This window comes from Hyphomonas oceanitis SCH89 (assembly GCF_000685295.1).
In the GTDB taxonomy this organism is placed as follows: domain Bacteria; phylum Pseudomonadota; class Alphaproteobacteria; order Caulobacterales; family Hyphomonadaceae; genus Hyphomonas; species Hyphomonas oceanitis.
Genome location: NZ_ARYL01000010.1, coordinates 56,468 through 111,345, shown reverse-complemented (window position 1 = coordinate 111,345; position 54,878 = coordinate 56,468). Strand labels below are relative to the sequence as shown.

General features: G+C 62.2%; 62 protein-coding genes and 1 tRNA gene (2 of these 63 running past the window's edge). 29 read left to right on the top strand and 34 right to left on the bottom strand.

From position 1 onward, the window contains the following. On the bottom strand, positions 1-50 hold the start of the coding sequence (locus HOC_RS08415) for a choline dehydrogenase (RefSeq protein ID WP_035537475.1). It extends 1,585 nt beyond the left edge of the window; only the first 50 of its 1,635 coding nucleotides appear in the window; its start codon is at positions 48-50; its stop codon lies beyond the left edge, outside the window. A gap of 151 nt (positions 51-201) precedes the next feature. Here HOC_RS08415 and HOC_RS08410 point away from each other — a divergent pair, with 151 nt between their 5' ends. Further along, complete coding sequence (locus HOC_RS08410; protein WP_051624660.1) at positions 202-801, top strand: PilZ domain-containing protein; 600 nt, start codon at positions 202-204, stop codon at positions 799-801. Here HOC_RS08410 and HOC_RS08405 read toward each other — a convergent pair. Then, positions 798-1,328 (bottom strand): gamma carbonic anhydrase family protein, encoded by a 531-nt coding sequence (locus tag HOC_RS08405; protein ID WP_035537464.1) that lies wholly within the window; start codon positions 1,326-1,328, stop codon positions 798-800. The genes HOC_RS08410 and HOC_RS08405 overlap by 4 nt on opposite strands. A gap of 257 nt (positions 1,329-1,585) precedes the next feature. Between HOC_RS08405 and HOC_RS08400 the strand changes: the two genes are divergently transcribed. The 8 genes from HOC_RS08400 to HOC_RS08365 all read left to right on the top strand — a co-directional run bounded on the left by HOC_RS08400 (position 1,586) and on the right by HOC_RS08365 (position 8,817). Further along, on the top strand, positions 1,586-2,398 hold the full coding sequence (locus tag HOC_RS08400; RefSeq protein WP_035537461.1) for a PhoH family protein: 813 nt from the start codon (positions 1,586-1,588) through the stop codon (positions 2,396-2,398). Positions 2,399-2,528: 130 nt separating this feature from the next. After that, positions 2,529-3,365 (top strand): alpha/beta fold hydrolase, encoded by an 837-nt coding sequence (locus tag HOC_RS08395; protein ID WP_084146218.1) that lies wholly within the window; start codon positions 2,529-2,531, stop codon positions 3,363-3,365. Between the two features lie 85 nt (positions 3,366-3,450). After that, positions 3,451-4,323 carry a glutathione-dependent disulfide-bond oxidoreductase gene (yghU, locus tag HOC_RS08390; protein ID WP_035537459.1) on the top strand — a complete coding sequence of 291 codons (873 nt, stop codon included), beginning with the start codon at positions 3,451-3,453 and terminating at the stop codon, positions 4,321-4,323. Positions 4,324-4,462: 139 nt separating this feature from the next. Beyond that, positions 4,463-5,071 carry a trimeric intracellular cation channel family protein gene (locus HOC_RS08385; RefSeq protein ID WP_035537456.1) on the top strand — a complete coding sequence of 203 codons (609 nt, stop codon included), beginning with the start codon at positions 4,463-4,465 and terminating at the stop codon, positions 5,069-5,071. 88 nt (positions 5,072-5,159) lie between these two features. Continuing rightward, positions 5,160-5,504 (top strand): endonuclease domain-containing protein, encoded by a 345-nt coding sequence (locus HOC_RS08380; RefSeq protein ID WP_051624659.1) that lies wholly within the window; start codon positions 5,160-5,162, stop codon positions 5,502-5,504. Positions 5,505-5,702: 198 nt separating this feature from the next. Further along, positions 5,703-6,446 carry a hypothetical protein gene (locus HOC_RS08375; RefSeq protein ID WP_035537454.1) on the top strand — a complete coding sequence of 248 codons (744 nt, stop codon included), beginning with the start codon at positions 5,703-5,705 and terminating at the stop codon, positions 6,444-6,446. Between the two features lie 98 nt (positions 6,447-6,544). Next, entirely contained in the window at positions 6,545-7,174 is a 630-nt protein-coding gene (locus HOC_RS08370; protein ID WP_035537448.1) for a fasciclin domain-containing protein, read from the top strand. Between the two features lie 128 nt (positions 7,175-7,302). Continuing rightward, the gene (locus HOC_RS08365) at positions 7,303-8,817 is read left to right on the top strand and encodes a S10 family peptidase (RefSeq protein ID WP_035537444.1); all 1,515 of its coding nucleotides are present in this window, start codon (positions 7,303-7,305) and stop codon (positions 8,815-8,817) included. Between the two features lie 3 nt (positions 8,818-8,820). On the opposite strand, the gene HOC_RS08360 is transcribed toward HOC_RS08365, so the two are convergent. From HOC_RS08360 to HOC_RS08350, 3 genes are all read right to left on the bottom strand, one after another. Continuing rightward, positions 8,821-9,288, bottom strand: a complete 468-nt coding sequence (locus HOC_RS08360) for an NfeD family protein (RefSeq protein WP_035537442.1) — start codon at positions 9,286-9,288, stop codon at positions 8,821-8,823. A 32-nt stretch (positions 9,289-9,320) separates the two neighbouring features. Beyond that, positions 9,321-10,289, bottom strand: coding sequence for an SPFH domain-containing protein (locus HOC_RS08355; RefSeq protein WP_035537440.1), 969 nt, complete (start codon positions 10,287-10,289; stop codon positions 9,321-9,323). A 142-nt stretch (positions 10,290-10,431) separates the two neighbouring features. After that, entirely contained in the window at positions 10,432-10,914 is a 483-nt protein-coding gene (locus tag HOC_RS08350) for a peroxiredoxin (protein ID WP_035537436.1), read from the bottom strand. A 123-nt stretch (positions 10,915-11,037) separates the two neighbouring features. On the opposite strand from HOC_RS08350, the gene HOC_RS08345 reads away from it, so the two are divergent. Next, positions 11,038-11,598, top strand: a complete 561-nt coding sequence (locus HOC_RS08345; RefSeq protein ID WP_035537435.1) for a YqgE/AlgH family protein — start codon at positions 11,038-11,040, stop codon at positions 11,596-11,598. Here the strand turns inward: HOC_RS08345 and HOC_RS08340 are convergent, their stop codons facing one another. The 10 genes from HOC_RS08340 to coxB all read right to left on the bottom strand — a co-directional run bounded on the left by HOC_RS08340 (position 11,599) and on the right by coxB (position 21,006). Then, complete coding sequence (locus HOC_RS08340; protein WP_051624657.1) at positions 11,599-12,627, bottom strand: EAL domain-containing protein; 1,029 nt, start codon at positions 12,625-12,627, stop codon at positions 11,599-11,601. It abuts the gene before it with no gap. A gap of 10 nt (positions 12,628-12,637) precedes the next feature. Beyond that, entirely contained in the window at positions 12,638-13,207 is a 570-nt protein-coding gene (locus HOC_RS08335) for a GNAT family N-acetyltransferase (protein WP_035537433.1), read from the bottom strand. Continuing rightward, positions 13,207-14,592 carry a threonine synthase gene (thrC, locus tag HOC_RS08330; protein ID WP_035537432.1) on the bottom strand — a complete coding sequence of 462 codons (1,386 nt, stop codon included), beginning with the start codon at positions 14,590-14,592 and terminating at the stop codon, positions 13,207-13,209. Before thrC ends, HOC_RS08335 begins: the two co-directional genes overlap by 1 nt. Continuing rightward, a complete protein-coding gene (locus tag HOC_RS08325) occupies positions 14,589-15,281 on the bottom strand; it encodes an SURF1 family cytochrome oxidase biogenesis protein (protein ID WP_035537430.1) in 693 nt (230 codons plus the stop codon). The genes thrC and HOC_RS08325 overlap by 4 nt, the downstream gene beginning before the upstream one ends. A gap of 88 nt (positions 15,282-15,369) precedes the next feature. Beyond that, positions 15,370-16,248: a cytochrome c oxidase subunit 3 gene (locus HOC_RS08320; RefSeq protein WP_035537429.1), complete on the bottom strand. Its 879-nt coding sequence runs from the start codon at positions 16,246-16,248 to the stop codon at positions 15,370-15,372. 77 nt (positions 16,249-16,325) lie between these two features. Continuing rightward, positions 16,326-16,904, bottom strand: coding sequence for a cytochrome c oxidase assembly protein (locus HOC_RS08315; RefSeq protein WP_051624656.1), 579 nt, complete (start codon positions 16,902-16,904; stop codon positions 16,326-16,328). Next, a complete protein-coding gene (locus HOC_RS08310; protein ID WP_035537427.1) occupies positions 16,901-17,227 on the bottom strand; it encodes a hypothetical protein in 327 nt (108 codons plus the stop codon). The genes HOC_RS08315 and HOC_RS08310 overlap by 4 nt, the downstream gene beginning before the upstream one ends. Before the next feature lies 1 nt (position 17,228). After that, on the bottom strand, positions 17,229-18,182 hold the full coding sequence (cyoE, locus tag HOC_RS08305) for a heme o synthase (RefSeq protein WP_035537527.1): 954 nt from the start codon (positions 18,180-18,182) through the stop codon (positions 17,229-17,231). A 114-nt stretch (positions 18,183-18,296) separates the two neighbouring features. Next, positions 18,297-19,979 (bottom strand): cytochrome c oxidase subunit I, encoded by a 1,683-nt coding sequence (ctaD, locus tag HOC_RS08300; RefSeq protein ID WP_156950422.1) that lies wholly within the window; start codon positions 19,977-19,979, stop codon positions 18,297-18,299. A 25-nt stretch (positions 19,980-20,004) separates the two neighbouring features. Beyond that, entirely contained in the window at positions 20,005-21,006 is a 1,002-nt protein-coding gene (gene coxB / locus HOC_RS08295) for a cytochrome c oxidase subunit II (RefSeq protein WP_035537422.1), read from the bottom strand. Between the two features lie 153 nt (positions 21,007-21,159). Here coxB and HOC_RS08290 point away from each other — a divergent pair, with 153 nt between their 5' ends. The 5 genes from HOC_RS08290 (at position 21,160) to HOC_RS08270 (ending at position 25,227) form a co-directional block, all read left to right on the top strand. Beyond that, positions 21,160-21,714 (top strand): tetratricopeptide repeat protein, encoded by a 555-nt coding sequence (locus tag HOC_RS08290; RefSeq protein ID WP_035537420.1) that lies wholly within the window; start codon positions 21,160-21,162, stop codon positions 21,712-21,714. Positions 21,715-21,825: 111 nt separating this feature from the next. Beyond that, entirely contained in the window at positions 21,826-21,990 is a 165-nt protein-coding gene (locus tag HOC_RS21740; protein WP_034744699.1) for a DUF1328 domain-containing protein, read from the top strand. Further along, entirely contained in the window at positions 21,987-23,222 is a 1,236-nt protein-coding gene (locus HOC_RS08280; RefSeq protein WP_051624655.1) for an AI-2E family transporter, read from the top strand. Before HOC_RS21740 ends, HOC_RS08280 begins: the two co-directional genes overlap by 4 nt. Positions 23,223-23,270: 48 nt before the next feature. Beyond that, a complete protein-coding gene (gene tldD / locus HOC_RS08275; protein ID WP_035537418.1) occupies positions 23,271-24,674 on the top strand; it encodes a metalloprotease TldD in 1,404 nt (467 codons plus the stop codon). 121 nt (positions 24,675-24,795) lie between these two features. Continuing rightward, entirely contained in the window at positions 24,796-25,227 is a 432-nt protein-coding gene (locus HOC_RS08270; protein WP_084146215.1) for a rhodanese-like domain-containing protein, read from the top strand. Between the two features lie 59 nt (positions 25,228-25,286). Here HOC_RS08270 and HOC_RS08265 read toward each other — a convergent pair whose 3' ends face one another. Together HOC_RS08265 and HOC_RS08260 are read right to left on the bottom strand one after the other, a co-directional pair. Then, the gene (locus HOC_RS08265) at positions 25,287-26,885 is read right to left on the bottom strand and encodes a peptide MFS transporter (RefSeq protein ID WP_206741551.1); all 1,599 of its coding nucleotides are present in this window, start codon (positions 26,883-26,885) and stop codon (positions 25,287-25,289) included. Positions 26,886-26,994: 109 nt separating this feature from the next. Continuing rightward, on the bottom strand, positions 26,995-28,374 hold the full coding sequence (locus tag HOC_RS08260) for a glutamate--cysteine ligase (protein WP_035537514.1): 1,380 nt from the start codon (positions 28,372-28,374) through the stop codon (positions 26,995-26,997). 103 nt (positions 28,375-28,477) lie between these two features. Between HOC_RS08260 and HOC_RS21140 the strand changes: the two genes are divergently transcribed. After that, positions 28,478-29,110 carry a DUF6891 domain-containing protein gene (locus HOC_RS21140; protein WP_051624653.1) on the top strand — a complete coding sequence of 211 codons (633 nt, stop codon included), beginning with the start codon at positions 28,478-28,480 and terminating at the stop codon, positions 29,108-29,110. A 6-nt stretch (positions 29,111-29,116) separates the two neighbouring features. On the opposite strand, the gene HOC_RS08250 is transcribed toward HOC_RS21140, so the two are convergent. Continuing rightward, positions 29,117-29,878: a 16S rRNA (uracil(1498)-N(3))-methyltransferase gene (locus tag HOC_RS08250; protein ID WP_241766948.1), complete on the bottom strand. Its 762-nt coding sequence runs from the start codon at positions 29,876-29,878 to the stop codon at positions 29,117-29,119. A gap of 60 nt (positions 29,879-29,938) precedes the next feature. Between HOC_RS08250 and HOC_RS08245 the strand changes: the two genes are divergently transcribed. Then, complete coding sequence (locus tag HOC_RS08245) at positions 29,939-31,312, top strand: NAD-dependent succinate-semialdehyde dehydrogenase (protein ID WP_035537414.1); 1,374 nt, start codon at positions 29,939-29,941, stop codon at positions 31,310-31,312. A 316-nt stretch (positions 31,313-31,628) separates the two neighbouring features. Here the strand turns inward: HOC_RS08245 and HOC_RS08240 are convergent, their stop codons facing one another. Together HOC_RS08240 and HOC_RS08235 are read right to left on the bottom strand one after the other, a co-directional pair. After that, a complete protein-coding gene (locus tag HOC_RS08240; protein WP_035537412.1) occupies positions 31,629-32,225 on the bottom strand; it encodes a hypothetical protein in 597 nt (198 codons plus the stop codon). A gap of 131 nt (positions 32,226-32,356) precedes the next feature. Next, positions 32,357-33,106, bottom strand: a complete 750-nt coding sequence (locus HOC_RS08235) for a hypothetical protein (protein WP_035537410.1) — start codon at positions 33,104-33,106, stop codon at positions 32,357-32,359. A 428-nt stretch (positions 33,107-33,534) separates the two neighbouring features. Here HOC_RS08235 and HOC_RS08230 point away from each other — a divergent pair, with 428 nt between their 5' ends. The 7 genes from HOC_RS08230 to HOC_RS08205 all read left to right on the top strand — a co-directional run bounded on the left by HOC_RS08230 (position 33,535) and on the right by HOC_RS08205 (position 40,562). Then, positions 33,535-34,545 carry an aldo/keto reductase gene (locus tag HOC_RS08230; protein ID WP_035537407.1) on the top strand — a complete coding sequence of 337 codons (1,011 nt, stop codon included), beginning with the start codon at positions 33,535-33,537 and terminating at the stop codon, positions 34,543-34,545. A gap of 64 nt (positions 34,546-34,609) precedes the next feature. Beyond that, on the top strand, positions 34,610-35,773 hold the full coding sequence (gene ubiA / locus HOC_RS08225; protein WP_051624652.1) for a 4-hydroxybenzoate octaprenyltransferase: 1,164 nt from the start codon (positions 34,610-34,612) through the stop codon (positions 35,771-35,773). Between the two features lie 192 nt (positions 35,774-35,965). After that, positions 35,966-37,057 carry a sensor histidine kinase gene (locus HOC_RS08220; RefSeq protein WP_035537405.1) on the top strand — a complete coding sequence of 364 codons (1,092 nt, stop codon included), beginning with the start codon at positions 35,966-35,968 and terminating at the stop codon, positions 37,055-37,057. A 70-nt stretch (positions 37,058-37,127) separates the two neighbouring features. After that, a complete protein-coding gene (locus tag HOC_RS08215; protein WP_035537403.1) occupies positions 37,128-39,389 on the top strand; it encodes a copper-transporting P-type ATPase in 2,262 nt (753 codons plus the stop codon). Then, on the top strand, positions 39,389-39,556 hold the full coding sequence (locus HOC_RS22120; RefSeq protein WP_156950421.1) for a hypothetical protein: 168 nt from the start codon (positions 39,389-39,391) through the stop codon (positions 39,554-39,556). Before HOC_RS08215 ends, HOC_RS22120 begins: the two co-directional genes overlap by 1 nt. After that, positions 39,553-39,828 (top strand): metal-sensitive transcriptional regulator, encoded by a 276-nt coding sequence (locus HOC_RS08210; protein WP_035537401.1) that lies wholly within the window; start codon positions 39,553-39,555, stop codon positions 39,826-39,828. The genes HOC_RS22120 and HOC_RS08210 overlap by 4 nt, the downstream gene beginning before the upstream one ends. Positions 39,829-39,893: 65 nt before the next feature. After that, positions 39,894-40,562, top strand: coding sequence for a DsbA family oxidoreductase (locus tag HOC_RS08205; RefSeq protein ID WP_035537399.1), 669 nt, complete (start codon positions 39,894-39,896; stop codon positions 40,560-40,562). Here the strand turns inward: HOC_RS08205 and HOC_RS08200 are convergent, their stop codons facing one another. The 7 genes from HOC_RS08200 to HOC_RS08170 form a co-directional block, all read right to left on the bottom strand. Further along, entirely contained in the window at positions 40,563-42,290 is a 1,728-nt protein-coding gene (locus HOC_RS08200; RefSeq protein ID WP_035537396.1) for an ABC transporter ATP-binding protein, read from the bottom strand. 34 nt (positions 42,291-42,324) lie between these two features. Beyond that, complete coding sequence (locus HOC_RS08195) at positions 42,325-43,449, bottom strand: inositol monophosphatase family protein (RefSeq protein ID WP_084146213.1); 1,125 nt, start codon at positions 43,447-43,449, stop codon at positions 42,325-42,327. Further along, entirely contained in the window at positions 43,436-44,782 is a 1,347-nt protein-coding gene (locus tag HOC_RS08190; RefSeq protein WP_035537394.1) for a TldD/PmbA family protein, read from the bottom strand. Before HOC_RS08190 ends, HOC_RS08195 begins: the two co-directional genes overlap by 14 nt. A gap of 44 nt (positions 44,783-44,826) precedes the next feature. Continuing rightward, positions 44,827-45,213: an MAPEG family protein gene (locus HOC_RS08185; RefSeq protein WP_035537391.1), complete on the bottom strand. Its 387-nt coding sequence runs from the start codon at positions 45,211-45,213 to the stop codon at positions 44,827-44,829. 76 nt (positions 45,214-45,289) lie between these two features. Further along, positions 45,290-45,565 carry a hypothetical protein gene (locus HOC_RS08180; protein ID WP_035537507.1) on the bottom strand — a complete coding sequence of 92 codons (276 nt, stop codon included), beginning with the start codon at positions 45,563-45,565 and terminating at the stop codon, positions 45,290-45,292. 125 nt (positions 45,566-45,690) lie between these two features. Continuing rightward, on the bottom strand, positions 45,691-45,996 hold the full coding sequence (locus HOC_RS08175; protein ID WP_051624651.1) for a hypothetical protein: 306 nt from the start codon (positions 45,994-45,996) through the stop codon (positions 45,691-45,693). A gap of 64 nt (positions 45,997-46,060) precedes the next feature. Beyond that, positions 46,061-46,774 (bottom strand): protein tyrosine phosphatase family protein, encoded by a 714-nt coding sequence (locus HOC_RS08170; RefSeq protein ID WP_035537389.1) that lies wholly within the window; start codon positions 46,772-46,774, stop codon positions 46,061-46,063. 153 nt (positions 46,775-46,927) lie between these two features. Here HOC_RS08170 and HOC_RS08165 point away from each other — a divergent pair, with 153 nt between their 5' ends. The 3 genes from HOC_RS08165 to HOC_RS08155 are packed head-to-tail and all read left to right on the top strand — an operon-like array spanning position 46,928 to position 48,219. After that, positions 46,928-47,299: a DUF6249 domain-containing protein gene (locus HOC_RS08165; RefSeq protein WP_051624650.1), complete on the top strand. Its 372-nt coding sequence runs from the start codon at positions 46,928-46,930 to the stop codon at positions 47,297-47,299. Next, on the top strand, positions 47,280-47,858 hold the full coding sequence (locus tag HOC_RS08160; protein ID WP_051624649.1) for an RNA polymerase sigma factor: 579 nt from the start codon (positions 47,280-47,282) through the stop codon (positions 47,856-47,858). Before HOC_RS08165 ends, HOC_RS08160 begins: the two co-directional genes overlap by 20 nt. 13 nt (positions 47,859-47,871) lie before the next feature. Continuing rightward, positions 47,872-48,219 carry a hypothetical protein gene (locus HOC_RS08155; protein ID WP_035537386.1) on the top strand — a complete coding sequence of 116 codons (348 nt, stop codon included), beginning with the start codon at positions 47,872-47,874 and terminating at the stop codon, positions 48,217-48,219. On the opposite strand, the gene HOC_RS08150 is transcribed toward HOC_RS08155, so the two are convergent. Beyond that, positions 48,216-48,800, bottom strand: coding sequence for a Maf family protein (locus HOC_RS08150; protein WP_035537384.1), 585 nt, complete (start codon positions 48,798-48,800; stop codon positions 48,216-48,218). The two genes, HOC_RS08155 and HOC_RS08150, sit on opposite strands and share 4 nt — an antisense overlap. Before the next feature lie 4 nt (positions 48,801-48,804). Continuing rightward, complete coding sequence (gene infA / locus HOC_RS08145) at positions 48,805-49,023, bottom strand: translation initiation factor IF-1 (protein WP_034739045.1); 219 nt, start codon at positions 49,021-49,023, stop codon at positions 48,805-48,807. A gap of 159 nt (positions 49,024-49,182) precedes the next feature. On the opposite strand from infA, the gene HOC_RS08140 reads away from it, so the two are divergent. Beyond that, positions 49,183-49,716, top strand: a complete 534-nt coding sequence (locus tag HOC_RS08140; RefSeq protein ID WP_035537382.1) for a cysteine dioxygenase family protein — start codon at positions 49,183-49,185, stop codon at positions 49,714-49,716. An 11-nt stretch (positions 49,717-49,727) separates the two neighbouring features. Here the strand turns inward: HOC_RS08140 and HOC_RS08135 are convergent, their stop codons facing one another. The 4 genes from HOC_RS08135 to murA all read right to left on the bottom strand — a co-directional run bounded on the left by HOC_RS08135 (position 49,728) and on the right by murA (position 53,346). Then, a complete protein-coding gene (locus HOC_RS08135) occupies positions 49,728-50,204 on the bottom strand; it encodes a UPF0262 family protein (RefSeq protein ID WP_035537379.1) in 477 nt (158 codons plus the stop codon). Next, positions 50,197-51,504, bottom strand: coding sequence for a histidinol dehydrogenase (gene hisD, locus HOC_RS08130; RefSeq protein ID WP_035537377.1), 1,308 nt, complete (start codon positions 51,502-51,504; stop codon positions 50,197-50,199). The genes HOC_RS08135 and hisD overlap by 8 nt, the downstream gene beginning before the upstream one ends. A 99-nt stretch (positions 51,505-51,603) precedes the next feature. After that, positions 51,604-52,056, bottom strand: coding sequence for a DUF2948 family protein (locus HOC_RS08125; RefSeq protein WP_035537375.1), 453 nt, complete (start codon positions 52,054-52,056; stop codon positions 51,604-51,606). Positions 52,057-52,065: 9 nt separating this feature from the next. Then, positions 52,066-53,346, bottom strand: coding sequence for a UDP-N-acetylglucosamine 1-carboxyvinyltransferase (gene murA / locus HOC_RS08120; RefSeq protein WP_035537373.1), 1,281 nt, complete (start codon positions 53,344-53,346; stop codon positions 52,066-52,068). Between the two features lie 300 nt (positions 53,347-53,646). Between murA and HOC_RS08115 the strand changes: the two genes are divergently transcribed. Continuing rightward, positions 53,647-53,721, top strand: a tRNA-Thr gene (locus tag HOC_RS08115). Between the two features lie 64 nt (positions 53,722-53,785). Here the strand turns inward: HOC_RS08115 and HOC_RS08110 are convergent. Further along, positions 53,786-54,878 carry the 3' portion of an alpha/beta hydrolase family protein gene (locus HOC_RS08110; RefSeq protein ID WP_035537370.1) on the bottom strand. 932 nt of this gene lie beyond the right edge of the window, so the window shows 1,093 of its 2,025 coding nt (coding positions 933-2,025); its start codon lies off the right edge, out of view — the gene reads right to left on this strand; it ends in the stop codon at positions 53,786-53,788.

The following is a 54,878-nucleotide window of genomic DNA, read 5'->3' as shown; positions in this document are numbered from 1 at the left end:
GCGCAGCCACCGCTACCGGCGCCGACGATAATGTAATCATAAGTTTCCATGGCTGTCTGGCTCCGCCCTGTATGGGAAATGTAATGTCGCCGGGAACGCGAGTTCCGACCTGTTTCGGCAACACTTTGTGAACGAAAACCACCTAAGTAAAGTGCTCACCGTGGGACATGCTTGGAGAGACACGGCTTTCAGGAGCACGAAATGACCGTTCCCAATGCTAGAATGGTCAGCACAAGCACGCTGATCAATCCCAACAAGGACAGGCGACTCCACAAGCGTATCGCGCTCAGCCTCGTCGGACGACTGCTCGATGAGACCAGCGCCGATCATGATATGCGGACCGTCGACATATCCTGCTCCGGCGCAATGATCCGGTCCGCCCACAAGCCTCAGCCCGGCGCACAAATTGTCTGTTACTTCAATGATCTCGGGCGCGTCGCCGCCACGGTGATCCGCCCAGTGCCTCAGGGCTTTGCGGTGCATTTCAATGCCGCACAGCACAAACGCGACAAGCTCGCGGACCGGCTGACATGGCTGTTCAACAAGGACAGACTCAGCCTGGTCGAAGATCGTGCCGCCGTGCGGGTCGCCACATCCGGTCCAGCCGTGCTCACACTGAGCGACGGCAGCGAAATCCGATGCCGCGTGCTCGACATCTCGCTGACAGGCGCCAGTTTCGAGGCCGAAGACGAGACGCCGCTGGTCGGCGACATTGTTATCGCGGGCAATGTGCGCGGCGAAGTGGTGCGCGTGGAGCAGAAGCGTTTCGCCATCCGCTACAAGCGCACCGACGAAATCTAGTCGATCCGCGTCATTTGATCCCGGTGCTTCTTCCAGTTCTCGACATAATGCATGGCCGAGATCTTCAGCATCTGCACCTGAGGGCCTGACAGCTCTTTCACCACTTTGCCGGGTGATCCCATTACCAGTGAATTGTCCGGGATTTCCTTGCCTTCGGGGATCAGCGTGTGCGCCCCGATGATGCAATTCTTGCCGATCTTCGCACGGTTGAGAATGGTCGAGCCAATGCCGATCAGCGTTTCGTCGCCAATCGTGCAGCCATGCAGCATCACCATATGACCCACGGTGACATCCCGCCCGATGGTCAGCGGCGCGCCAATATCGGTATGCAGCACGCTACCGTCCTGGATGTTCGTATTCTCGCCAATCGTGATCGGGTCATTGTCGCCGCGCACAGTGGCGCCATACCAGACAGAGGCATTCTCCTTCAGGATCACGTTGCCCATAACTTGGGCATTCTCGGCGACCCAATAGTTTCCGCTTGCCGGCAGCGTGGGGCGCACCTCTCCTATCTGGTAGATTGCCATGATGATTCGTCCTCTCGTTTCGCTTGCGGAATATCGCTTAAAGGATTTGATAACCCTGTTAGTGTTTAGTCATCAACAGATTCGGACGTGGAGACGGTCATCCAGAGACCTGGTCACACCTCGCCGCCGGGAGCGCATGTTCCCGGACTGGCCACACCGCCCTCAGGGCGGCCCGGCCTTTCTTCCCTCGTTTTTCGCCAAGCCGTCCGCAATTCTGCTGACGGCTTTTTTTCTGCCTGGAACCAAGGAGTCCTCCCATGGGTAAACGCAACCCCGCCAAGCGAATGAAAACAGCATCAGAGGTGAAAGCCACTGCCTGGATTCAGGATGCCGGTCGTGGCCAGCCGCCCCTTCTCCACGCTATCGAGGGAGGCCGCAGCTGGCATCCCGACGATGCAGATACCCGCAACCGCCCCGTCAATAATGGTGAGGCCGACCGGACCCAGCGCTACCAGAAAACCGTCAAACCCCGGTCTGAAAACCAGGCCCAGCTGATGAACGCCATGGACACCCATGCCCTCGTCGCGGCCCTCGGCCCGGCCGGCACCGGCAAGACCTACCTCGCCGTCTGCAAGGCGGTCGAAGCCCTGCAAAAGGGCAAGGTCGCCCGCATCATCCTCTCCCGTCCCGCTGTCGAGGCTGGCGAGCAGATCGGCTTCCTGCCCGGCGCCATGGAAGACAAGCTCGCGCCTTACCTGCGCCCCCTCTACGATGCCCTGTCCGACCGCCTCTCGCCCGGCCAGCTCAAGCATATGCTGTCCGAAGGCGTCATCGAGATCGCGCCCATCGGCTTCATGCGCGGACGCACACTGAACAATGCCTTCATCGTCGTCGATGAGGCGCAGAACTGCACCTATACGCAGATCAAGATGCTGCTCACCCGCCTCGGCTGGCACTCCACAATGGTCATCACCGGCGACCCGGCCCAGACCGACCTGCTGCCGGAATTCTCCGGCCTCGCCAACGCTGCCGAACGGCTTGAAAAACTGGCCGGCGCTGCCGTCATCCGCCTCCAGGGGCAGGACGTCGTCCGCCACCCACTGGTCCAGGAAATGCTCGAAGTCCTGTAATCACGCTTTTACCCCCGCCTCAGCCCGTCCGGGAAACCGGACGGGTTTTTTCATGGCCTTGCGTCAGGCTTGACCCGCGCGCGCTCCCCGCGTCAGGTGCAGCAAAAGAAACGACAAAAGGGAGAGACACATGATCCGCTTCGCCGCGCTGGCCTTCGCTTTGGCCCTCCTCCCCTTCGCCACTGCCCGCGCCGAGGAGGCCCCGACAATGCACACTTACGAATCCTTCGATGGCACACAGATCAGCTATCAGGCACTCGGCACGGGGCCCCTTGTCATCCTCCTCCACGGCTTCACCGCCAATGCGGACCTCAACTATTTCCAGCCCGGCATCGCCCGGAAGATCGCCGACGCCGGTTATCACGTCGTCGCGCCAGACCTGCGCGGTCACGGCGCCTCGCCCTACACTGCCGCGCCCGAAGACTGGCCCGGCGATGCCGTCGCCCGCGACCAGATCGCCCTCGTCGCCCACCTTGGCGAAGACCCCTACGCCACGGTCGGCTATTCCATGGGCGCCATCAGCGCCCTGCGCTGGCATCTCCTCTCCCGCAATACCGGCCGCATGGCCCTTGGCGGCATAGGCGACTCCGCCGCTGACGAGTTCAACACGGATCGCATCACCGGCTTTCGCGCCGCCATACTCGAAGCCCTCGCCGGCGAAGACACGCCCGGCGCGAAAGGCATGCTGGCCCGCGCCAAGGCCACCGGCGGCACACTCGAAGGTTATCTGGGCGCCCTCTCGGCCCGCACCTATACGCCCGCAGACCTGCTCGCCACGTTCGACGTGCCAACCCTCATCCTCACCGGCGACGAGGATCTCGACAATGGCTCCGGCCCCGGCCTCGCCGCCCTCATCCCCGGCGCCACCTATCACGGCCTCACCGGCACCCATGTCGGCGCCGTGGTCGACCCCGAACTCCCCCGCGCTGTGATCGCCTTCCTCGATGAAGGCCGCCCCGCCGAATAGGCCCTCACCGGATTGTCATTCACAAATGCCCGCGCCTTCCTACATGTAAGCCCAACGCCACACCAAAAACCACGGAGCAAGCGACATGAGCGACCCGACCTATACCCCGCCGAAAGTCTGGACCTGGGACAAGGAAAGCGGGGGCCGCTTTGCCGCCATCAACCGCCCCATCGCCGGCCCGACCCACGAGAAAGAGCTGCCTGTCGGCAAGCATCCCTTCCAGCTCTACTCGCTCGGCACGCCAAACGGCGTCAAAGTCACGATCATGTTCGAGGAACTCTTGGCCGCCGGGCACAAGGACGCGGAATATGACGCCTGGCTGATCAATATCGGCGAGGGCCAGCAATTCGGCTCCGGCTTTGTCGACATCAACCCGAACTCCAAGATCCCGGCTTTGATGGACCATTCCACCAATCCGCCGACCCGCCTTTTCGAGTCCGGCTCCATGCTGCTCTATCTCGCGGAAAAGTTCGGCGCCTTCCTGCCGACCGACCATCACAAGCGCACCGAGGCCATCTCCTGGCTGATGTGGCAGATGGGCGCAACGCCCTTCCTCGGCGGCGGCTTCGGCCACTTCTACGCCTATGCCCCGGAGAAGTACGAATACCCGATCAATCGCTACGCCATGGAAGTGAAACGCCAGCTCGACGTGCTGGACCGCCGCCTCAAGGACAATGACTACCTTGCCGGCGACGAATACTCGATTGCCGACATGGCCGTCTGGCCCTGGTATGGCGCCCTCGTCACGGGCGCGGTCTACGAGGCTGGCGAATTCCTTCAGGTACACGAATACACCAATGTCATCCGCTGGATGAAACAGGTCGGCGCCCGCCCTGCCGTCAAGCGCGGCCAGATGGTCAACCGCACCTTCGGCAAGCCGGAATCGCAACTGCGCGAACGCCACGACGCCAGCGACTTCGACACAAAGACGCAAGACAAGCTCGAAGCCCAGAGCTAGCTCAGTCTCCCCCCTCTCCCTCGGGAGAGGGGCCGGGGGTGAGGGGCAACTCCACTCGCGACACGCCCCGCTCTCTGCCATGATACCGCGAAGACCCGCTCACAGGCGCGTCGTCCAACCGCATCACAGGAGCGGGCCCATGTCCCCCGAACTCATCCTTACCCTGTTTGACCGCGTCGGCGTGTTCGTCTTCGCCATTTCCGGCGGCATCGTCGCCGTGCGCAAGGACATGGACCTGTTCGGCGTCATCGTGCTCGCCTTCCTGCCCGCCATTGGCGGCGGCACGCTGCGCGACCTCATCCTCGACCAGCCCGTCTTCTGGCTGTCGGATACGCCGACCCTTCTCCTCGCCATCGCGGGCGGCCTGACGGCCTTCGTCTGCCATCGCTGGCTGGAAAACTTCCGTCCCCTGCGCTGGGCCGATGCCTTCGGCCTGTCACTGTTCGCCGTCACGGGCGCAGCCAAGGCCATGAGCCTCGATCACGGCCTCGCCGTAGTGCTGATCATGGGCGCCCTGACCGCCAGCGCTGGCGGCCTGATGCGCGATGTCGTCGCCAATGAGGAACCGCTGCTCCTGAAGAAAGACATCTACGCCACCGCCGCCCTCCTCGGCGCAGGCATCTATTTCGCCCTCGCCACCTGTGGCCTCCCCGAAACCACCGCCTTCACCGGCGGCCTCGCAGCGGCCTTCACCCTCCGTGCACTGGCCATCATCTTCAAGCTGTCGCTGCCGAAGTCACCATTTTAGGGCCCTTCTCCCCTCTCCCGCGGGAGAGGGGTCGGGGGTGAGGGGTCACAGACTCCCCACACGCATCATTCCCTGCCATGATGTCCCCATGCCCCGCTCCCCGGATATCAGCCGCGCCCGTCGCTTGAGGCAAACGGCCAACGCGCCCGAGGCCGCCGCATGGCAGGCCCTGCGCACATTGCGCGCTGACGGCTTCCCCGTCCGGCGCCAACACCCTATCGCAGGCTATGTCGTCGACTTCGCCATCCCGAAAGCCTGGCTCGTTATCGAAATCGACGGCAGCATCCATGATAGCCCCGAAGGCCGATCCGCAGACGCTCGGCGCCAATCGCACATCGAGCAACGCGGCTGGCACTTCCTTCGCGTCGATACACAAACAGCACTAAGCGCGGATCACCTGCTCGCCATCGTCACTGAACGTCTGGGTCTGTAGGAAATTCCGCCACCCCTCATCCCCGACCCTTCTCCCAAGGGAGAAGGGAGCGCGCGTCTTAAAAGCCCCCTCTCCCTCGGGAGAGGGGGTTGGGGGTGAGGGGTCACCGAACCTTCACCCCATCCGGAAGCCCGCAGCGATGACCAAGCAAAACAAAAGCTTATCCCACCCCTCCGCGCGTCCCGTATCATACGGCGCATGCAATTCACGCCCGCCCTCCTGCTCGACCTGCTCGCCTGGAACTGGCCGCGTGCGAAGAAGCTTGCCTGGTGGGCGCGGCAGCTGGTTAAGGATCCGGCTGCGGAGACCGTCGCGCGGCATGTGCATAACGAGGTTCTCCGCATCCTGCGCCCCGCCGAGTCCATGGTGCGCCGCATGCTGCTCATCCTCGCGCTGAAAGAGCCGCTTTCCCCCATTTTTCCCGCATCCCCGGCGAAAGCCGGGGTCTCAGGCGATTCAACCCCTTCCCCCACACACAAAAGCCCCGTTCTCCCTGCGAAGGCAGGGACGAAGGCAGGGGCGGCTTCCCAAGCCCAATTCACCCTCACCGAACCCCTCACAATCCGCCTGCCCTCAGACGCCATGCCAGTCGTCAAATTCGGCCCGCGCATCTTCGTCTTCGGCTCCGGCATGGACTGGCGCCCGCTGCCCAGCGAAGCGCCCCTGCCCCCGCTACCTGCCGCGCCGCTGCTCGCACGCCTCTCACGCCTCGACGCCGTGCTGGCCGACCCGGATGCCCACGCCGCCCGGCTTGCCCGCCTTATCGCGCGCCTGCGCGGCGCCCGCGAGGCAGGCCGCCTTACCCGCCTTTCCCCCATCCGACCGCGCAGCCTGATGCCCGGCCGCGCCAGCCGCCCGCTGGGCGAGCTGACCCGGTCCGCGATCACCTATGTCTGCTGGGGCGCCGATGCAGCCCTCGATGGCGCGTGGGATTCCGGCTAGCGGGCGCCAGAATTTATTTTAACAAAAAGTAAACCGTCTCCGCTCGCCTGCGTACACAGGGGTATGCGCACACACGCGCATCGCCAGGAGAGACACTTATGCCCCTCAAAACACACCTTTTTATCGCCACTGCCATTGCCGCTTCGCTGACGCTCGCCGCCTGCGAAGACGCATCCGACAAGGCCGACTATGATGCCGCGCCGGCCGCTGCCGAAACAGAAATGGCCGTCGAGGCTGAAATGCCCGCCGCCGAGCCAATGATGGAAGACACCGCCCCTGAAGCCGGCACCATTGTTGAAGTCGCCGCCGGAACGGACGATCTGTCCACACTCGTCGCCGCTGTAGCAGCCGCCAGTCTTGTCGACACGCTGAACAGCGACGGACCGTTCACAGTGTTTGCGCCGCCGAACAGCGCCTTCGCCAAACTGCCGGACGGCACGGTCGAAACGCTGCTCATGCCGGAAAACAAGGAAACGCTCAGCGCCGTGCTGACCTATCACGTTGTAGCCGGTGAAGTGATGGCCGCTGATCTGGTCCAGGCGATCACCGACAATGGCGGCACCTACACGATCACCACCGTGAACGGCGCCCCCCTGACGGCCTCCATCGTCGACGGCAATGTCGTCCTCACGGATGCCACCGGCGCAACCGCCACGGTCACTGCAACCGACATTGATGCTTCAAATGGGGTTGTTCACCTCATCGACTCCGTCGTCATGCCTGGCTAGCCCCCCTCAAACGGCATGACGATCGGCCCCGCATCCCACCAGGTGCGGGGCCACCTTCCTTCTGGCCTTGCCCTCAGACAACTGGCTGGTACTGTCCCGGCCAAATGGAAATACTGAGGAATTACAAGATGCGCGCACTCTTTCTGGCCCTGTGCCTGGCCCTCGTGGCCGCACCCGGATTTGCTGACGAAAAAGCCGACAAGCCTGAAGCAGCCAAGGAAAAGGCCGACATCCCCAATCCCGAGCGCTTCGCCTCCGACCACACGCTGAAGCTGAACGGCACCGCGATCAAGTACAAGACCGTCGCCAGCGAGACCTATCTGCGCGACGACAAGGGCGAGCCGACAGCCTCGATCTTCTCCGTCTCCTATGTCCGCGATGGCGGCGACCGCGCGCGCCCCGTCACTTTCATCTTCAATGGCGGCCCCGGCTCGGCTTCGCTCTGGCTCCACATGGGCGCCTTCGGGCCCAAGCAGGTCGTCACGCCCTCTGATGCCTCCGGCGTCGGCGCGCCGCCCTACAATATCCGCGACAACCAGAACTCCCTGCTCGACGTGACCGACATGGTCTTCATCGATCCCGTCGGCACCGGCTATTCCCGCCCCCTCGGCGACAATGACGGCAAGGAATTCTACGGCGTCAACGAGGACGCTGAGAGCATCGCCGAATTCATCCGCATCTGGATTACCGAGAATGGCCGCTGGAACAGCCCGAAATTCCTCGCTGGCGAAAGCTATGGCACCACCCGCGCTGCAGCCCTCACCGAAAAGCTCCAAGGCGGCTGGAACGGCATCGGCCTCAACGGTGTGATCCTCATCTCCGCGATCCTCGATTTCCAGACCGGCGAATTCGCCCCCGGCAACGACACCGCCCACCTGGCCTATTTCCCATCCGAGGCCGCCATCGCCTGGTATCATGGCAAGGCCGACAAGGCGAAATGGAACGGCAATTTCGACGCGTTCCTGCGCGACGCCCGCACCTATGCCACAGACACGCTGGCCCCGGCCCTGATCCGCGGCAACACGCTCAGCCCTGCTCAGGAGGCAGCCATCGCCGAGGACATGAGCGCCTATCTCGGTGTCTCGGCCGAGTGGATCCAGCAAGCCAAGCTACGGGTTGACCCGACCCGTTTCCGCAAGGAACTCCTGCGCCGCGAAGGCTACACCGTCGGCCGCTTTGACGGGCGCTACAAAGGGGTAGACCCGGAAGGCACAAGCGACTCGCCAGAGAACGATCCGTCCGGATACGGCATGGATGTCGCCTATGTCGCCGCCCTCAACGACTATCTCACCCGCGAACTGAAAGTAGACTTCAATCGCCCTTATAAAGTGCTGACAGGCGAGCCCGGCTCCAAGTGGAACTGGAGCACGAATGATTCAGGCTGGCCGGAATATGTCAACGTCACGCCCTGGCTCGGCAAGGGCATGCGGGAGAACCCGGAGCTGAAAGTACTGCTGGCCAGCGGCTGGTACGATCTCGCCACGCCCTTCTTCGGCGCCGAGATGGCCCTCCAGAAAAACGGCATCGTGCCAGAGCGCGTCCAGTACGATTATTATGATGCCGGCCACATGATGTATCTCGCCGAACAGGACGGCAAGAAACTGTCAGACGACGTACGCGCCTTCATCAAGGCCGGCCAGTAAGCCTTACACCTTGCGCACAATGGCCGTGGTCATCTGCGCGCCTTCAACGACCACCGAGTCGCCGGCATGGATGGGTACCATCCGGTCGGCGGCTTCGGCCCGCCAAACGGAATCGCCGATCCGGATCTGGCCTGTGCCACCGGAAAAGTCGCCCGTCGCCTGCCCGCGCTGACCGACAAGGCTCACCATGCGCTTGTTCAGCGTCGGGTGTTCCTCGCCGCGATTGCGCACGCCGGACAGCAGCGTCCGCCCAAGGACGATAAGCACAAGTGCCGCAATGCCGAAGAAGACCAGCTGCCCCTGCCAGACGGCATAGGCCTCCGGCGCAATCCAGGCAAAGCCCCCGGTTAGCCACGCCGCTATGGACACCATCAGCAGGTCGAATGTGCCGGTCATCATCTCGATACCAAAGAGGACAAGGCCCAGTGCCAGCCAGTGCCAGACAGTCAGTTCGCCTAGAATTTGTTCCATGACCTGGGGTCTCCTCGCTTGTGTTTAGGGGCCTAGTCCTGTCGCCGCGTCGGCGGCACCGCGCCGCCCTGCGGCCGCGGACGGTCCTGCGCGTCTTTCGCGGCGCTTGTCAGGCCCCGAATGCCCTCGATCGTTCCGAGGATGCTGGAGAACTCAGCCGGGATGATCACCGTGCGCTGTTGTGGGCTGGTCGCCAGTTTCTCGAAGGCGGCAACATAGGCCTGTCCGAGGAAGTAGTTAATTGCGTTGACGTCGCCCTTGGCAATCGCCTCGCTCACCATGGCCGTCGCCTTGGCTTCGGCCTCGGCTTCGCGCTCACGCGCCTCGGCATCGCGGAAGGCGGCTTCACGCCGACCCTCGGCTTCCAGGATTTTCGCCTGCTTCTGGCCCTCGGCCTTGAGGATGGCCGACTGCTTGTCGCCCTCGGCCGTCAGGATTTCCGCTCGCTTCAGGCGCTCGGCCTTCATCTGGCGGTTCATCGCTTCTGTAATGTCGGCTGGTGGGCTGAGATCGGCGATCTCGATCCGCGTAACTTTCACGCCCCAGGGGTTCGTCGCCGCATCAATCACGTGCAGCAGCCGCGCATTGATATCGTCCCGGTTGGAGAGAACCTCGTCGAGATCCATCGAGCCTACCACGGTACGGATATTGGTCAGTGACAGGTTCTGGATTGCGTTGTGAAGATTGTTGACCTCATAGGCCGCATTAACGGCATCGATCACCTGAATGAAAACGATGGCATCACACGACACCATGGCATTGTCCTTGGTGATGACTTCCTGCTGGGGCACGTCCAGCACGGTCTCCATCATGTTCATTTTGCGACCGACGCGATCGACGAACGGCATGATGACCGACATGCCGGGCGACAGCGTCCGCGTGTAGCGACCAAAGCGCTCCACGGTCCAGTTATAGCCTTGCGGCACGAACTTGAACGCAGACGTCAGCCCGATGAAACCAACAACCGCGATCAGCGCGACAACCAAATAAACCGGATCCATGTGTCCCTCTCCATTATCTCTTGTATTTATGTGGGGGGCAGTTTGCCGATAATCAATAAAAAAACAACGAAATCGGCGCGCCCAGTCCCCCTGAACGCGCCGACAATATGTTGATTTGTTTAATAGATGTTACGCAACGAGCCTAAAGCTGGCCGAGCAGGTAATCCGCGCTGGAAACCTTGAATTCCGGTCCCTGCTCGACATTCAGCTCCGCCACGACGCCGTCTTTCACAAGCATGGAATAGCGCTGCGAACGCTGGCCCATGCCAAAGCCCGAACCGTCCAGCTCAAGGCCAACCGCCGAAGCGAAGGCGCCATTCCCGTCGGCCAGCATGCGTACGGTCTCGCCAGCTTCAGCCGACTTGCCCCATGCGCCCATGACGAACACATCATTTACCGAAGTGCAGACAATCTCGTCGACGCCCTTGGCCTTCATGTCATCAGCCTTGTCGATGAAGCCCGGCAGGTGGCGGGCTGAGCATGTCGGCGTGAAGGCGCCCGGCACGGCGAAGAGGGCAATTGTCTTGCCGCCAAAAACATCTGCCGTCGTGCGCGGCTGAGGGCCGTCACTGGTCATTTCCATGAAAGTTGCTTCTGGAAGCTTGTCGCCAACCTTGATGCTCATCTGTGTATCTCCTTGCTGATATGGCCTTGGACATAGGGCCGACGCGCTGCTGCGACAAGGCGCAACGCCCTTGCCAAAATGCCAGCCTTGCCCCAGCCTCGGGAAAAAGGAGCCTCATCGCCCATGGACACAGACCTGACCGGCAAGCTTCTGATCGCCCTGCCGAGCATCGGCGACCCGCGCTTTTCGCGGTCGGTCATCCTCGTCTGCGCGCACTCGCCGGACTTTGCGATGGGCATCGTGCTGAACAAGCCGATGGAAGGCATCCGCCTACCGGAACTGTTCGAGCAGCTCGACGTCTCCACGGAACTCGGCGTACCGGATGCCCCCGTGCTGGATGGCGGACCGGTCAATACCGATCGCGGCTTCGTTATCCACACCGATGATGTCATCAGCGAAGGCGCCACGCTGGAGATTGATGGCGCCTTCTGCATGACGGCCACGCGCGACATGCTGCAGCTGATCGGCTCAAGCGCCGCGCCCCGCAAATCCGTGCTGGCGCTTGGCTATTCTGGCTGGGGCGCCGGACAGCTGGAAATCGAACTTGCGGCCAATGCCTGGATTGTTGGTGAACCGGATGACGATCTCGTCTTCGGTGAAGGCCACGACCTCAAATGGCGTCACGCGCTAGGCCGGATGGGAATTGATTCGGGCCGCCTCCATGTCGAGGGCGGTAGCGCCTGATCAGCCGACCAGAAAAGCCGCCGCCGCCTCGGCGCTCATCGGCCGGGCAAAGGCGAAGCCCTGCACATGATCAAAGCCAAGGCCACGCAGCTTCACCGCGTCATCCTTGTTTTCGATGCCTTCAGCCGTGCTCGTCATGCCAAGCCGGCTCGCCAGCAGCGTGATCGTCGTCAGGATTGTATCGATGCGCAGCTGACCCAGGCGGCAGGTCAGGCCATGGTCGATCTTCAAACTGTCGGCGGGCAGGTCCGCCAGCCAGGCGAACGAGGAATGCCCCGTCCCGAAATCATCAAGCACCAGCCCGGCGCCCACAGCCTTCAGCGCCATCGCCGCTGACAGCGCATGCCCTGCATCGCGCAGCGCGGCCTGTTCCGTCAGTTCGATACGCAGCGCGCGCGGTGGCAAGTTGTAGCCATTCATCAGCGCCTCGACGAGCGCAGGAAAGGTTCCGCGCGCCAGGTCTCGTGCCGTCAGGTTCACATGCATGAACACATCATCGCGCCCCGATGTCTCGCGCAGCATGGCCAATGTTTCCGCCGACCGGATCAGCATGTTGGAGGCCAGCGCCTCGTCCTCATAGCGGCTGGGAGGCGACGTGCCTTCTGTACCGTCCCAGCGGGCGAGCGCTTCGAAACCGGCGATGCGTCCGTCACGCAATGAAATGATTGGCTGGAAGACGGGCGCAAGATCCGGTCCCGGCTGCAGGTCGGACGGGTCTATCTCCGGGAAATCATCACCGACCAACAACAGGCCCCGCGCTTCGGATCGCCTGACGAAGGCGCCGACAAGGTGCACGTCACGTCCGCTCGACAGGCGCAGGGCGCAGCGCACCGGCCCGTCTACGGTACCAAAGGCCTTGGCCAGTCTCCCGCGGCTAAGGCCTTCCAACATCTGCTCGAAGGCATCAATCGACCATTCTCCCGTCAGTTCAGACAGCACAGTCGCCTTTGGCGCATCGATAACGAGGCGCTGCGTCGGCGCATGCCAATGCCAGTTGCCATGAGGCTGCGTGCTAGGGGGTGTGGCCATTGAATTGAATCTAGCTTTGATTTTGCGGCCTGACGAGCCCGAAAAGGACGTGGTCGCGGCGTTCACCTGCGATCTCGAGATAGGCGCGAGCATACCCCTCTTCCTCAAACCCGGCCGCCTCGAGGACATTACGTGACCGATTGTTCTCGGCCAGCGTGCCCGCTTCGATGCGCCAGAGGGCGAGACGCGCAAAGGCCCAATCGCAGATCAGGCTGACCGTATCGCGCATATAGCCATGGCCTTCGAACTCCTGCCCCAGCCAGTAACCGAGGCTGGCGCTCGACGCAGGCCACGGTCGCACATGGGTCAGGGAGATCCCGCCGATCAGCGCATTGTCCGACATCCGCCGGATCAGGAACACATAGGCGCGCCCCTCTTTCCAGGCCGCCGTCCAGACTTTCAGGCGCCGCGCCCAATCGGCTTTCGAGTGCGCATCGCCCGGCCAGAGCGGTTCCCAGCGTTCGAGATAGGCTCGGCTGGCCGTGCGCAGGGATGCCCATTCGTCATAATCAGACCTGCGCGGCGGAACGAGTACGACACGGTCACCCGTGATCAACGTATCGCGCAGCGGAAGAGCCATCAGACGCTCGCGCGGGCCTTGGCTTCAATCGCCTTTCGCACGGCCGTGACATCCGCCGGCAGCCGGTCAAACACTTCGCCGCGCGTCAGCAGCGGGCCGCACTTGTGCGGCAGCGGCGCCTCAAGGCCCGTCGCCTCCAGAACCGTTTCAGGAAATTTCGCGGCGGCGGCGGTGGCCAGCACAACAGTCGAAACGTCGCTGCGCGGGGTCTGGCGGGCCTGGTAGGTGCCGACCGCCGTATGCGGGCAAATCAGCCAGCCGGTCTCGCCCTCGAAACGCTTCATCTCCGCCATCGTGTCCACATTGCTCACGGCTGAGGCCGTGATGCCGACACAGCCAAGGCGGGTCCGGGCACTGTCCGGCAATGTGGCCTCGCCGGACTGTTTGTAAGCGTCATAGACCTGACGCACGGCGTCGGCGTCGCGGCCGGTGGCCTCGTACAGCAGGCGCTCGAAATTCGAGGGCACGGAAATGTCCATGGCGGGGCTCGGCGTTGCGACAGCCGGAGCACGCGACATAACACCCTCATTGAACAGGCGGGCCAGCGCGTCATTCTCGTTGACGGCGCAGTCAATCTCGAATCCGCCGGTGAGCAGGCCGCAGCGCGCGGCGACATAACCAGCCAGCGCATCGCCCATATTGCCACTCGGCACCACAAAGCGGATACGGCCACCGAGAGCTGCCTGCGCGGTGGCATAGTAGACGCACTGCGCCGCGATGCGGGCCCAATTGATCGAGTTGACGCCGGAGAGGGCGACATCCTCGGCGAACATCTTGTCCGCGAAGAGTGATTTCACGATCGCCTGACAATCGTCGAAGTCGCCATCAAGCGCGAGGTTGGTGACGTTGCTGGCGCCGGTCGTGGTCATGAACAGGCGCTGCACAGGCGAAATTCGCTCGTGCGGGTGCAGGATGAAGAGGTCGGCATGCTTCGACCCGGCAAAGGCCGCTGCTGCGGCGCCGCCGGTGTCGCCGGACGTGGCGCAGACGATCGAGAGGCGCTTGCCGCTCTTGGCCAGCATGTAGTCGTAGAGCTGGGCGATGATCTGCATCGCCACGTCCTTGAATGCCAGCGTCGGGCCGTGGTGCAGTTCCATCAGCCAGAGGCCCGGGCCAGCCTGCGTCAGCGGCGCGACCGAATGGTGGGCAAAGCTGGCATAAGCCCGCTCGCACATGGCCAGCATGTCTGCCTCGGGAATCGCATCGCCAGCGAAGGCCGACAGGATGCGCGCGGCGACATGGGCATAGGGCTCGTCGGCCTTTGGCGGGGTAATCTGCGGAAAGCTCTCCGGCACATATAGGCCGCCATCGGGCGCGAGGCCCGCGAGGCAAGCACCTGTAAAATCAACAGGCCCAGCCTGTCCGCGTGTCGAAATGTATTTCACGCATCGCTCCCTTTGCGAAACCGCAGGCGGCCCTTCTGGTAATGGAAGGCGAGATACACGCCGAGCAGCGCCATGGCGAGCCCCCACCACGTAATCGCATAGCCGAAATGGCGCTGCGGGGGCAATTCGCTGTCCGGTCTGGCCCGCGCGAAGGGGTTTTCCCCGGCCATTGAGCGACCGTTCTCGGTCAGTTGGATGGTATCAGGCTCGAAAACGCGGCCGTGCACGCGGGCGGCATCATCCGCCGGCAGCAGCGCGCCAAGCACGGACGGGTCCAGCGTATAGAAGATGCCCGTCTCCGGGCTGTCCGTGCCGGTAAAGGCGTTGCGCCCGCGCGGGCTCTGGTAGAGGCCACGCGCGGCGAATCGGAGACCCGCGCCGCAATCAGGGCCGAGGCAGGGTTGCGGCGGCTCGACCTGGTAGAGAACTTCAATGGGCGTGAAGACGACTTCCTCGCCCGTGTCGATCGCGACGACCCGGCGCCAGGCGGCGCTGCCATCGGTGTAGGAATAGACCATGGCCTCGCTGCCGGGCACGACATTGCCATCAATATTGGTCCAGGCGATGGGCGTATTGTCGAGCGCCATCTTTTCGCTGAAGCGCCGATACTGCCAGTTCCCCAGCAGGACGAGGATCACGAGGCTGACCAGCGTGAAAAACGTGAGCACCGGAAGCGGGCGGAAGGACATGGCAGTGGGGGCCTTTTATGAAAAAGGCCCGCCGGGCGGATCGACGCGCCGGCGGGCCTGGAATGAATTCAGGTTCGCAGGAAGGCGCTTACTTGCCGCCCTCGAAAATCAGGTACGGTGCAACGTACACGAAGGCGAAGAGGAAGAGCCACACCACGTCAACGAAGTGCCAGTACCAGGCCGCGAATTCGAAGCCGAGATGCTTCTTCGCGCTCATGCCGCCCATCATCAGGCGCATCAGGCAGACTGCCAGGAAGATTGTACCGATGACAACGTGCGCACCGTGGAAGCCGGTCGCCATGAAGAAGGCCGAACCATAGAGCGTGCCGTCATAGGTGAAGCCGGCTTCGCTATATTCGATGACCTGGAGCGCGGTGAACGCCATGCCGAGGATGAGCGTAATCAGCAGACCAAGCTTGGCGCCCGAGCGATCATCATGCTGCAGCGCGTGGTGTGCCCAAGTGACCGTGGTGCCCGACAGGAGCAGGACCAGCGTGTTGATCAGCGGCAGGTGGAAGGGGTCGAAGGTTTCGACGCCAGCTGGCGGCCAGCTTTTGAAACGGGCCAGCGCATCAGCATAGAGCGGGTTGGTTGCGTCCCATGTGTCGCCAACGCGGGCGTGCTCGAAGATCGAGAATTCAAAGAAGCCCCAGAACCATGCCACGAAGAACATGACTTCCGACGCGATGAACAGGATCATGCCGTAACGCAGGCCGATGGACACAACCGGCGTATGATCGCCGAGAGCGCCCTCTTTGGCGACTTCACGCCACCAGCCGATCATCACCCAGATGACCATGGCAAACCCCAGGGCCATGAGCCACATGGTGCCCTTTTCCATACCGAAAAGGCCCTTCATGAAGGTCACACCGCCAAGGGCCAGAACCACAACGGACAATGAACCGAGCAGTGGCCATGGGGAGGGATTGACGAGATGGTAGTCGTGTTTGACGTCGCCGCTGGACATGGCTTGGGAAACCCCTTGAAATTATCACGTATAGCTTTGCGCTGTTTAGCCCGCTCCGCAGGCGAAACGCAACAGGTTCAGCCGGGCGTGGCCGAATTCGCCGCACCCTGCGCCTGTTGCTTCAGCGGCCCCTTGTACTCGGTACTGTCGAAGAACGTATAGCTCAGCGTGATTGTCTCAAGCTGATTGGCCACGTGATCATCGATAATATCGGGCGAAATGAAGTAAACGACCGGCAGTTTCTTCGATTCATGAGGGGCGATAACGCGCTCCTCGAAACAGAAACACTCCAGTTTGTAAAAATACGGTCCGGCGAAGTGCGGCGTCACATTATAGCTCGCAATCACCCGAATCGGCCTGTCAGTCGGGTTCTCGACCTCGAAAAAGGCGAGACCGTGCTGGCCAATCTTGACCACCTGGTCGCGCTGCAGCGGGCGGAAGGTCAGCGGCGTATCGGCCACGTTTGCATCGAATCGGACGGTGATTTCCTGATCGAGGATTTCCTTGGGGGCGCGGGTGGCGATTCGCGTGGTGCCGCCAAAGCCGGTGACCTGACAGAAGCTCTTGTAAAGTGGCTCTGCCATGAAGGCGAGGCCGAGCATGCCGGTGAAAACGCCAGCCGCGATGAGGCCGATGGTGACATTCGACAGTTTCATTCTGGCGATCCTTCAGGCTCCAGACCGGGAGGCGGCGCGGCCTGGTCCTGCGTCATGCCCGGCGGAAGGGCCGGCTGGTCATCAATCGGCATGCGCTCGTCTTCGCGCGCGCTCCCGCCGCTATTGCTGTAATAGAAGCCAGCGCCTTCGCTGAGATTGGCGTTTGCCAGGCGGATCATTGTGGTGATGGCCACGAGAACAACAAAGCCCAGCAGGGCAAGGCCGAGCCAGAGATTGCGTTTCTTGCGGGCAGCGACCGCTTCCGGCGTCAGGTGCGCGGCCGGGATGAACTCGCCCTCATAGGGCTCTTTGGAATCCGTCATCTCAGAAGCCCTTTACGGCAAAATACAATCCGGTCGCGTGTTCAAGGATCAGCGCGGCAAACACGACGAAGAGATAGAGGATCGAGAACAGGAACATGGACCGGGCCAGTTTCTTCTCGGCGCCGGTGCAGTCATCGTCGCCTGCCTTGGACAGGAAAACCCGCACGGCATAGGAGAGGAAGACGGCCCCAAGCACACCGGCCGTGACGGCATATATCCAGCCACCAAGGCCCGTCACCACAGGCGCAAGCGCGAGCGGTACGAGCAGGATCGTGTAGATAAGCATCTGCAGACGGGTGGCCTTGGCGCCATGCGTGACCGGCAGCATCGGCACACCCGCCTTCTCGTATTCGCCATGGGCCAGCAGGCTGAGCGCCCAGAAGTGCGGCGGCGTCCAGAAGAAGATGATGGCGAACAGGATCCAAGCGTCGAGCGGCGTATTGCCCGTGACGGCAGCCCAGCCAATAACTGGCGGGAATGCCCCTGCCCCGCCACCGATGACGATGTTCTGCGGCGTCGAGCGCTTCAGCCACATTGTGTAGATGACGCCATAATAGAAGATGGAAAAGGCGAGCAGCGCCGCCGCCAGCCAGTTGGACGCGAGCCACATCAGCATGACCGAGACGCCGGACATGATGAGTCCCATGGCAATCGCCTCTTCGCGCGGCACGGCGCCAGATGGGATGGGGCGTGTCGCGGTGCGCGTCATGATCGCGTCGATATCGGAGTCGAACCACATGTTGATCGCGCCAGCCGCGCCCGATCCAAGCGCAACCGCAAGCAGCGCAATAACGGCCATCAGTGGATTGATCGGCGTATGCGTGGCGCTGGAGGCCGCAATCAGGCCAGCCGCCGCCGTGAAGACGACGAGCATCATGATGCGCGGCTTCATCAGGTTCACATAGTCGCTCGCGGTGGCGTAGCGCTTTGCAGGTGTGGCGGGTGCGTCTGTCATGGTCGGAGCCTTATGGGGCATTCAAGCGAAACGGCCCATACGCCTTTTCAGCGCAGGGCCGCTTCGTGATTTGGGCCTGCCACGGTGCCGAAGCCAAACCGCGGCGAGGGCGAATTAGTGGCCGCCCTTGTTCGTAACGTGGGGCAGTTCGTTGAACTGGTGGAATGGTGGCGGCGAAGGCAGCGTCCATTCCAGCGTCGTGGCGCCCTCACCCCATGGGTTGGCTTCACCCTTGCGGCGGCGGACCACGGCTTCAATGAGGCCGATGAAGAAGACCAGCGTGCCGACGAGCGTGATGGCGTAACCGATGGACGACACGAAGTGCCAGGTGTGGAAGCCGTCTGCATAGTCGATGTAGCGGCGTGGCATGCCTTGGAGACCGAGGAAGTGCTGCGGGAAGAACAGAACGTTCGAACCCACAAACATCAGCCAGAAGTGCAGGCCGCCGAGGAAGCCATTGTACTTGATGCCGAACATCTTCTCGAACCAGTAATACCATCCAGCGAAGAGGCCGAACACGGCGCCGAGCGACAGCACGTAGTGGAAGTGCGCCACGACGTAATAGGTGTCGTGCAGGGCGTGGTCGATACCGGCGTTGGCCAGAACCACACCCGTCACACCGCCAACGGTGAACAGGAAGATGAAGCCGATGGCCCAGAGCATCGGGACCTTGAACTCCATGGAGCCGCCCCACATCGTGGCGATCCACGAGAAGATCTTGATGCCGGTGGGCACCGCGATGACCATGGTGGCCGCGATGAAGTAGGCCTTCAGGTCCACGTTCATGCCGACTGTGTACATGTGGTGAGCCCACACGACGAAGCCGATGACGCCGATCGACACCATGGCATAGGCCATGCCGAGATAACCGAAGATCGGCTTCTTGGAGAAGGTCGAGACAATGTGGCTGACGATGCCGAAAGCCGGCAGGATCATGATGTAGACTTCAGGGTGACCGAAGAACCAGAACAGGTGCTGGAACATGACGGGGTCGCCGCCGCCGGCCGGATTGAAGAATTGCGAGCCGAAGTTACGGTCGGTCAGCAGCATGGTCAGCGCACCCGCCAGGACAGGCAGCGACAGGAGAAGCAGCACGGCCGTGACGAGAACGCCCCAGGCGAACAGCGGCATCTTGTGCATGGTCATGCCAGGGGCGCGCATGTTCAGGATGGTGACGATGAAGTTGATGGCGCCAAGGATGGACGCGATGCCGGCCGTATGGAGCGACAGGATCAGCACGTCCATGGCCGGGCCGGGGTGGCCGGTCGTCGACGAGAGCGGCGGATAGAGCACCCAGCCACCACCGAAACCATTACCGGCCGAGTTGCCGGGAACCGTCATCGAGATACAGGCCAGGACAAACGCAGCAACCGTCATCCAGAAAGAGATGTTGTTCATGCGAGGGAAGGCCATGTCCGGCGCGCCGATCATCAGCGGCACGAACCAGTTGCCGAAACCACCGATAAGGGCAGGCATGACCATGAAGAAGATCATGATTAGGCCGTGATAGGTGATGACCGTGTTGTAGAACTGCTTGGCATGCGTAATAGCCGCATCGCCCTGCACGCCTTGCAGGTGCTCGACGATCCAGAGCATAGGGCCGATGCCCGGCTCAGCCAGTTCCCAGCGGATCAGACCTGACAGCGTGTAACCGACAACCCCCGCACACATCGCGAAGATGAGGTAGAGTGTGCCGATGTCCTTGTGGTTGGTCGACAGGAACCAGCGCTTGAAGAAGCCTGGCTTGTGGTCGTGGGCATCGTGGTGATGGTCGAGGGCGATTTCATCCATTGGCATGGCGTATCTACTCTTCTCTCAAAGCTTAGTGGTTGGCAGCGAGCTTGGTGCTCGGCTCAATGGCGGCGATGGTCTGGACCGCTGAATAGGCGCCTTCATAGTCGCCTGCGAGCATCAGCTGAGCCCACTGGTCGAACTGGGCCTGCGGAACAACGCGCACCTCGATCGGCATGTAGGCATGGTCGATACCGCACAGTTCGGAACACTGGCCGTAGTAAACGCCCGGCTCATCGACCAGGAACCAGCCCTCGTTGAGGCGGCCGGGAACAGCGTCCGTTTTCACGCCAAAGGCCGGCACGGTCCACGAGTGGATCACGTCAGCAGCAGCGGTGTAGTAGCGGATGTAGCGACCAGCCGGAATGACCATCGGATAGTCGACGGCCAGGTTACGCGGCAGCGAATCATAGTTCGTGCGGCCCGTGGAATCTTGGTATTTCTGCTTGTCTTCCGGTGTGCCCTTGTGGACAGCGTTTGAAACGAATTCCAGCGCAACGCCATCGGCGTCAACAATGTCAGGATAGGAGTAGGTCCAGTTCCACTGGTTGCCCTGAGCCTTGACGTTGATGAAGCCCTTCTCGGCCGCATCAGGGAAATAGTTCTTCGTGTAACGCTCATATTCGGCCGACTTGCCGTCAGCGAGAAGCTCTGCCGATTCGGTCTTGATCTTGTCGAGGTTCGGCACGACGTCCTGATAGTAGAGGTTCGGGAAGGACAGGCCGGCAATCGCGACAAGGATGAGCGCTGGAACGATGGTCCAGATCACTTCGATCAGCGAGTTGTGACTGAACTTGCGCGAGACCGGGTTGGACTTGCGATTGTAACGCACCATGACCCAGACCAGCAGGACGGACACGAAGATCGTGATCGCCGTGATGATCCACAGGACATAGTCGTTGTGGAAGAAGTGAATGCGTTCTGCAATGCGGGTTGCAGCTGGCTGGAAGCCGAGCGCACCGTCGTGGGGAATGGCAGCAAACGCCGGTGCAGCCAGTATTGAAGCGCACAGGGCGGCAAAAAAGTGTCGCACGAAGGAATCCTCGTCTCGTTGGAATTGCTCCGCTGTATCTATATCAGACCGCCCCTGCAACCCAGCAGTTTTCGCGCTCAATATTGTCGCAGGCGCTCGTCGCATATGGGAAATCGTGGTAATGTAAGGAAAAATACGAATAGGGAGACGTCAATGGTTAAACTATATGTACTCGCTTCACTTGCATTCGCGCTGTCAGCGCCTTTCGCTTCAGCCCAGGTCGCCATTCTGGGCAGCGGCGTATCCAAAGACTGTTACGAAGCCGCCAAATACCAGCGTGTGTCGGCGCGCGAAGGTGAAGACATCTGCACCAAGGCCCTCGAAGCCGAGCTGATGAACATCACCAACAAGGCCGCAACCTATACGAATCGCGGTGTCCTTCGCATGCGCTCAGGCCGGCTCGATGCGGCGCTTTCCGATTATGACATTGCCAAGCAGATGCGTCCTGAAGAAGGCGCGACCTACCTCAATGAAGGTGCCGCCCACATCCTGCGCAAGGATTACACTTCAGCCCTTGTCTCGCTCGACAAGGCGATTGAACTGAATTCACACGATCTCTACGCGGCGTTCTACAATCGGGCGATCGCCAAGGAGAATACAGGTGACATTCAGGGCGCCTATTTCGACTTCAAGATGGCTGATGAGCTGAATCCCGAATCGGACCTTGCCCGTAAGCAAATGTCCCGTTTCGAGATTTCGACAAACTGAAGGCCTGACGGCGCATGGGCGATCTTATCGCGCTCTCTAAACCTTTGCGTGGAACCAATTCATCAAACTGCCGTTCCCTTTTTCAGAATTCATAATGGAAAAGGAAACACCATGTTGCGCTGGGCTATCATCTTTCTCGTCGTCGCGCTTGTCGCGGCCGTTCTTGGTTTTGGCGGCATTGCCGGCACTGCGGCTGGCATAGCGAAACTGCTCGCACTGATCTTCATTGTCCTGTTCGTAGTCTCGCTGATCTTCGGCGGCCTGCGTAGGGGATGACCTCACAATCGTCCGCCTCGACGGATGAAACGAAGCGAGCGCCCGCTACTCATAGCTGGGCGCTCGTTGGTATTTTCTGGATCATGGCCCTGAGCACACTGACCGTGGCTCAGGGCCTTATTGTACCAATCGTGACCGCGATGATGCTGGCGCTGATCTTCAGCCCCGTCCGACGTGCATTGGGCAGAATCGGGATCCCTTCCGGCGTATCGGCAGCACTCATCCTCCTCGCTCTCCTCGGATTTGTTGGCACGCTCGGCTATTTTGTCTCCGGCGCCGCGAGTCACAGGCTCGCCGATGCACCGCAAATGATCGAGGATGCCAGCGATAAGCTGAAGGAACTGACCGGAACGGTGCAGCCGGTGATGGATGCCACCGAGCAGATCGAGCACATCGCCTCCAAGGAGCCCGCCAAGGATACGGTGACCATCCGTGAGCCTGGCTTCATGGCCGGATTCACTGACAAGATGCCCGTCGTTGCAGGCCAGATGATCATTTGCCTGACGCTCGCTTTCTTCCTGATCGCCTCCGGTGACCTGTTCTATGAGAAGCTGGTCCAGGTCATGCCGACCCTCAAGGATAAACGGCGTGCGCTCGCCGTCGCCCGAGCGATCGAGAACCAGCTATCGGTCTACCTGCTCACGATCACGCTGATCAATATGGGGCTCGGCGTCGCCATCGGCCTTGCCATGTGGGCGCTTGGCATGCCTGATCCGCTCCTGTTCGGACTCGCTGGATTCCTGCTGAACTATATCCCTTATATCGGCGCGATGGCCGGTGTCGGCATCTCGTTCATCGTCGCTCTCGTCACTTTCGATTCGGCTTCAGCGGCGCTCCTGCCAGCCTTCATCTATTGGGGGCTGACCTCTTTCGAGGGCCAGTTCGTGACCCCTGTAATGGTGGGCCGCCGCCTTAGGCTCAATGCTGTTGTCGTCTTCGTGTCTTTCGCGCTCTGGGCCTGGCTCTGGTCATTCATGGGCATGCTGCTGTCGACGCCCATGTTGCTGACCATGAAAGTGGTGTCCGACAATGTGCCCGGCATGTCGAGCTTCGGGAAATTCCTCGCCGACCGGGACGATCTTTCACGTTCCGACCGCCGCATCCTGAAATTCATCTTCCGGCGCGACGTCCCCCTCGCCAAACGCAAGGTGACGAAGGACGCGGAAACAGCGGCGAAAGAGAAGCCTGCTTCAGCAAACTCAGAAGCTGATACTGCGCCGCAGACGGCTTGAGCAGGCTTTGCACTTGCTGCAGCGGACAATCACACGCATCTAGGATGCATGACCCAGACTGATTTACCCTTCGATATCGCCCGCGCTGCGGATATCCTGTCTGACGCTGTCTCCGGCGGCGATGACGGTGACCTCTTCATCGAGCGCTCGCGCTCTGAAAGTTTCATGTTCGACGATGGCCGACTGAAATCCGCCGCCTTCGACACCGACCAGGGCTTCGGCCTGCGGGTCGTGGCAGGCGAAGCGCAAGGCAGCGGCTACGGCTCTGAACTCTCGCTCGACGCCATCAAGCGCGGCGCGCTCACGGCCTCTCAGGCCAAGCGCGGCTACTCTGGCCGCCTCGCCGATGGCCCCCAGCCAACAAATCGCCGCCTCTATGCGCCTATCGATCCGACCTCTGCGCCTGACTTCTCTGCCAAGACCGGACTGCTCGCGGAAATCGACGCCTGGACAAGGGCGCTGGACCCGCGTGTGGTGCAGGTCTCCGTCTCGCTCGCCGGCAGCCACCGGGAAGTGGACATCATTCGTCCCGACGGCGCAGTCTTCTCCGACGTGCGCCCGCTCGTGCGCCTCAACGTCTCGGTAACTCTCGAAGAGAATGGCCGCCGTGAATCGGCCAGCGCAGGCGCAGGAGGCCGCGCGGCTTATGACGAGTGGATCCAGCCCGGTCGCTGGCAGGACCTTGTCCGCCGCGCACTTGGCAAGGCCTCAGTGAACCTGCAGTCCATCCCTACGCCTGCGGGTGTCATGGAAGTCGTGCTTGGCCCAGGCTGGCCCGCCGTACTGCTGCACGAAGCGGTCGGCCACGGCCTCGAAGGCGACTTCAACCGCAAGGGCACCAGTGTCTATGCTGGCCGGATTGGCGAACAGGTGGCCGCCAAGGGCGTCACCGTGATCGACGACGGCTCGATTGAGGCGCGCCGCGGCTCGCTCTCGTTCGACGATGAAGGCACGCCTACGCAGCGCACCGTACTGATCGAGGACGGCATCCTTAAAGGTTATATGCAGGACCGCCTGAACGCTCGCCTCATGGGCGTCGCGCCGACCGGCAATGGCCGCCGCGAAAGCTATGAAGCGCAGACCATGCCGCGCATGACCAACACGGTCATGCTCGGCGGCGACAAGGATCCGGCCGAGATCGTCTCTTCCATCAAGCGCGGCCTCTGGGCCGTGGACTTCGGCGGCGGTCAGGTCGACATCACATCCGGCAATTTCGTGTTCCAGTGCACCGAGGCCTATCTCGTCGAGAACGGCAAGGTCGTCGCCCCGGTCAAGAATGCGACATTGATTGGCCACGGGCCGACAGTTCTGCAGCAGGTCTCAATGATCGGGAATGACTTCGCCATGGATGACGGCGTTGGCGTTTGCGGCAAGGCCGGACAGTCTGTTCCTGTGGGCGTTGGCCAGCCAACGCTCAAGGTCGGTGCCCTGACTGTGGGCGGCGCCGGATAAAATTCGCGTTAGGATTCATACTGACTCTTGCGGCCCCGCGAGGGTTTTGCCACTTTATCGCCACATTAGGCGCCGGGCTCGTTAAGCATCCCGGCCGCGGCGTAGAGGGTGAGATACGGCAATGAGACTGCGATTCCTTGCATTGGCTTGTGGGGCGATGAGCCTTGGCAGTGTGGCCATGGCAGATGTTGAGACCCTGGCGGCCGATACAGCCTACAAGATGTCCCAAAAGGGCGAACTCGTCCTGATCGACGTGCGCACGCCGTCGGAATGGGCGATGACCGGCATGCCGCGCGATAGCGTGGGTGCCACCCTCCAGGATACGGATTTTGTGGCCCGGGCGCGCGGCGCCGTACTCGGTGATCTCGACCAGCCCGTCGCCGTAATCTGCAAGTCTGGCACGCGGTCGACCTCGGCGGCGCAGAGACTGGCCGCTGAAGGCTTTGGCCACGTGTTCAACGTGACCGAAGGGATGGCTGGCCACCTCGGCGCGGGCGACGGCTGGATCAAGCGCGGCCTGCCGACCGACCCGTTCAACCCGCCGGACCGATAGGCACATCGAACTTAAAAAAGGGCGGCCTTTGCGGGCCGCCCTTTTGTTTTGTCTGGCTGTTAGCCGAGGGTTTTGTCCGGTGCGCCCGGATCGGTGTTCGATCCACCCGTGTCCACCGTGCCGACGTCTTCGGAAAGATCGTCTGCCTCGAGCGTCGCGAGATGCATCATCTTTGTCAGGAAGGGCGAGGCGACCGCGAACAGCACGCCGACGCCGATAGCAAACCAGCCGACCTTTGAATAAACGTCGAGCACCTGCCCGACACCTTCACCGCCGGAGGCCGTCGCCTGCGCAATCAGGGCTGCAACAGCGTTACCGGCACCTGATGCCAGGAACCACGCGCCCATCATCAGACCGACCATCGAGGTCACCGAAAGGCGCGTCATGGCCGACAGGCCGACCGGGCTCATGCAGAGTTCGCCCGTCGTGTGCAGCAGGTAGATCAGGAAGATGAAGATGACCGGCGTCAGGCCGTCACCGGCAGCACCGAAGACCAGCACAAGGAAGCCGAGACCGAGTTGCATCAGCGCCAGTGCGAACTTCATCGGCGCACTTGGCTCCCAGCCCTTCTTGCTGAGCCATATCCAGAGCCCGGCGAAAACCGGACCAAGCGTCATGATGTAAAGCGCGTTGATCGACTGGAACATCGAAGCCGGCACTTCCCAGCCCAACAGGTTCCGGTCGACATGCTCATCCGTGAAGATGTTCAGCGACGAGCCCGCCTGCTCGAACAGGCCCCAGAACAGGACGTTCGTCGAGATAAGCACAAGCGCCACGATGATCCGGTTCCGTTGGTGCGGATTGAGCTTTGCCACCGCGCGCCAGACGATAAACAGGTAGGTCACGATCATGGAGGCGAGAAGCAGAAGGTTGACCGCGCCCTGGCTGCGCACAAGGAACCAGACGATCAGCGTGGTCACAAGCGCGCCAGCCCAGATCGTGTGTTCGCGGCTGAGCGGACCGATGATCTTGTCGGTCAGCAGCGCAGGATTGCTCGGCTCCCCTGCCCCTTTGAGGGCAGGCTTGCCCCAGACGAACACGACAAGACCCAGCAACATGCCGATGCCCGCCGCGCCAAATCCATAGGCCCAGCCATAGACTTCGCCGAGATAGCCGGCGATCAATGCGCCGAGGAAGGCGCCTGTGTTGATACCGACATAGAAGATGGTGAAGGCGGAATCGCGCCGTGCATCCGTCTTGGGATAAAGCGAGCCAACAATCGTGGAGATGTTGGCCTTCAGAAAGCCGACGCCCACGATGATCAGCGCAAGGCTGAGATAAAAGATGTTCAGCACCCCTGGATCGGCCGTCTCACCGGCCGCGACGGGATCGCCCTCGATCGCCATGCCGAGGTGGCCAAGCACGAGGAAGATCGCCCCGATGGTGACGGCCTTTCGGGCGCCGAGATACCTGTCCGCGAGGAAACCGCCGATCACCGGCGTGATATAGACGAGCGTCGTGTACGCGCCGTAGAGGCCGTAAGCCGCTTCACGGTCGAACAGGAAATGCTTGGTCAGGTAGAGGACCAGCAGGGCCCGCATACCGTAATAGGAGAAACGCTCCCACATCTCGGTGAAGAAGAGGACGTAAAGCCCCCTCGGATGCCCCAGAAATGTCTTGTCGTAATCCTGCCCGTCGGCAATCGAATTGTCTGTCACGCAGCGCTCTCCCGTCAGCTTCCCTGAATTTCGCATATTGAGCCTGCTCTGGCGCATGGCTCAAGGTATTTTCTGCTTTTTCGGGAAGCTGAGAGGGAAAGTCGTGCCCCTAATAGGCCTCTTCTGTGAAAATAGGGCGCACGTCGCGGTTCCAGGGACCGTGATAACGGGCGAGAAGGCGATCAGCGGGTGTGAGGCCGGTCTTGGCGATCTCATCAAGTTCCGTGAGGTAGCCCGTCTCGTCATCACCTGATGTGGAGAGGTTCGCCCGGTTGCGCAGACCCTGGCGGGAGAGTTCCAGCACCTGTTTGGCGAGATCCTGCATCGAGCCACCGCCGGGAATCGGCGTGCGCAGGCCAAGCGTGCGAACGCCCTGACGCATCGATTCGCGCTCGGCATCGGTCCAGTTTTTCACGAGATCCCAGGCCGCATCGAGGCATTGGTCGCAATAGAGCAGACCTGTCCAGAAGGCGGAGAAGGCGCAGAGTCGGCTCCACGGGCCGGCATCGGAACCGCGCATTTCAAGGAAGCGCTTCAGGCGCACTTCCGGGAAAATCGTTGAAAGATGGTCTTCGAAGTCGCCCATGGCCGGCAATTCGCCCGGCAGGATGGGCAGCTTGCCCGCCATGAAGTCGCGGAAGCTGAGGCCGGACGCGTCAAGATATTTGCCCTGACGGCGCACGAAATACATCGGCACATCCAGCGCATAGTCGACATATTGCTCAAAGCCGAATCCCTGATCGAACACGAAAGGCAGCATGCCCGTTCTGTCCGGATCGGTGTCGGTCCATATCTGCGACCGGTAGGAGAGGAAGCCATTGGGGCGGCCGTCAAGGAAGGGCGAGTTGGCGAACAATGCCGTGCCGAGTGGCTGAAGCGCCAGCGAGACGCGAAATTTCTTCACCATGTCGGCTTCCGAGCCGAAATCGAGATTGGTCTGCACGGTGCAGGTGCGGAACATCATCTGGCGGCCGAGGCGGCCAACCTTGTCCATGTATTCCGTCATGATGCGGTAGCGGCCCTTCGGCATCACGGGCGTCTCGGCGAGGCTCCACAGTGGGCTCGCGCCCGTGCCAAGGAAGGCGATGCCGAGCGGCTGCGCAATCTGGCGCACTTCGGCCAAGTGGCTGCCGACCTCGTTACAGGTCTGGTGGATCGTTTCCAGCGGCGCTCCTGACAGCTCAAACTGGCCGCCAGGCTCCAGCGAGACGCTAGCGCCGTCCTTTTTGAGGCCAATCAGGTGACCGCCTTCGACGATAGGCTCCCAGTCGAACGTGTCGCGCAGGCCTTCCAGCATGGCCAAAATAGAGGCCTTGCCCTCATAAGGCAGCGGCCTCAGGTCAGCCGTGGTGAAGCCGAATTTCTCGTGCTCGGTGCCGATGCGCCAGTCCGCACGGGGCTTTGACCCTGCGTCAAGATAGGCAACCAATTCGGTCTTGGATTCGATACGTGCGGAGGACTCGTCGATGTCCGCGGTCGGTGTGGTCATCTCGGCCTCCCATAAATCGGCGATGGAAGTGCACATAGGTATGTTTCATCCCAACGCCAACCGGGTTATTCTATCCTTTGTAGAGAGAGTCTAAGGGGCTGAAGTGACCAAGCTGAAGGCAGACGAGCGCGACGACCTGAAGATGTGGGCCAGAATCCACGTCCGCGGAGGCTATGAAGAAGCCGATGAGATCGAGGAAATTCTCTTCGAACTCACCGAAGACTTCGACACGCCCATGTCAGAGCGCGACCGCCGGATCGAAGTGCGCAACGCCCTGATTGCGGCTGCGCAGACGCTGGTCGATGAGCAGGATTCCTGGCCGGTGCTGACCGATTATGACCGGCTGGAACTAGCCATGGATACGCTGGAAGACAATGGCGTCGTCGCGCGGGCCAACTTCACCTGCTGCGGTAATTGCGGGGCTGCCGAGATCGGTGCCGAAATCGAGGATTATGAGGCCCTCGGCCATGTGGCACGCGGTTACGTTTTCTTCCACCAGCAGGATACCGAAAGCGCCGTGGAGGGCCACGGGCTCTATTTCAGCTATGGCGCGGCCCATTCCGAGCATGATGCAGCCCATATCGCGATTGCGCAGGAATTGTTCGACCTTCTGGTCGCCGTCGGCCTCAAGCCGCACTGGGACGGCAAGATCGACCACCGGGTGGGCGTCGTGCTCGACTGGAAACGGCGCTGGGTGGACGGCGTGCCGACGCCGCTGAAGCGTTGGTCTTTCTAAGGGTTCCTACCCCCAATCTCCACACATGGCCTGCCATAGCGTCATCGCGGCCACAGCGGCGGTTTCGGCGCGCAATATGCGCGGACCGAGGCTGACAGGATGGGTGCCTTCGCGGGCACGCAGGAATCCCCGCTCAGCAGGGCTGAAGCCCCCTTCGGGACCAATCAGGATAGCCGCCGCCTGCCCTTTGAGGCCCTCCAGCACCTGCGCCATCGGCTGGGCACGGCCTGACTGGCCACCCCAGGGAGCATCTGCCTCATCGCCTGCTTCATCACAGAAGATCAGCGCTGTCCCTTCCGGCAGGGACTCGAGCGCTGCGTCGAGGCCAAGGGCATCCGCGAGGAGCGGAATGTCCAGACGCTCGGTCTGCTCAGAGGCTTCCAGCGCGATCTTCTCGAAACGGTCGAGGCGCACGGTGCGGGATTGCGTGCGTTCGGTAATCACAGGCTGAATGAAGCCGGCGCCCAGCTCGGTGGCTTTCTCGACGATGAAGTCGGTCTCGGATTTCTTGACCGGCGCAAAGAGGAGAGTCAGTGGCGCCCCGCCCTGTGCCGGCTGCTGACGCAGCTGCTCGGCTGGGGTCATCTCGGCGCGTCGGCCCGCGACGGCGCTGATTTCCGCGCGCCATTCGCCGTCGCGACCGTTGAAGACGCGGGCGGCATCTCCGACCCCCAGCCGCATGACGCGGGTCAGGTATTTCGCCTGCTCCTCGTCGAGCTCGAAGGGCGTGCCTGCGACAAGATCACTGTTCACGAATAGGCGAGGCATGGAACTCATCCGGGGTCTATATGCCTATATAGAATTGAAGTTAAGCCGAAGGACTGTCTCATGAGTAAGCCTGTTGTCACATCGATCAACCCAGCAACCGGAGATGTGCTGCAGACCTTTACGCCGCATGGCAGCGCCAATGTCGATGCCGCCATCGAGCGGGCCGACGACCGGTTCCAGACCTGGCGCCTGTCCAGCTTGACCGAACGCTCGCGCTTGATGCACAAGGCCGCCGACATTCTCGACGCCCGCAAGGATGCCTTTGCGCGAACGATGACAATGGAAATGGGCAAGCCCCTTCGCGAGGCAATCGCCGAGGTCGAGAAATGCGCGCTCGTCTGCCGCCACTATGCGGATCATGCAGAGGCTTATCTGAAAGACGAGACGATCGAGACCGAGGCGAAGCGGTCCTATGTTCGTAACCTGCCCATTGGCCCGGTTCTGGCCGTGATGCCCTGGAATTACCCGTTCTGGCAGGTCTTCCGCTTTGCCGCGCCGACGCTGATGGCGGGCAATGTCGGCCTGTTGAAGCATGCGTCCAATGTCTGGGGCTCGGCGCTGAACATCGAGAAAGTGTTCCGCGAGGCGGGCTTTCCGGAGGGCTGTTTCCAGACGCTGCTGATCGGATCGAAAGCGATTGAGGGCGTGATCCGCGACTCGCGGGTGAAAGCCGTGACGCTGACCGGTTCCGGCCCTGCCGGGCGCAGCGTTGCCAGCATTGCGGGCGAGGAGCTAAAGCCCTCGCTGCTGGAGCTTGGCGGCTCTGATGCCTTCATCGTCATGCCGTCGGCGGATATTGCCAAGGCGGTCGAGACGGCGGTGAAATCGCGCAACAAGAACAATGGCCAGTCCTGCATCGCGGCGAAACGTTTCTTTGTGCATGCAGAGATCTATGACGCCTTCACGCGGGACTTTGTGAAACAGGTCGAAGCCTTGCGGGTGGGTGACCCGATGCTGGACACGACGGATATCGGACCGCTGGCAACCAAGGCGATCCGCGACGACTTGGTCAGCCAGGTGGACGCGACACTGAAAGGTGGCGCGCAGCTGATTAGCAAACCGGCCGATGTAGATGACAAGGGCTGGTGGTTTGCGCCGCAAGTGCTCTCCGAAGCGCCGCGCGGCACGCCGGGATCGGACGAGGAAATGTTTGGCCCGGCCGCCAATCTCTGGCGTGTCGATAGCCTTCCGGAAGCGATCCTGAAGGCCAATCACAGCGATTTCGGGCTCGGCTCGGCGATCTTTACGCAGGACGAAGCCGAGATCGAGGAAGCCGTCCGCGACCTGCAGGCGGGCTCGACTTTCGTGAACGCACTGGTCGCCTCAGACCCGCGCCTGCCCTTTGGCGGCGTCAAGCAATCGGGCTATGGCCGCGAACTCGCGGCGGATGGCATCAAGGCGTTCGTGAACCGGAAGACTGTTTCGGTGAGCTGAGTATCTTTATCCGTATCCCCGGCGAACGCCGGGGTCTCTTGCCTTTCTGCGATTGCCTGAGGTCCCGGCTTTCGCCGGGACTGCGGCGTGTGGGGTGGCCCCCTTTGAGAGCACCACTCACCGCCCGGGGATACCTGCGAAGGCAAGTATCCATGGACCGGGTTTTCCCAAAGCGCTGTGAGGCCCGGCCAGTCCATGGGCCCCTGCCTGCGCAGGGGCCATCGGGGGGAGCGTTGGGTGTACGATTTTGAGGGATGTGGGTATGACCGGAAACGCCTTTCAGCGTCCGGCAAAGGGGTCTGATTGACTGTCGGATTTAGCCGGATGTTTCCCAGCTCTTGAACGCGTGCCGCAGCAATTCCGGCAGGGCTGTCGCGATGGCGCCAAGCTCTGGCGGCATGCGGTGGGTGCGGTGCATGGGAAGCGCCATGGGGGCAGCCTCGCCGGCCTTGCGCTGGCGTTCGAGCGTGCGGGCGAGGCGTCTGGCGTGGGCTTCCGGGGCGGCGAGCAGTTCCTGCAAAGCTGCGAGGCGGGCGAGGATTGGGGCGGCCGGAACAGGCCCGCAGGCGCGTGTCGCGGTCGCTAACCCGTCCCCGACCATGCCTGGCCCCAAGATGCGGGGCGACAGGCCCAGCAGGTGGCCCGAGGCCTTGGTTTCGACGGGCTCGGTATCCGAATGATGCCCGGACGATGCCCGAATAGTAACCGGAGGCAGCACGAGCCCCAGCGCCATGAGCACGAGCAGGCGCCGGATGATGATTTCGAGCCGCGCGAGTTCAGCCCGGGCGCGCTGGGCGAGGGTTCGCTTCAGCGTGGAGGGGTTGAGGTGGGCGTTCGTCATGGTGGCGACGGCGCTCAAAGCGCGTTGCGCTTGGGCGATACCGTGACTGACGAAGGCGGACGTGTTGGTCATGACCGCCAGTATAGGCCGGACGGGATTGGGGTTGGATAAGGTGGGGGAGAGACGTGGCCTATGAGTGGTCGGTATCGCGATGCTCAACCCACCCTACGATTGCTCCGCTGACTGGGAACATCGACAACAAACTATTGCTTTGCGCTGTTGCCCCACTTCCACTTATGGACCGTGTCCCCGGCCCAACCAATTTTCTTCAGAACAGCTGCAAGTATAAAGTCGACCACGTAAGGGTTATCCGGACCACCGCCCATATAGGTCGGACCGCCGTCAAAAAACGCATCTCGGGCACGTCTGGCGTAGTTGGCCTCTGCAATCCGTACCAGATCTTCGGTACGCATCGCATCGCCGTCCGCATCCAACAGATCACAATAGGTACGATAGGTCTCCACCGCTAGCATCTGACGCTTCTTGGTGGCAAGGCGCTCAAAAGCGTCGGACAGCCCATAGCGACATTTCCGTCCCTCAATCGCATCCAGTATGTGATAATCAATTTCTACATCTGCATACTGAGATATGTGTTCGCGGATATGGACTAATCGATCATCCAGTAACCCAACCTGGCGATCAAGCAGAAACGCAATGTACCGTACTATACTCCATGTATATCCATAACCGTTCAGTGTCTCGTCATCGAGATTCCAGTCGGCGATTGCCGCAAGCATCTCTTCGGATTTCTCAAGAACCCGCTCCATATCGGCCACAGGCGATTCCCCCCGCCGCCACTGCAAGAGCCCGATGTCGAAGTGCTTCTGCAGTGCTTCAGCTATATTGCCATATGCCAGAGAATAGTCACCTCGCGCGATGACCCCCGCGTTGATGCGAGCAATGTCGGCAAGGGCGACTCTGTTATAATGAATATTCTTTTCCGATTGTTCCATGTCCGCCTCAAGGTACCATTTTCGTAGTACCGCAATGCACCATTCTGCATCCGCCGCAAAGGCGGTGCATTGCGGCCGGTGGCCTTAATGCACCCTGCGGGACTGTGCGCCGGCTTCTTCATTTCGTCGCATGGGGCGCGTGTTTCGATCCCTGCCTTCGCGAGGACAGGCTTCGCTCAGGACGAGCCCCTTTGGAGGCTTGCTCTCAGCCGGGGATACCTTCAGCGCGCCCCCTTCTCCCTTGGGAGAAGGGTTGGGGATGAGGGGTGATGGCGTCGCTGCAGGTGCGGTGGGGTTTGTGGGACGTTCCGTGACCCCTCACCCCCGGCCCCTCTCCCAGAAGGGAGAGGGGGGCGCGTGGGGACTGGCTTAAGACTGACTGGCCCGTTAGGCTGGGCCTGAAACCAAATCAGCAGAGAGCACGCATCATGAGCATTACACCGCGCAAGCTGGGGCCTGAGACCGTTTATCCCGTGGGGCTTGGGTGCATGAACCTGCATCATGGATACGGGCCGCCATCGGACGAGGCGGAGGCTGCGGCGCTGCTGAATGAGGCGCTCGATATGGGCTATGATTTCCTCGACACGGCGACGATCTATGGCTTCGGCAAGAACGAGACGCTGATCGGCAAGGCGCTGAAGGACCGGCAGGGCGAGTTCGTTCAGGCCAGCAAGTGCGTGATGCTGTTCGAGGATGGCAAGCGGAAGCTGGACGCGCGGCCGGAGAGCATCAAGGCGGCCTGCGAGGCGAGCCTGAAACGGCTGCAGCGCGAGACGATCGACCTTTACTACATGCACCGGCCAGACCCGAACGTGCCGATTGAAGACTCGATGGGCGCGATGGCGGACCTCGTGACCGAGGGCAAGATCCGCATGGTGGGCTTGTCGGAAATGGGCGCGGGCCTGCTGCGCCGGGCGCATGCAGTGCATCCGGTGACGGCGATGCAGTCTGAATACTCGCTGCTGACACGCAACCCGGAGATCGCCGTGCTGGACGCGTGCAAGGAACTGGGCGTGACTTTCGTGCCCTTCTCGCCTGTGGGGCGCGGCTATTTGGCGGACAATCCACCGGCGCCGAAGGATTATCACGAGGCTGACATGCGCCGCATCTTCCCGCGCTGGACCGAGCCCTACTGGACGGAGAACCTGCCTTTGCTGAAACAGGCGCAGGAGATGGCCGGCGATATGGGCGTGACGACATCACAGCTGGCGATTGCCTGGACGCTGGTGAAGGAGCCGGACTGCGTGCCGATCCCCGGCACCACCAATCGCAAACATCTGCGGGACAATTTCAAGGCAGCGGAACTGGTGCTGACTGAGGCGCAGATGGCCTTGCTGGATAATGTGTTCCAGCCGGAAGCCGTGAAAGGCCCGCGCTATAACGCGATGGCACAGGCGAGCGTCGACACCGAGCAATATGCGTTCGAGACCGAGGCCTGAGGCGATTTCGCGCGAAACGTGCGCAAGGCTGTGAAACCGCCCAATTCGCTGTATAAGCCGCCCGATGACCGAGACCGACACACATGGCAAGCCCGAGACGCGGGCCATTCCGGCTGACAGCGCCCTGCCGGGCGTGCTGGCGATGCTGCCCGGCTGGATGCAGCCCTATGCCATGCTGGCGCGGCTGGACCGGCCTGTCGGCATCTGGCTGCTCTACCTGCCCTGCCTGATCGGTCTCGCCTTCGTGCGGATGCGCACGGGGCTGTACCTCGTGGACCTGTTCTGGGTGCCGCTGTTCCTGCTGGGGGCGGTGGCCATGCGCGGGGCGGGCTGCACATGGAACGACATTACCGACCGGGACTTTGACGCGCAGGTGGCGCGCACGGCGCTGCGTCCGCTGCCCTCCGGCGCGGTGACGCTGCGCGAGGCGTTTGTCTTCATGGGCGTGCAGCTGGCGATTGGCTTGGCCGTGTGGGCCTGCCTGCCGGGCGATGCGAAGCTTGTGGCGCTGGCGGCCATTCCGCTGGTGGCGGCGTATCCGTTCATGAAGCGGGTAACCTGGTGGCCGCAGGCGTGGCTGGGGCTGACCTTCAACTGGGGCGTGCTTGTTGGCGCAGCGACCGCGGGAAGCCTCTCCCTGCCCGTCTTCATTCTCTACGCTGGCCTCGTCCTGTGGACGATTGCCTATGACACAATTTATGCGCTGCAGGACCGCGAAGACGATGCGCTGATCGGTGTGCGCTCCACGGCGCGCCTGTTCGGCAAGCGGGCGGTTCTGGTGAGCTTCTGCTTCCACATGGGCGCCGCAGCGCTTGTCGCGCTGGCGGCGGTGATCAATGGATCCGTGCGGGCGGGCGCCGTGACGGCGCTGGCTTTCCTCGCCCATGGCCTGTGGCAGGCCGTGCGGCTGAAGCGCAGCCAAGAGAATGACGCGCTGGCCGTATTCAAGGCGAATGTCTGGGCTGGCGCGATCATCGTGGCCGGGTTCACGCTGGCGGCCATGCTGCCGACGCCAAAGCCGCGCACGCTGTTTGCCGAGCATGAAGTGGTACGCGCCGGGCCGCCGGAAAAAGTGGCCCTGCCTTTCGGGCTGGAGCTGAAACGCGAACATCATATGCCGCGCACGAAGACATGGATGGCCAGCGATGTTCTCCGCGCGCTGGAAAAGGAAGGTGTGCCGGTGGCTGAGCCCGACGATGTTCCGCCTGCCACACCAGAGGCAGAATAGCCGTCAGCCCGGTTGCGACTGACGGCGCCAGATCGCCTTATGCGCCTGCGGATCGCGCAAAAAACCACTGAAAAGTCCGGGACTTGTTAACCGTGTTGCTCTGTTGACCGTTCGGTGGGTCTGCCCTACCGGTTGGCGGCTGTTTTTTGTTGGCCATTGCGCGTCGACAGACTGTTTGAGGGAATAACGAGCATGCGGGCTGCCCCCCACCCCCGGCAGGCTGAACGTCTGGAAGCGCTGCACCGCTACGAGATTCTGGATACGGCGCGTGAGGCCGAGTTCGATGAGATTGTCGCGCTGGCGGCAACCATTTGCGGCACCAGCATTTCCGTGGTGAACCTGATCGATGAGGACCGCCAGTGGTTCAAGGCCGAAGTCGGCCTTGGCGTGCGCGAGACGCCGCTGGAGACCTCCATCTGCTCGCACGTCATCCTCAGCGATGATTTCGTGGAGATTACCGATACGCATGCCGACCCGCGCACGCAGGACAATCCGCTTTGCATGGCGGATGGTGGCCTGCGCTTCTATGCGGGCGCGCTGCTGAAGTCGCCCGAGGGCCTGCCCATTGGCACACTCTGCGTGCTGCACGATGCGCCGCATGAGCTGAATGATTTTCAGAAGGGCGCACTACGCACGCTGGCCCGCCAGGTGATGCGCGAACTGGACCTGCGCGTTGCCCTGCGCGACCAGATGATCCTCCGCCGGGAAATGGACCACCGGGTGAAGAACTCGCTGCAGTCGGTTGCCTCGCTCATCCACCTCTATAGGGCCCGCGCGAGCGAAGAGAGCTTCGAGGCCTTTGACGCGGTGGAGCGCAAGGTGAACGCCATATCGCTGCTGCATGAGCAGCTGCATGAAGCCAGCGACCTACAGACCGTGCAGATCGGTGTGTTCCTGCCGCGCGTGCTGGACCTGCTGCAGGGCTCTGCGCCGGAGAATGTGAAAATACGCGGCGACATTGCTACGCTGGACCTCAACTCGTCCGATGCCTCTTCGCTGGGCATGATTGTCAGCGAATTCGTCGCCAATTCGATCAAGCATGGCTTTGCTGACGGACGCCCGGGAGACATCGAGATTTCGCTGCAGCGCGAAAAGGATGGCCACGTCACGCTGAGAGCAATGGACAATGGCGCTGGCAATGCCGCCGGCCCACGGCACAATTCTGCCGTAGAGGGGCTCGGCCAGCGGCTCGTCGATGCGGCGGCCTCCCAACTGGGCGGCACGCTGGAACGCAATGCCTCGCCAAAGGGTTATGAAATCAAGCTGGTGTTCCTGTCACGCTGAGGACAGGCTTGCATATACCCCTTAGGGGTATCATATAGGCGTGTGAACACCGGTATCGGAGTGCGCACCCATGACGACAGACACGTCTTCCCACGATCACAGCCATCACGATCACGGCGCGCCGGCCAAAGCCGAGGCTGCGCATGCGTGCTGCCATGGCAGCAGCAAGCCAGACAAGAACGACAGCGCCTATGACCATGTGCCGGACAATTATTCCGGCACGGTATGGATCTGTCCTATGCATCCGCAAGTGCGCGAGACGTCCAACACGGGCTGTCCGATCTGCGGCATGGCGCTGGAACCGGAAACCGCGGCGCTCGAGGAAGATACGAGCGAACTCGACGACATGACGCGCCGGTTCTGGATCAGCACGGCCTTTGCCCTGCCCCTGTTCGTCTACGCAATGAGCGACATGATCCCCGGACAACCGCTGCACGGACTCATTCCGGCGGGCTGGGCCCCGTGGATCCAGCTGGCGCTGGCGGCGCCTGTCGTGCTGTGGGGCGCAGCGCCTTTCTTCGTGCGCGGCTGGCGGTCTGTCAAAACCATGAACCCGAATATGTTCACGCTGATTGCGCTGGGCACCGGCACAGCTTTCCTGTTCAGCCTCGTCGCGACCGTGGCGCCGGGCATTTTTCCGGACAGTTTCCGTGGGCACGATGGCCAGGTGCATGTCTATTACGAGGCGGCGGCGGTAATCACCGCGCTGGTCTTGCTGGGACAGGTTCTGGAACTGAAGGCGCGCAGTGCAACCTCCGGCGCGATAAGGGCGCTGCTGCAGCTGACGCCGCCAACAGCGCGCATCATCCGCGAAGATGGCAGCGAGGAGGACGTTGATCTTGAGGATGTAAAATCCGGCGACCGGCTGCGCATCCGCCCCGGCGAGAAAGTGCCGGTGGACGGAGACGTCGTCGAAGGTAAGTCCAGCATCGACGAGTCCATGGTGACGGGCGAGCCGCTGCCAGTGGCCAAGGCAGCTGGCGACAGCGTGACAGGCGGGACGGTCAACACAACAGGCACGATTGTGATGACAGCCACGCGCGTCGGCAACGACACCGTTCTGGCGCAGATCGTGCGCATGGTGTCGGAAGCGCAGCGCTCGCGCGCGCCGATCCAGCGGTTGGCTGACGCCGTGGCGGCCTGGTTCGTGCCGGCCGTGGTCGCCACTGCCGCGCTGACCTTCATTGTGTGGGCTGTGTTCGGACCGGACCCGGCGCTGGCCTTTGCGCTGGTGAATGCCGTTGCGGTTCTGATCATTGCCTGCCCCTGTGCGCTCGGCCTCGCCACGCCCATGTCGATCATGGTGGGCACCGGCAAGGGCGCACAGAACGGCATCCTGATCCGCAATGCCGAAGCGCTGGAGACACTGGAAAAGGTCGGCACTGTGGTGGTCGACAAGACGGGCACGCTGACCGAAGGCAAGCCAAAACTGGTGACGGTGGAGCCGGCGGAGGGCTGGGATGAAGCTGGCCTGCTGGCGCTGGTCGCCGCAGTCGAGGGTGCGAGCGAACACCCGCTGGCGGCAGCGATTGTTCAGGGCACAAAAGATCGCGGGATCGCAATTCCGCAGGCAAGTGATTTTGAATCCGTAACCGGCGAAGGCGCGCAAGGCGACGTCGGCGGCAAGTCCGTCGCCATCGGCAATGCCAAGATGATGCGCCGCGTCGGCGGCTTTGATGAAGCGCGCGCCGAGGCGGCCGAGACTTACAGGCAGGAAGGCCAGACCGTCATGTTCGTCGCCGTAAACGGCAAGGCGGCGGGCCTGATCGGCGTGGCCGACCCGATCAAGGCGACAACGAAAGACGCCATCGCGCAACTGCACAAGCAGGGCCTGAAAGTCGTCATGCTGACCGGCGACAGCGAAGCAACGGCCAAGGCCGTCGCCCTGCAGGTCGGCATTGATGATGTCCGCGCAAATGTGTCGCCGGAAGACAAGAACCGCATCGTCCGTGAGCTGCAGGAGTATGGCGCGGTCGTCGCCATGGCGGGCGATGGCATCAATGATGCCCCGGCGCTGGCGCAGGCCAATGTCGGCATTGCGATGGGCACCGGCACGGATGTCGCCATGGAAAGCGCCAGCGTCACGCTCGTGAAGGGCGATATGGCCGGCATCGCCAAGGCAATCAATCTCAGCCACGCAACAATGCGCAACATCCGTCAGAACCTGTTCTTCGCCTTCATCTACAACACGCTTGGCGTGCCACTGGCGGCGGGCGTGCTCTATCCTTTCTTCGGCCTGTTGCTGAGCCCGATGATTGCGGCGGCAGCGATGAGCCTCTCGTCCGTATCGGTGATCGGGAACGCGCTGCGCCTACGCGCATTGAAACTCTGATGGGCGCTTCATACGAAAAGAACAGCCTGACACTGCCGGGCGCAGTTGCCATGGGCACCGGCGTGATGATCGGCGCGGGCATTTTCGCTTTCGAACATTTCCATCTTTCAAAGTCCGGTGACGAAGACGATACTGCAGGCTCGCAGACGAAGGACACATCGGCATGAAACCGGAAACGAGAGACGCCGCCGCCAAACGCCTGGCCCGCATCGAGGGACAGGTGCGCGGCGTGGCAAAAATGGTCACCGAAGATCGCTATTGTATCGATGTCGTGCGGCAGGTGCAGGCTATCAAGGCGGCGCTGGCCGCGCTGGAGGGCGTTATCCTGGATGATCACATCGCAACCTGCGTGGACCACGCCCTGAAGGGCGACGACATGGAGGCGCGGCGGGAAAAGGTGGAAGAGCTGGTGGCCGTGCTGGGCGGACGGAAGAAGTAAGCTCCCATCGATCACATATTCTTGCGCCGGTTGCGTGCCGGCCATGGGGCACTTAGGTTGAGCGCATGACAGTTGTTGTAGAAATGGTTTCCGATCTGGTTTGCCCGTGGTGCTGGCTGGGTCTTCGCAGGATCGAGGAAGCGCGCAAGCTCGCGCCCGAGGTCGATGTTCAACTCGTATTCCGGCCCTTTGAGCTGGACCCGACCATCCCTTCCGCGGGCGTCGACTATAAGGAATACATGAAGGAGAAGTTCGGGGGCTCGGATGAAAGCCGAGAGCGCTCCGGCACGATGCGTCAAGCCCTGATCGATTATGGCGAGGCCGAGGGCATCCCGTATCATTTCGACAAGATCACCCGCCGCCCGAACAGTTTCGATGCGCACCGCGTCGTGCGCTGGGCCCAAGGCCAGAACAAGGGCGCCGAGGCCAAGGAAGCGCTGTTCAAGGCCTTCTTCGAGGATGGGCGCGACATTGGCGACCATGAGGTTCTGGTTGATATCGCCCGCGACATCGATCTCGACGCGGCCATCGTGGCCGACCTGCTGAAAAGCGATGCCGATGTCGACAATGTGCGCGCTGAAGCCGAGGCTTTCCGCCAGATGGGCGTCAGCGGCGTGCCGACCTATATCGCCAACCGCGCCGTCGCCGTGCAGGGCGCAGAGAGCGCGGAGAAGCTGGCACGGTTCCTGAAGCATGCGGCGTCGCAGTTGCCAGAGGAACGCCCGGCGGGCTGATCAGCTGAGCTGCAGGTCCACAAGGCGGCGATAGGCGCCATTCTTCTCCATCAGTACGCCATGGCTGCCGTCTTCGACGGCGCGGCCATCTTCCATAACGATGATACGGTCGGCCGCGCGGACGGTTGAAAGGCGGTGCGCGATGATCAGCGTCGTTCGGCCCTTGGCGAACCCGGCAAGCGCGTCCTGAACCTTGGCCTCGCTTTCGGCGTCGAGCGCGGAGGTCGCTTCATCCAGCAAGAGGATAGGCGCCGCACGGATTATGGCGCGGGCGAGCGCAATGCGCTGGCGCTGGCCGCCCGAAAGGTTGCGACCCATCTCTCCAGCCGGAGCATCATAGCCGCCCGGTAGCGCGAGGATAAAATCATGCGCATTGGCGGCGCGGGCCGCAGCCTCGATATCGGCTTCGCTGGCGCCGAGGCGGCCCAGCGCGATATTGGCGCGGATCGTGTCGTCGAACAGGGCCGCATCCTGCGCGACGAGGCCCATATTGGAGCGCAGGCTCGCACCCGTAATGTCGCGCACATTCGTTCCGTCCACGGAAACCACGCCGCCGGTCGGATCATATAGGCGCAGGAGCAGGTTGAAGACGGTCGACTTGCCCGCACCGGACGGGCCGACGAGCGCAATCGTCTCGCCGGGATTGGCAATGAAGCTGAGTCCCTTGAGGGCCTCTGTGCCATCGGGATAGGCGAAGCGGACATTGTCGAAAGCGACGGTGCCGGTGACAAAGCCGATCGGCTGGGCGCCGGGCGCATCGGCGATCTCGGGGGCGGCATCAGTGATTTCGAACACGCGGTCAGCGGCGGCGCCGCCTTCCTGCGCCACGGAGTTCAGTGTGCCGAGGGCGCGCAGTTCCGGCGCGGCAACGGCGATGGCGCCAACAATGCCGACGAAATTGCCGAGCGACGTGTCGCCTTGCGCAATGCGCCAGGCTGTCAGCGCGAGAATGCCGACAAGCGCGAGACCGCCAGTTATTTCGAGAATGGGGTCCACGGCGGCGCGGTCTGTCAGGACTTTGAGGAACAGGCGCGAGCGCTCCACGAAGCCGCGTTCGGCGCGGGCCTTCTGGTAATCCTCAAGCCCATACGCTTTCACCACACGGGCGGACTGAAACGCCTCGCCCAGCAGCGACGTGACCTCGCCGATCTGGCGTTGCGACTGGCGCGAGCGCTTGCGCACCCGGTTGCCGAGCGCAAGCACCGGCGCGAAGGCGATGGGATAGATGACGAGCAGGACGAGCGTGAGCTTCCAGTCCATGACCAGCATTGTGATAAAAACGCCGATGACGGTCAGAATGCCCTTGGTCAAATTGTTGGCGATGCGCAGCCCGGCATCCCGCAGGGCATTCACGTCATTGATGAAGCGCGAGACGAAGCCGCCGGATGCCTCCGCTGCGATGCGGGCAAAATCACCATCCGTCAGCGCACCGAACTGGTCCGCCTGAATGTCGACGACAGCGCGCTGAACGCCGGTATTGTTGAAGATGGTCATGCCATAGAGCGCGAGCGAGCGGACCACGGCCGCGACGCCAATAATTGCGATCAGCCACCAGAGCGACGTTGGCACCTCGACCTTGTCAGGCCCGGCAAGGGCCTCGAGCCCTTCGACGACCAGTTTCAGCAGGTAGCCATAGGAGGCTGCCGCAATGGATGTGAGCGCGGCACATAGCGTTCCAGCCACGAACCAGCGCCAGTGCGTGGCAAAGCGCTCGCGGGCCAGTCGCATCAGGGCGCCGGTGGGGCGCGCCGGTTTGGCCGGATCAGACGTGATGGTGTTCCCCTGTCTCGGGGTCGAGCAGGCGGTGGGCGTGCAGAATGAAGTAGCGCGTCTCGGCGCTGTCCACAGTGCGATGGGCGGCGGCCTTCCAGGCGTCATAGGCGTCCTTGTAGCTGGCGAAGGCACCAACAAAGTCCACTTGCGAGAGGTCTTCGAATTCGACCTCTTTCACATCTTTCAGTTCACCGCCGAACACGATGTGAAGAAGCTGTTTCTCGGCTTTAGGGGCGTCGCCCATTTTGACTGGCTCCATTTTGGCGGTTGGTGCGGCCTTGGCCACCTTTGTCTGCGGATCCTGTATATCCACAAATCCTGACCGGCGCACTAACAGAGGATGCAGGTGTTTTCCAGATGCGATAATGCTGCGCTGTGCCGGAATGGCCTGATTGAACTGCAATTCCTCGCCCTTGTGCGTGGTTGCAAGGCCCCCGGCCTCCTCAACCAGCACAGTCCCGGCCGCAAGATCCCAGTCGGACTTGTTGGAGAGCACGAGCGTCGCGTCCCACGCGCCGGAGGCCACAAAGGCCATGCGCAACAGGGTGGAATTGGGTTTCGGGCGGGGCACGGTGACGGCTGGCCACGGCTCCGGCCAGCCCTTGTAGTTCAGCATTTCCTCGGCCGCGATCAGGCGGCAGCCCGCCTCGGTCTGGCATTCGGAAACGCGCAACAGGTCGCCATTGAGATAGGCGCCCGCACCTTTCCGGGCCTCGTAAAGCTGTCCCAGCATCGGCGCGTAAAGCACGCCAGCGACCGCCCTGCCCTCTTCCACGATAGCGAGGCCGACACACCAGTTCGGGTCGCCGCGCATATAGGCGCGCGTGCCGTCGATCGGGTCGACAACCCAGCAGCGGTCCTTCTGGCGGGCTTCGCGATTGTCCAGCGTCTCTTCCGACAACCATCCATAGTCAGGCCGCGCCGTGATCAGCCGTTCGGCGCAGAGCCGGTTGACCGCGAGATCGGCTTCGGTGACCGGGCTGCCGCCGGTCTTCTCCCAGGCCCGGGCGGACTGGCCCTCAAGCGTATAGGATAGCGCCAGCTGACCCGCCTCGATGGCGAGCCCGCGCAGCGTAACCAGGTCTTCAATCAGCGTGCGTTCAGCTGCCGGCAAGGCTCATGTCCTCGACGAGGATGCTCGGCGCATCGCGCGTGCCCCGGAACTCGAGATCGGAGGCAGGGATGAGACGCGCGAAGATGGCCGGCAGGTCGCCAGCAATCGTCACCTCGGAAACGGGATAGGCAATCTCGCCATTCTCGAACCAGAAACCCGCGACGCCAACGGAATAGTCGCCGGTATTCGGGTTGATCGACGGGCCGAACATGTCGGTAACGAGCAGGCCCTTGCCAGCCTGCGCCATCAGCTCTGCTGGCGTTTTCTCGCCCGGCTGCAGGTAGAGGTTCGATGTGGTGACACCTGGTGGGTCGCCGAAGCCGAGGGCGGAGAAGCCATTGGGCTTCAGGCCAAGCTGGCGGGCTGACGGACCGTTGAGCAGCCATTCAGTGAGGCGGCCATCCTCGATCAGGTAAGTCTCCTTCACAGGCAGGCCTTCGCCATCATGGCTGCGCGAGCCCATGCCCATCGGCCGGAACGGATCGTCGATGATGTTGATGCCCTTGGCGAACACCTGCGTGCCCATGGCCTCTTTCAGGAAGCTGACACCGCGCGCGATGGACGGCCCGGAAATGGCGCTCATCAGGGCGCCGAGCAGGCCGGACGAAACACGACGGTCATAGATGACTGCGGCCTTCTGCGTGCCCAGCTTGCGCGCGCCAAGGCGGGCAATGGTGCGCTCGCCGGCGGTGCGGCCGATGGCTTCGGCAGTCGGGCGGTCAGCGGTGTGCCGCACGGACCAGCTTTCATAATCGCGCTCCATGGCGCCGTCTTTCTCGGCGACGGAGGCGAGGCCGAGGCTGGTGCTGGACCCTGTCTTGTAGGCGAAGAAGCCGTTACTGGCCGCGACCCAGCGGCTGGAACGGTTCCACGATGCGCCGCAACCGGCGACCGTCTTGATGCCTTTGACGGCCAAGGCGGCAGCCTCGGCCGCGAGGGATTCGTGTTCGAGTGTCTCAGGCGACAGTTCAGGCTCGCCACTCAGGTCCATGTCCAGAGCGCCTGTCGCAAGCTCGCTCGTATCCGGCAGGCCGCAATACTTGTCCTCCGGCACGGCGCGGGCCATGGCGGCGCAGCGTGTGGCCAAGGCATGCAGGCCTTCGGTGGAGAGATCAGAGCCGGACACATGCGCCTGCCGCTTGCCGTAAAAGGCCCGCAGCGACACGGATGTGCTCTCTTCGCGTTCAATGCTTTCCAGCTTGCCGTCCCGAACAGAGACGCTGACGCCTTCAGCGGCCCCGATACGAGCGTCTGCAGCGTCGGCACCTGCCTTGAGGCACTGGTCGATAAGGCCGGCGAGCAAGTCGGCCGGCGGGGTCTTGAATTCAGCCATGAGCGCTAGATGGACCGCCCTGCGGGACCGCGCAACCGCTCAAATCAGGCAAGGCCGTGATAAATCAGCATGAGCGCAATCCCGATCATGGCGATCCAGGTGAGCACCATGCCGAAGGCGCGCGCGGGCAGGATATTGCCCGACAGGCCAACGGCATGAAGGATGCGACCAAATGTGAACGTGCCTCCCAGAACGTGTATCCACAGGACCGGGATGCCCATATAGGCCGCCGTTACGAGGCCCACCATCATGGCCGGGATGTATTCCGTCGCATTGCCATGCGCGCGCGTGCGCAATTCCAGCTCCAGATTCCCGCCATGCCCGACGGATATCTGCGCGGAACGACGCATGAAAACCACGCGCGATGATAGATAGATCAGCAGCAGGATATTGATGCCGATATAAACGGCTGCGGCTTCCAATGGTGGCATGTCCTATTCCTCCAAGAAAAAATGCCGCCGGAACAGTCCAGCGGCATTTATCATTTGTCCCATCCCGAAATCCGGCTCAGTCGTCGCGGCGTGCGTCTGGCAGGCGGTCGTTGATGTCGTCGCGGATGTCCATCAGCGTGACGATCAGGCCGCAGACAAGGCTGGCAGCGATCCAGCCGCCGGCTGTGAAGATGACGAAGTCTGCCACTTGGGAAAGACCGCCCGTCAGGCCGAACATTTCATTGCTGAATACGCCCTTCTGGTAGAGGCCGAGCGCGATGCCCCCGACGATGATCGCGATATAGGCCACGTAGACCATGATGCGGAAACTGTTGATGATCAGAAACTTCATGGGCATCCCCTCTGTGTTGCAGGCAGAATCTAGGCTTTTTGCGGCCTCGCGTCACGCGATTACACGCGAGAAACGAATGTCAGGGCCCGAACGGTGTCCGAATGCACCCCGTCAGGCAGGCCGGGCTAGTCCTTTGGCGGGGCAAGTTTGCAGGTGAACATGTCATTCACGACCGACGCGAACTGTAGCTGTTCCGCTGTCGTCAGGGACGTCACAAAGTTCTCCACGTCGCGCTTTTCACGGCCGATGGCCTGCGCCGTACGCTTGAACAGGTCCGGGTCCAGCTTGGCTTCCATCGCATCGGCAATGCAGGTGCAGGTCTCGACCGCTTCGCCTTCAGACGCGCACGTCTTCACGATGGCCTTGTTGTCGCCGCCGCTACAGGCGCCGAGCAGCGCGAGGGCAGAAATCGAAAGGAGAAGGTGGCGCATTCCGGCGGCTCCATGGTCAGGTTGATCGCGGAACTGACCATGAATCTCGGGTTAGGGAAAGCGCCTATTCCCGGCCAAGTATCTTGTCGACCTGGACCTTGGCGCCAAAATTCTCAAGGAATTCAGTCTTCACGGCCATCCGGTCATAATCCTCCTCCACCCAGTCGAGGAAAGGCTTCCAGGCCTCAGGCGCGCGGCCGGCATTGTAGCGCTCATAGGCATCGAAAAAGGCGTCCAGCATGCCCGTCTTGCCGTGCTTGATGTGCAGGTACTTGAACGAGAGCTGCTGGCGCGCCTCCGCGAACGGCACCTTCTCGTGCAGCAGCATATACAGGACCGACATGATGCCCGCCCGGTCCGCACCGGACTTGCAGTGCATCAGGGCCGGATATTCGATGCGCGCGAACAGGTCGCGTGCGCCGAAAATGGCTTCCTTCGTGGGCGTGTCGCGGGAAAAGACCTGGAAATCGACGAGGGCGATGCCCGCCGCTTCGCAGGCCTCTTTCTCCAGCAGGTAATAGCCCTTCGTGCTGGGGCCGCGCAGGTTGATGATCGTCTTGATGCCGCGTGCCTTGGCATGCTCAACGACCTGACGGGGCGAGGGCTGGTTGGCCCGCCACATGTCTGGCGCGATCTGGTGCAGGTTGCTGAAACGGGCCCGCAGGAAGCCGTGATCGCCCCAGATCAGCTCGCGCCGTGCCCGTTTGCGCCCTGCGACGGTCGCGAGATCAGCGGCCACATGCGGGCGCTTCTTCTTTTTGGGCGTCAGTTTCACCATGCTGCCCACGCGATTACAGGCGTGCCCGGCTGGCTGCAAGCAAAGGCGGCAGGACATTTTTCCAGGCCCCCTGCATCCAAACGGGCATCTGGCTGCATCTACCCAATGAGGCCGGACATTTGGAGCCGGTGAAACAATGAGAAAGATACCCTAATGGAAGACGTCCTTGTCCCTATTGTCCTGTTTTCTGTCCTGCCGGTCTGCATCTGGCTGGTCAGCCTGTTCAATTACAAAAAGCGCCTCACGGCCCACGAAACCGTGCGCCACGCCATCGACAGCGGCCAGACCATCTCGCCGGAACTGATCGAGAAGATGTCGCTTCTGGTCGATCCGATTCGGGCTGACCTGCGCCGCGGCGTCCTCTTCATCGCCTTCGGATGCGCTTTCGCCGTACTTGGTATGGTGGTTGGTCAGCAAGAAGGCGAAGCCGTCATGCCGATGATCGGCGTGGCCTCATTTCCGGTTTTCCTTGGACTGGCATATCTTGGCCTCTGGAAATTCGGTCATGGCTCCAAAGCAGCCTGATCTGTGGATCGTCGCCGCGGGAGGCAACGACATGCGCACCGACCCTGACCTGGCAGCCGATGCCGCACGTGGCAGCGAAAGCGCCTATGCCGAACTCGTGCGGCGTCACCAGGCAAGGGTGCGGGGCATGGCGCGCCGCCTGACCGGCACGGCGAGCGACGGTGACGATATCGCCCAGGCAACCTTCCTCACCGCCTGGCAGAAGATCGGCACCTATGCCGGGGGCACGTTCGCGGCCTGGATCTGCACGATCTGCTATCGCGAATTCCTGCAGGTGCGCCGACGCCAGAGAAAAGAGATCGAGTTCGACGAGACCGCCGAAATCATCCCCTTCGGCCGCACGCAGGCCGACACGGCAAATGACAAGATGGACCTGTCACGCGCCCTCGAAAAACTGCCTGAGGCCCAGCGCATATGCGTTACCCTCTGTGTCGCTGCCAGCCTCAGCCACCGGGAAGCTGCAGAAGCCACAGGCTGGCCGCTCGGTACGATCAAATCCCATGTGAACCGCGGCGTGGCCGCCCTTCGCAAACACCTTGCCGCCACTGAAGTGGCATGATGGAGTAGAAACCATGCGAGACGAAGATACTTACGCCGACCTGACCGCCCTGTTCGCGAGCGAAGACCGCGCACTGGAGGCGAAACCCTTCACCGATGGCGTGATGGGCCGGGTGCGCGCGCAGGGCCGGATGCGCAAGCTGCTGCTGGCCGTAACCGGCGTTGCCGGCGCGCTGGTTGCCGCCTCTCAATTGCCCAAACTGCTGGCCGATACGGTCGGCCTCGACACATCCATCACGACGTCCATCGTGCAGGCGCAAACCGACATGACGGCCCTTGCCAGTGCCAACCCGCTCTGGCTCGGCGTCGCAGCTGTTGTTGGATTGAGCCTGCTGGCCGTGGCAGCGATGGAGCGGGTCTAGGCTTTCGCCCGCCAGCCCATGCCCTCTAGCAGCGCTTTCGTCTCATAAAGCGGTAGCCCGACAATCGCCGTATAGCTGCCATTGATATGGCTGATGAAACCACCCGCCATGCCCTGGATGCCATAGCCGCCAGCTTTACCCTGCCATTCGCCGCTGGCGACATAGGCAGCGATCTCCGCATCGGTCAGCCGCTTCATCCGCACGCGGGCAAGCACCGTGCGCGCCTGCACGCGGCCATCCGGGGCCTTCACGGCTATGCCTGTGATGCACTGGTGCGAGCGCCCTGACAGCAGCCGGAGGAAGGCCTCCGCCTCCATCGCATCTGCGGCCTTTTCCAGATTACGCGTGCCCAGCGCGACAACCGTATCGGCAGCCAGCACATAGCCCGCTTCCGGAGACGCAGCCGCCTTCTCGCGCGCAAGGCGCTCAGCCAGCGCACGCGGCGACTCGTCCTTGCGACGCGTTTCGTCAATGTCGGTGGGGGCGATCAGGTCCGGGACGATGCCGATCTGGGCGAGCAGTTCCCGGCGGCGCGGACTGGCGCTCGCGAGAATGAGCGGCGCATGTCCGGTAGACGCCATCGGTTTAGCGGAAGCGGTAGGTAATGCGACCCTTGGTAAGGTCGTAGGGGGTCATTTCAACCATGACCTTGTCGCCGGTCAGAACGCGGATACGGTTCTTGCGCAGCTTGCCCGCAGTGTGGGCGATGATCTCGTGTTCGTTCTCGAGTTTGACGCGGAACGTCGCGTTCGGCAGCAGTTCGACAACTGTGCCTTCAAATTCAATTAGTTCTTCCTTCGACATGAAGTCTCCAAATAATCTGCGGACCGTTGCGCCGCCGAAACGCATATAGGGGTGCGCCATAGCCCGTAGAAGGGATTCCGGCAAGCGCGGATGGTCAGAGGGGCATGTGCTTGTTCCCCCGCGCCTGCTGGCTTACCACTTTAAGTCACGGAGGATACCATGCTTGATCTTGATCAGTTCGTCGAAGATTGCCGGGCGGCGGTGACGAATGACCCGACCCATAAAGCGGTCAGCGAGATAGTCACCCGCGCGCTAAGCGATCCGGCAAATGTGCTGGCCGCCGTGGGCGAGCCGACCGCGGGCGGCATCTTCCCGATCCATCGGGCAGACGATCTGACCATCCTGAATGTCGTCTGGAAGCCCGGCATGGCCCTGATGCCGCATAATCATGAAATGTGGGCCGTGATCGGCGTCTATGGCGGCCGGGAAGACAATATCTTCTGGCGCCGGATAAAGGACGACCCGACAGGACGCGTCGAGGCCGCTGGCGCGAAAGCCCTGTCGACGGGCGATGTCGCGCCGCTCGGGAAAGACGTGATCCATTCGGTCACCAACCCGATCCAGAAGCTCACCGGCGCCATCCATGTCTATGGCGGTGATTTCTTCGCCGTCCATCGCAGCGAGTGGGACCCGGAAAACCTGACCGAACGGACCTATGACGTGGAAAAAGCGAAAGCCATGTTCGCCGGCTGAAGCAAATAGCGCTAGCGCGTCTGCCCCGCATGCAGGGCGCAGATCAGGGTGAACAGGCGGCGGGACGTGTGGAAATCGACATCGACCTTACCTTCGAGGCGCTCGGCTAGCAGTTCCGAACCCTCATTGTGGATACCGCGCCGCGCCATGTCGATGGCCTCGATCTGATGCGGCGTCTGGTTGCGGATGGCATCGTAATAGCTGTCGCAGATCATGAAATAATCGCGGATCACGCCCCGGAACGGGCCCATGGACAGGATAAAGGTGTGCACGTCCGCGCCGGCCTCGTCGCGGATGGCGAAGACCAGCTTGCGCTCCACCTGAGACAGGCTGAGGGCATAGGGGCCCCTGTCATGGTCCGGCAGGCCGAAACTGTTCTCTTCAATCAGGTCGAATATGGCAACGCGGCGCTCATGCTCCGCATCCGGGCCGGACGCACCAAGCGTCTCCTCATCGATATGGATCGAGATCAGCCGGTTTTCACCCATCAGCCCCGCTCCGGTTGGTACGAATGGACACAGAACGGGCATGCGCCGGCAGGCGTTCGGCCTCGGCAAGGCGCAGGGCCGCCGGTGCAAGCGCCGCAAAGCCCTCAGGGCTGACCCGCTGGATGCTCATGCGCTTCAGGAAGTCATAGAGGCCAAGGCCGGAGCCAAAACGCGCGGCGCGGCTGGTCGGCAGCACGTGGTTGGAGCCCGTCACGTAATCGCCCAGCGCCTCAGGGGTCAGGTGGCCAAGGAAGACCGCGCCCGCATGCTGGATCAGTGGCAGGAGCGCGTCCGGATCGGCAATGGCCAGCTCCAGGTGCTCCGGTGCGATCTGGTTCGCAATGGCTGCTGCAGTTTCGAGGTCTGGCGCATCGATGATGGCGCCGTGGGCCTCCCACGAAAGACGCGCCCGCTCGCCGGTCGCCAATTCCTTCAACTGGTTTTCCACAGAGATTTCCACAGCCTTGCCCACAGCCTTATCCACGGCGATCAGGATAGACTGACTCGATGGATCATGCTCGGCCTGCGAAAGGAGATCGGCGGCTACCCAGTCAGGATTTGCCGTATGGTCGGCAATCACCAAAATCTCAGACGGACCGGCAATGGTGTCGATGCCAACGCGGCCAAAAACCTGGCGTTTCGCCTCAGCGACAAAGGCATTGCCGGGGCCAACAATCTTGTCGACCGGCTTCAGGCGGCCAGCGCCGAAGGCCAGCGCGGCAACGGCCTGCGCGCCCCCGATAGGATAGAATTCATCAACGCCGGCTTTGAGCGCTGCATACGCAACGGCAGGCGCAAGCTCGCCGCCCGGCGCAGGCGCCACCATCACGATCCGCGACACGCCGGCAATCTTCGCCGGCACGGTGTTCATCAGGACGGAAGACGGATAACTCGCGCGGCCTCCGGGCACATAGACACCAACGCTTGCCAGCGCGGTCCAGCGCCAGCCAAGCTCAACGCCTGCTGTATCAGTGAAGCGGTGGTCCGCCGGTCGCTGCGCGGTGTGATAGGCGGCAATCCGGTCATGGGCGAAATCGATGGCCTCGCGCAGGTCGGCCGGGCAATTGGCTGCGAGAGCGTGAAGGTCCACATTATCAGACTGAAGGGTCGTCGGATTGACCTGCAACGCATCAAATTTTGCCGTGTAATCGGCCACAGCCTGCCCGCCGGATGCCTCAACATCATCGAGAATTTTGCGCACAATGCTGGCCACATCATGCCCTGTGCCGCGATCCTCCGCGAGGAAGGCAGCAAAGCCGGTTTCGAAATCCGGCTGAAGGGCATCAAATTTACGGACCATGAGGGGGACCCGGCTTTCCAAAACCCGGTACATGGACTGTCATATCCCGGCTGGCAAGGCGCTGGTTAGGCCGCCATGCCGCATGGGCAGGGTCATGGCCTATTTCCGGCGACGCTCGTGGCTCGGCAGGTTGCGCGTCGGCCAGACATAATCACTGTCCAGCAGCGTTGCATCCAGCACTTCAACATCCAGCGTAATCTCGCCATCGCCAGCGAATAGAAGCGTGACCGTGCCGCCGGGCGGTTCTTCGGCTGGCGTGAACGTCACTTCAAGCAGCGAGAGGATCAGTTCCGGATCCACTTTCGTCACGGCCCGCGTCTTCGCGCCCAGAACGCCATCAAACGCCAGCAGCGAGCGCACGCGTGCGCCTTCCTTGCGGTTCGGCTGGCCAGCTTCCCAGCGGAACCGGTTCAGCTCCAGTGAAAAGCGACGCTGCTTTGCCTCGTATTTCAGGCTGCCGGCCTTAACGACCGAATCCTGAACCGCGGCTGCAATGACTTGAAGGTCCTCGGGCGTTTCCGCCAGGAGACGCAGCGCTTGTGGCTCGGACATATTGGCCCCTTATTCATCCTCGCCCGACAGGCGCTTGATATTGGCGCCGCAGGCATTCAGTTTTGCTTCCAGCCGCTCGAACCCGCGATCGAGATGGTAGATACGGTTCACCACAGTCTCACCCTCGGCCGCAAGCCCTGCAATCACAAGTGATACCGAAGCGCGCAGGTCTGTCGCCATAACAGGCGCGCCAGTGAGGTGCGGAACGCCCTTCACAACGGCTTCCTGCCCACGCACGAGAATATTGGCGCCCAGCCGCTGCAGCTCGGGGGCGTGCATGAAACGGTTCTCGAAAATCGTCTCGCGGATGATGCTCGTGCCATCGGCAACGCTCATCAGTGCCATGAACTGAGCCTGCAAGTCCGTGGGGAAACCGGGGTGCGGCTGGGTCGATACGTTCACCGCCTTGAGGCGCGTGCCATTGCGACGGATGCGCAGCGTCTGGGCCGCTTCGTCGGCGTCCACCGTAACACCGGCCTCGCGCAGCTTGGCAATCATCGCGCCGAGCGCCTCGACCGGGCAGCCGTCGAGTGTGACGTCGCCGCCCGCTGCCGCTGCCGCCATGGCATAAGTGCCCGCCTCGATCCGGTCCGGCATCACGGCATGCGTGGTGCCGTGCAGCTTTTCCACGCCCTGGACGCGGATCGTGGACGTGCCGGCGCCGGTAATCTTCGCGCCCATCTTGTTCAGGCAGTCAGCGAGATCCTCGATCTCCGGCTCGCGCGCCGCGTTTTCGAGAATGGTCTCACCTGACGCCAGCGTGGCCGTCAGCATCGCATGCTCCGTCGCGCCGACGCTCGGCATCGAGAACACGATATGAGCGCCTTTGAGGCCCTGAATGGCTGCCGCCTTCACATAGCCCTGCTCGACCTTCAGGTCAGCGCCCATGGCTTCCAGTGCCTGCAAATGGAGGTCGACCGGTCGCGCACCGATCGCGCAACCGCCCGGCAATGACACGGTCGCGTGCCCGGAACGGGCAATCAACGGTCCAAGAACGTTGAAGCTCGCCCGCATCTTGCGCACCTGTTCATAGGGCGCGATCGTGCTTTTCAGCTCGGCAGCATTGAGGTGGCACGTCGACTCGCCCTTTGGCCAGTAGACCTCCACACCGAGAGTCTCCAGCAGCTGCGCCAGGAAGCGCGTGTCCGCCAAGCTTGGCATATTGGTCAGCGTGATCGGCTCGTCGGTCAGCAGGCAAGCCACCATGAGCTTCAGCGCCGAGTTCTTGGCGCCGGAAACGGGAATGCGGCCGTTGAGCTCAGCGCCGCCAATAATGTTCAATCTATCCATGGGGCGCACTTATAGAGCGGTTCACGGCGCGGGAAAGGCGTGATTGTGCTGTGGGTGGGGCATTGTTGGCGCCGAGGCAGCGTCAGGAGCTTTTGGTTGGCTTTTCAGGCGCAGGCGGCGTGTCGCTCGCCTTCCGGGAGGCAGCCTTCCGGCGTTTCAGATTCGCCCGCAGCGCCTCAGCGCGGCGGGCAGCAATTTGCGGGTCTTTCGGCGTATGGGACATAAGTACAGCTTTTCGCGGCGAAACGGTCTTTTCATCTGGGTAGGCTTAAGCTAAAGCCGCGACTTGCAAACGGCAACGCCGCGGTAGCTCAGTGGTAGAGCGCGTCATTGGTAATGACGAGGTCGGGAGTTCAATTCTCCCTCGCGGCACCAGTTTTCCCAGAAAATCAGGCCTGAGGCGCCACCCCGCGAGCGAGGTGGCGACAAGTCGTTTCAGCTATTTCAGGCCGCACTCTCCATAAAGGAAGTCCTCAATGGCCTCCAGCGACTGGCGCTGCTGGTCCGGCGTCCAGGGCAGGCTGTGAGGCTGGTCAGCAATGCTGACATATTTGGCCTTGGTGTGGCCCTTCACGGCATTATAGAACGCTTCGCCAAACGTGTTGGGCACGCGCACGTCGCGGTCGCCATGGAAGATCAGGACAGGAATGCTGGCCTGATCCGCATCGCGAATCACGTCTTTGCCTGAGAGAGCGTTGGCATAGGCCATGCGGCCAAAGCGGCTGCGGTCCACGCCGACATTGATCTTGGCGGATTCGGCATAACCGGCCCCGGCAATGGCGCACTGGAAGGGACTGTTTGTCCGCGTCGTTGCCGCCATCGCGGCATAGCCGCCATAGGAATAGCCGAAGATCGCCATGCGGTCGGCCTTGGCCAGCCCGCTCGAGACAAGCCATGCAGCGCCATCTTCCAGGTCGTCCTGCGCCTTGTAGCCATACTGGCCGTCACCGGCGCGCCACTGGTCAAGCCCCCAGTCGGTGCTGCCGCGATATTGCGGCTGGAGAACGGCGAAGCCGCGCGATGTCAGGAACGGAATCCATCCGCTGGCATCCCAGCCGCCAAAGTCCCGCGCCCAGGGGCCGCCATGCGGCAGCACGATCGCCTTGCCCGGTGCGTCACCCTCTTTCCAGCCGGCAGGCGTGGTCAGCAGGGCCGGCGTTTTACGGCCATCGCGGGCGTCGTAATAGACCAGCTTGGTATCACCGATATCAGCCGGATCGATCCACGGCCGCGCCGCGCCAAGCGATTGCAGGTTCTTGCGATCATCCAGCACGTAAAAACGCCCCGCGTTCTTCACGGACGAGGCTTCGAAGATGATGCGGTTGCGGTCGTCAGATGCATAAATGACGCTGATATTCTCGCCCGGCATAGCCTGTTCGAGACCAAGGACGATGCCGCCCAGATCCGGGTCTACCCAAGTGGTGCGGACAATATCGGCATAGTATGTAAAGCCCAGAACCTTGCCGAACTCTGCCGCAACAGTAGAGGTGACCATGCCCGCCGCATCAAAATCAGGATGCGCGAAAACCGGC

Coding starts and splice junctions, on each gene's coding strand:
- HOC_RS08200 (WP_035537396.1), bottom strand. CDS start 42,290: ATGCGACTGGCCCGCGAGCGCTTTGCCACGCACTGGCGCTGGTTCGTG.
- HOC_RS08155 (WP_035537386.1), top strand. CDS start 47,872: ATGCGAGACGAAGATACTTACGCCGACCTGACCGCCCTGTTCGCGAGC.
- HOC_RS08350 (WP_035537436.1), bottom strand. CDS start 10,914: ATGAGCATCAAGGTTGGCGACAAGCTTCCAGAAGCAACTTTCATGGAA.
- HOC_RS08400 (WP_035537461.1), top strand. CDS start 1,586: ATGGGTAAACGCAACCCCGCCAAGCGAATGAAAACAGCATCAGAGGTG.
- yghU (WP_035537459.1), top strand. CDS start 3,451: ATGAGCGACCCGACCTATACCCCGCCGAAAGTCTGGACCTGGGACAAG.
- HOC_RS08290 (WP_035537420.1), top strand. CDS start 21,160: ATGGTTAAACTATATGTACTCGCTTCACTTGCATTCGCGCTGTCAGCG.
- infA (WP_034739045.1), bottom strand. CDS start 49,023: ATGTCGAAGGAAGAACTAATTGAATTTGAAGGCACAGTTGTCGAACTG.
- HOC_RS08360 (WP_035537442.1), bottom strand. CDS start 9,288: ATGGAACAAATTCTAGGCGAACTGACTGTCTGGCACTGGCTGGCACTG.
- HOC_RS08355 (WP_035537440.1), bottom strand. CDS start 10,289: ATGGATCCGGTTTATTTGGTTGTCGCGCTGATCGCGGTTGTTGGTTTC.
- HOC_RS08165 (WP_051624650.1), top strand. CDS start 46,928: ATGGAAGACGTCCTTGTCCCTATTGTCCTGTTTTCTGTCCTGCCGGTC.
- HOC_RS21740 (WP_034744699.1), top strand. CDS start 21,826: ATGTTGCGCTGGGCTATCATCTTTCTCGTCGTCGCGCTTGTCGCGGCC.
- HOC_RS08140 (WP_035537382.1), top strand. CDS start 49,183: ATGCTTGATCTTGATCAGTTCGTCGAAGATTGCCGGGCGGCGGTGACG.
- HOC_RS08385 (WP_035537456.1), top strand. CDS start 4,463: ATGTCCCCCGAACTCATCCTTACCCTGTTTGACCGCGTCGGCGTGTTC.
- HOC_RS08340 (WP_051624657.1), bottom strand. CDS start 12,627: ATGGCCACACCCCCTAGCACGCAGCCTCATGGCAACTGGCATTGGCAT.
- HOC_RS08210 (WP_035537401.1), top strand. CDS start 39,553: ATGAAACCGGAAACGAGAGACGCCGCCGCCAAACGCCTGGCCCGCATC.
- HOC_RS08365 (WP_035537444.1), top strand. CDS start 7,303: ATGCGCGCACTCTTTCTGGCCCTGTGCCTGGCCCTCGTGGCCGCACCC.
- HOC_RS08380 (WP_051624659.1), top strand. CDS start 5,160: ATGCCCCGCTCCCCGGATATCAGCCGCGCCCGTCGCTTGAGGCAAACG.
- HOC_RS08410 (WP_051624660.1), top strand. CDS start 202: ATGACCGTTCCCAATGCTAGAATGGTCAGCACAAGCACGCTGATCAAT.
- HOC_RS08270 (WP_084146215.1), top strand. CDS start 24,796: ATGAGACTGCGATTCCTTGCATTGGCTTGTGGGGCGATGAGCCTTGGC.
- HOC_RS08310 (WP_035537427.1), bottom strand. CDS start 17,227: ATGACGGATTCCAAAGAGCCCTATGAGGGCGAGTTCATCCCGGCCGCG.
- HOC_RS22120 (WP_156950421.1), top strand. CDS start 39,389: ATGGGCGCTTCATACGAAAAGAACAGCCTGACACTGCCGGGCGCAGTT.
- HOC_RS08335 (WP_035537433.1), bottom strand. CDS start 13,207: ATGGCTCTTCCGCTGCGCGATACGTTGATCACGGGTGACCGTGTCGTA.
- HOC_RS08205 (WP_035537399.1), top strand. CDS start 39,894: ATGACAGTTGTTGTAGAAATGGTTTCCGATCTGGTTTGCCCGTGGTGC.
- HOC_RS08230 (WP_035537407.1), top strand. CDS start 33,535: ATGAGCATTACACCGCGCAAGCTGGGGCCTGAGACCGTTTATCCCGTG.
- HOC_RS08175 (WP_051624651.1), bottom strand. CDS start 45,996: ATGCGCCACCTTCTCCTTTCGATTTCTGCCCTCGCGCTGCTCGGCGCC.
- HOC_RS08395 (WP_084146218.1), top strand. CDS start 2,529: ATGATCCGCTTCGCCGCGCTGGCCTTCGCTTTGGCCCTCCTCCCCTTC.
- HOC_RS08245 (WP_035537414.1), top strand. CDS start 29,939: ATGAGTAAGCCTGTTGTCACATCGATCAACCCAGCAACCGGAGATGTG.
- HOC_RS08170 (WP_035537389.1), bottom strand. CDS start 46,774: ATGGTGAAACTGACGCCCAAAAAGAAGAAGCGCCCGCATGTGGCCGCT.
- HOC_RS08250 (WP_241766948.1), bottom strand. CDS start 29,878: ATGCCTCGCCTATTCGTGAACAGTGATCTTGTCGCAGGCACGCCCTTC.
- HOC_RS08345 (WP_035537435.1), top strand. CDS start 11,038: ATGGACACAGACCTGACCGGCAAGCTTCTGATCGCCCTGCCGAGCATC.
- HOC_RS08375 (WP_035537454.1), top strand. CDS start 5,703: ATGCAATTCACGCCCGCCCTCCTGCTCGACCTGCTCGCCTGGAACTGG.
- HOC_RS08220 (WP_035537405.1), top strand. CDS start 35,966: ATGCGGGCTGCCCCCCACCCCCGGCAGGCTGAACGTCTGGAAGCGCTG.
- HOC_RS08370 (WP_035537448.1), top strand. CDS start 6,545: ATGCCCCTCAAAACACACCTTTTTATCGCCACTGCCATTGCCGCTTCG.
- cyoE (WP_035537527.1), bottom strand. CDS start 18,182: ATGACAGACGCACCCGCCACACCTGCAAAGCGCTACGCCACCGCGAGC.
- HOC_RS08315 (WP_051624656.1), bottom strand. CDS start 16,904: ATGAAACTGTCGAATGTCACCATCGGCCTCATCGCGGCTGGCGTTTTC.
- ctaD (WP_156950422.1), bottom strand. CDS start 19,979: ATGCCAATGGATGAAATCGCCCTCGACCATCACCACGATGCCCACGAC.
- HOC_RS08215 (WP_035537403.1), top strand. CDS start 37,128: ATGACGACAGACACGTCTTCCCACGATCACAGCCATCACGATCACGGC.
- hisD (WP_035537377.1), bottom strand. CDS start 51,504: ATGGTCCGTAAATTTGATGCCCTTCAGCCGGATTTCGAAACCGGCTTT.
- HOC_RS08260 (WP_035537514.1), bottom strand. CDS start 28,374: ATGACCACACCGACCGCGGACATCGACGAGTCCTCCGCACGTATCGAA.
- HOC_RS08235 (WP_035537410.1), bottom strand. CDS start 33,106: ATGGAACAATCGGAAAAGAATATTCATTATAACAGAGTCGCCCTTGCC.
- HOC_RS08280 (WP_051624655.1), top strand. CDS start 21,987: ATGACCTCACAATCGTCCGCCTCGACGGATGAAACGAAGCGAGCGCCC.
- HOC_RS08325 (WP_035537430.1), bottom strand. CDS start 15,281: ATGTCCTTCCGCCCGCTTCCGGTGCTCACGTTTTTCACGCTGGTCAGC.
- ubiA (WP_051624652.1), top strand. CDS start 34,610: ATGACCGAGACCGACACACATGGCAAGCCCGAGACGCGGGCCATTCCG.
- HOC_RS08135 (WP_035537379.1), bottom strand. CDS start 50,204: ATGGGTGAAAACCGGCTGATCTCGATCCATATCGATGAGGAGACGCTT.
- HOC_RS08160 (WP_051624649.1), top strand. CDS start 47,280: ATGGCTCCAAAGCAGCCTGATCTGTGGATCGTCGCCGCGGGAGGCAAC.
- tldD (WP_035537418.1), top strand. CDS start 23,271: ATGACCCAGACTGATTTACCCTTCGATATCGCCCGCGCTGCGGATATC.
- murA (WP_035537373.1), bottom strand. CDS start 53,346: ATGGATAGATTGAACATTATTGGCGGCGCTGAGCTCAACGGCCGCATT.
- HOC_RS08185 (WP_035537391.1), bottom strand. CDS start 45,213: ATGCCACCATTGGAAGCCGCAGCCGTTTATATCGGCATCAATATCCTG.
- HOC_RS08405 (WP_035537464.1), bottom strand. CDS start 1,328: ATGGCAATCTACCAGATAGGAGAGGTGCGCCCCACGCTGCCGGCAAGC.
- HOC_RS08190 (WP_035537394.1), bottom strand. CDS start 44,782: ATGGCTGAATTCAAGACCCCGCCGGCCGACTTGCTCGCCGGCCTTATC.
- HOC_RS08150 (WP_035537384.1), bottom strand. CDS start 48,800: ATGGCGTCTACCGGACATGCGCCGCTCATTCTCGCGAGCGCCAGTCCG.
- HOC_RS08240 (WP_035537412.1), bottom strand. CDS start 32,225: ATGACCAACACGTCCGCCTTCGTCAGTCACGGTATCGCCCAAGCGCAA.
- HOC_RS08320 (WP_035537429.1), bottom strand. CDS start 16,248: ATGTCCAGCGGCGACGTCAAACACGACTACCATCTCGTCAATCCCTCC.
- HOC_RS08125 (WP_035537375.1), bottom strand. CDS start 52,056: ATGTCCGAGCCACAAGCGCTGCGTCTCCTGGCGGAAACGCCCGAGGAC.
- HOC_RS08180 (WP_035537507.1), bottom strand. CDS start 45,565: ATGAAGTTTCTGATCATCAACAGTTTCCGCATCATGGTCTACGTGGCC.